This is a genomic window from Pseudorhodoferax aquiterrae (assembly GCF_014652235.1).
Lineage (GTDB): Bacteria > Pseudomonadota > Gammaproteobacteria > Burkholderiales > Burkholderiaceae_C > Pseudorhodoferax > Pseudorhodoferax aquiterrae.
The window spans coordinates 1-56,871 of sequence record NZ_BMYK01000007.1; the positions used below are offsets into that span (position 1 = coordinate 1).

Annotated in this window: 48 protein-coding genes (1 of these 48 only partly in view); 18 read left to right on the plus strand and 30 right to left on the minus strand. The window is 70.2% G+C overall.

From position 1 onward, the window contains the following. Positions 1–92: 92 nt before the first annotated feature. From IE209_RS13460 to IE209_RS13480, 5 genes are all read right to left on the minus strand, one after another. Positions 93–2,183 carry a carboxypeptidase regulatory-like domain-containing protein gene (locus tag IE209_RS13460; protein ID WP_189687472.1) on the minus strand — a complete coding sequence of 697 codons (2,091 nt, stop codon included), beginning with the start codon at positions 2,181–2,183 and terminating at the stop codon, positions 93–95. Between the two features lie 101 nt (positions 2,184–2,284). Beyond that, positions 2,285–3,280: a Bug family tripartite tricarboxylate transporter substrate binding protein gene (locus IE209_RS13465; RefSeq protein ID WP_189687473.1), complete on the minus strand. Its 996-nt coding sequence runs from the start codon at positions 3,278–3,280 to the stop codon at positions 2,285–2,287. Between the two features lie 26 nt (positions 3,281–3,306). After that, positions 3,307–5,736, minus strand: coding sequence for a CaiB/BaiF CoA-transferase family protein (locus IE209_RS13470; protein ID WP_189687474.1), 2,430 nt, complete (start codon positions 5,734–5,736; stop codon positions 3,307–3,309). 20 nt (positions 5,737–5,756) lie between these two features. Then, complete coding sequence (locus IE209_RS13475) at positions 5,757–9,065, minus strand: acetyl-CoA carboxylase family protein (RefSeq protein ID WP_189687475.1); 3,309 nt, start codon at positions 9,063–9,065, stop codon at positions 5,757–5,759. Positions 9,066–9,100: 35 nt separating this feature from the next. Next, positions 9,101–9,523, minus strand: a complete 423-nt coding sequence (locus IE209_RS13480; protein ID WP_189687476.1) for a PaaI family thioesterase — start codon at positions 9,521–9,523, stop codon at positions 9,101–9,103. Positions 9,524–9,626: 103 nt separating this feature from the next. On the opposite strand from IE209_RS13480, the gene IE209_RS13485 reads away from it, so the two are divergent. After that, positions 9,627–11,270 (plus strand): sigma-54 interaction domain-containing protein, encoded by a 1,644-nt coding sequence (locus IE209_RS13485; protein WP_189687477.1) that lies wholly within the window; start codon positions 9,627–9,629, stop codon positions 11,268–11,270. Here IE209_RS13485 and IE209_RS13490 read toward each other — a convergent pair. The 5 genes from IE209_RS13490 to IE209_RS13510 all read right to left on the minus strand — a co-directional run bounded on the left by IE209_RS13490 (position 11,216) and on the right by IE209_RS13510 (position 15,115). Beyond that, positions 11,216–12,262, minus strand: a complete 1,047-nt coding sequence (locus IE209_RS13490) for an amino acid ABC transporter permease (RefSeq protein WP_189687478.1) — start codon at positions 12,260–12,262, stop codon at positions 11,216–11,218. The two genes, IE209_RS13485 and IE209_RS13490, sit on opposite strands and share 55 nt — an antisense overlap. A 14-nt stretch (positions 12,263–12,276) precedes the next feature. Then, the gene (locus tag IE209_RS13495) at positions 12,277–13,263 is read right to left on the minus strand and encodes an ABC transporter permease subunit (RefSeq protein WP_189687479.1); all 987 of its coding nucleotides are present in this window, start codon (positions 13,261–13,263) and stop codon (positions 12,277–12,279) included. Next, complete coding sequence (locus IE209_RS13500; protein ID WP_189687480.1) at positions 13,260–14,291, minus strand: amino acid ABC transporter substrate-binding protein; 1,032 nt, start codon at positions 14,289–14,291, stop codon at positions 13,260–13,262. Before IE209_RS13500 ends, IE209_RS13495 begins: the two co-directional genes overlap by 4 nt. 67 nt (positions 14,292–14,358) lie before the next feature. After that, the gene (locus IE209_RS13505) at positions 14,359–14,844 is read right to left on the minus strand and encodes a type II toxin-antitoxin system VapC family toxin (protein ID WP_189687481.1); all 486 of its coding nucleotides are present in this window, start codon (positions 14,842–14,844) and stop codon (positions 14,359–14,361) included. Between the two features lie 7 nt (positions 14,845–14,851). After that, positions 14,852–15,115 (minus strand): ribbon-helix-helix protein, CopG family, encoded by a 264-nt coding sequence (locus tag IE209_RS13510; protein WP_189687482.1) that lies wholly within the window; start codon positions 15,113–15,115, stop codon positions 14,852–14,854. A gap of 83 nt (positions 15,116–15,198) precedes the next feature. Here IE209_RS13510 and IE209_RS13515 point away from each other — a divergent pair, with 83 nt between their 5' ends. Continuing rightward, positions 15,199–16,023: an IclR family transcriptional regulator gene (locus IE209_RS13515; protein WP_189687483.1), complete on the plus strand. Its 825-nt coding sequence runs from the start codon at positions 15,199–15,201 to the stop codon at positions 16,021–16,023. A gap of 9 nt (positions 16,024–16,032) precedes the next feature. Here the strand turns inward: IE209_RS13515 and IE209_RS13520 are convergent, their stop codons facing one another. The 8 genes from IE209_RS13520 to IE209_RS13555 form a co-directional block, all read right to left on the minus strand. Further along, the gene (locus IE209_RS13520) at positions 16,033–17,247 is read right to left on the minus strand and encodes a CaiB/BaiF CoA transferase family protein (RefSeq protein ID WP_189687484.1); all 1,215 of its coding nucleotides are present in this window, start codon (positions 17,245–17,247) and stop codon (positions 16,033–16,035) included. 2 nt (positions 17,248–17,249) lie between these two features. After that, positions 17,250–18,212, minus strand: coding sequence for a Bug family tripartite tricarboxylate transporter substrate binding protein (locus IE209_RS13525; protein ID WP_189687485.1), 963 nt, complete (start codon positions 18,210–18,212; stop codon positions 17,250–17,252). A 63-nt stretch (positions 18,213–18,275) separates the two neighbouring features. Beyond that, positions 18,276–19,442, minus strand: a complete 1,167-nt coding sequence (locus tag IE209_RS13530) for an acyl-CoA dehydrogenase family protein (protein ID WP_189687486.1) — start codon at positions 19,440–19,442, stop codon at positions 18,276–18,278. A gap of 31 nt (positions 19,443–19,473) precedes the next feature. Next, positions 19,474–20,313, minus strand: coding sequence for an SDR family oxidoreductase (locus IE209_RS13535; RefSeq protein ID WP_189687487.1), 840 nt, complete (start codon positions 20,311–20,313; stop codon positions 19,474–19,476). 188 nt (positions 20,314–20,501) lie between these two features. Further along, positions 20,502–22,460 (minus strand): PhoX family protein, encoded by a 1,959-nt coding sequence (locus IE209_RS13540; RefSeq protein WP_189687488.1) that lies wholly within the window; start codon positions 22,458–22,460, stop codon positions 20,502–20,504. 150 nt (positions 22,461–22,610) lie between these two features. Further along, positions 22,611–24,494 carry an IlvD/Edd family dehydratase gene (locus IE209_RS13545; protein ID WP_189687489.1) on the minus strand — a complete coding sequence of 628 codons (1,884 nt, stop codon included), beginning with the start codon at positions 24,492–24,494 and terminating at the stop codon, positions 22,611–22,613. Then, positions 24,491–25,507: a D-erythronate dehydrogenase gene (gene denD / locus IE209_RS13550; RefSeq protein WP_189687490.1), complete on the minus strand. Its 1,017-nt coding sequence runs from the start codon at positions 25,505–25,507 to the stop codon at positions 24,491–24,493. The genes IE209_RS13545 and denD overlap by 4 nt, the downstream gene beginning before the upstream one ends. Next, positions 25,504–26,298: a FadR/GntR family transcriptional regulator gene (locus tag IE209_RS13555; RefSeq protein WP_229882836.1), complete on the minus strand. Its 795-nt coding sequence runs from the start codon at positions 26,296–26,298 to the stop codon at positions 25,504–25,506. Before IE209_RS13555 ends, denD begins: the two co-directional genes overlap by 4 nt. Positions 26,299–26,467: 169 nt before the next feature. On the opposite strand from IE209_RS13555, the gene IE209_RS13560 reads away from it, so the two are divergent. The 5 genes from IE209_RS13560 to IE209_RS13580 all read left to right on the plus strand — a co-directional run bounded on the left by IE209_RS13560 (position 26,468) and on the right by IE209_RS13580 (position 32,168). Beyond that, positions 26,468–27,538 carry an ABC transporter ATP-binding protein gene (locus IE209_RS13560; RefSeq protein WP_189687491.1) on the plus strand — a complete coding sequence of 357 codons (1,071 nt, stop codon included), beginning with the start codon at positions 26,468–26,470 and terminating at the stop codon, positions 27,536–27,538. A 30-nt stretch (positions 27,539–27,568) separates the two neighbouring features. Continuing rightward, positions 27,569–28,903, plus strand: coding sequence for an ABC transporter substrate-binding protein (locus IE209_RS13565; protein ID WP_189687492.1), 1,335 nt, complete (start codon positions 27,569–27,571; stop codon positions 28,901–28,903). 67 nt (positions 28,904–28,970) lie between these two features. Continuing rightward, positions 28,971–29,870: a carbohydrate ABC transporter permease gene (locus IE209_RS13570; RefSeq protein WP_189687493.1), complete on the plus strand. Its 900-nt coding sequence runs from the start codon at positions 28,971–28,973 to the stop codon at positions 29,868–29,870. After that, positions 29,870–30,748: a carbohydrate ABC transporter permease gene (locus IE209_RS13575; protein WP_189687494.1), complete on the plus strand. Its 879-nt coding sequence runs from the start codon at positions 29,870–29,872 to the stop codon at positions 30,746–30,748. The genes IE209_RS13570 and IE209_RS13575 overlap by 1 nt, the downstream gene beginning before the upstream one ends. Before the next feature lie 364 nt (positions 30,749–31,112). Beyond that, on the plus strand, positions 31,113–32,168 hold the full coding sequence (locus IE209_RS13580; RefSeq protein WP_189687495.1) for a sensor domain-containing diguanylate cyclase: 1,056 nt from the start codon (positions 31,113–31,115) through the stop codon (positions 32,166–32,168). 151 nt (positions 32,169–32,319) lie between these two features. Here IE209_RS13580 and IE209_RS13585 read toward each other — a convergent pair whose 3' ends face one another. Beyond that, a complete protein-coding gene (locus tag IE209_RS13585) occupies positions 32,320–33,015 on the minus strand; it encodes a hypothetical protein (protein ID WP_189687496.1) in 696 nt (231 codons plus the stop codon). 9 nt (positions 33,016–33,024) lie between these two features. Then, positions 33,025–34,044 (minus strand): TRAP transporter substrate-binding protein, encoded by a 1,020-nt coding sequence (locus tag IE209_RS13590; RefSeq protein WP_189687497.1) that lies wholly within the window; start codon positions 34,042–34,044, stop codon positions 33,025–33,027. Between the two features lie 108 nt (positions 34,045–34,152). Here IE209_RS13590 and IE209_RS13595 point away from each other — a divergent pair, with 108 nt between their 5' ends. Continuing rightward, a complete protein-coding gene (locus IE209_RS13595) occupies positions 34,153–34,989 on the plus strand; it encodes an IclR family transcriptional regulator (RefSeq protein ID WP_189687498.1) in 837 nt (278 codons plus the stop codon). A gap of 180 nt (positions 34,990–35,169) precedes the next feature. Here IE209_RS13595 and IE209_RS13600 read toward each other — a convergent pair whose 3' ends face one another. The 4 genes from IE209_RS13600 to IE209_RS13615 all read right to left on the minus strand — a co-directional run bounded on the left by IE209_RS13600 (position 35,170) and on the right by IE209_RS13615 (position 39,606). Further along, positions 35,170–36,546 carry a phospholipase D-like domain-containing protein gene (locus IE209_RS13600; protein ID WP_189687499.1) on the minus strand — a complete coding sequence of 459 codons (1,377 nt, stop codon included), beginning with the start codon at positions 36,544–36,546 and terminating at the stop codon, positions 35,170–35,172. Between the two features lie 19 nt (positions 36,547–36,565). Continuing rightward, positions 36,566–37,672, minus strand: coding sequence for a 5-methyltetrahydropteroyltriglutamate--homocysteine S-methyltransferase (locus IE209_RS13605; RefSeq protein ID WP_189687500.1), 1,107 nt, complete (start codon positions 37,670–37,672; stop codon positions 36,566–36,568). Positions 37,673–37,789: 117 nt separating this feature from the next. Continuing rightward, entirely contained in the window at positions 37,790–38,686 is an 897-nt protein-coding gene (locus IE209_RS13610) for an aldose 1-epimerase (RefSeq protein ID WP_189687501.1), read from the minus strand. Beyond that, the gene (locus IE209_RS13615; protein ID WP_189687502.1) at positions 38,683–39,606 is read right to left on the minus strand and encodes an SMP-30/gluconolactonase/LRE family protein; all 924 of its coding nucleotides are present in this window, start codon (positions 39,604–39,606) and stop codon (positions 38,683–38,685) included. The genes IE209_RS13610 and IE209_RS13615 overlap by 4 nt, the downstream gene beginning before the upstream one ends. A gap of 89 nt (positions 39,607–39,695) precedes the next feature. On the opposite strand from IE209_RS13615, the gene IE209_RS13620 reads away from it, so the two are divergent. Further along, positions 39,696–40,481: an SDR family NAD(P)-dependent oxidoreductase gene (locus IE209_RS13620; protein WP_189687503.1), complete on the plus strand. Its 786-nt coding sequence runs from the start codon at positions 39,696–39,698 to the stop codon at positions 40,479–40,481. Here the strand turns inward: IE209_RS13620 and IE209_RS13625 are convergent, their stop codons facing one another. Further along, complete coding sequence (locus IE209_RS13625; protein WP_189687504.1) at positions 40,482–41,429, minus strand: LysR family transcriptional regulator; 948 nt, start codon at positions 41,427–41,429, stop codon at positions 40,482–40,484. It lies immediately after the preceding gene. 156 nt (positions 41,430–41,585) lie between these two features. Here IE209_RS13625 and IE209_RS13630 point away from each other — a divergent pair, with 156 nt between their 5' ends. The 9 genes from IE209_RS13630 to IE209_RS13670 all read left to right on the plus strand — a co-directional run bounded on the left by IE209_RS13630 (position 41,586) and on the right by IE209_RS13670 (position 53,111). Beyond that, the gene (locus tag IE209_RS13630) at positions 41,586–42,551 is read left to right on the plus strand and encodes an ABC transporter substrate-binding protein (RefSeq protein ID WP_189687505.1); all 966 of its coding nucleotides are present in this window, start codon (positions 41,586–41,588) and stop codon (positions 42,549–42,551) included. Positions 42,552–42,697: 146 nt separating this feature from the next. Next, positions 42,698–43,762, plus strand: coding sequence for a multiple monosaccharide ABC transporter substrate-binding protein (gene chvE, locus IE209_RS13635; RefSeq protein ID WP_189687506.1), 1,065 nt, complete (start codon positions 42,698–42,700; stop codon positions 43,760–43,762). 16 nt (positions 43,763–43,778) lie between these two features. Further along, a complete protein-coding gene (gene mmsA / locus IE209_RS13640; RefSeq protein ID WP_189687507.1) occupies positions 43,779–45,326 on the plus strand; it encodes a multiple monosaccharide ABC transporter ATP-binding protein in 1,548 nt (515 codons plus the stop codon). A gap of 50 nt (positions 45,327–45,376) precedes the next feature. Continuing rightward, on the plus strand, positions 45,377–46,546 hold the full coding sequence (gene mmsB, locus IE209_RS13645) for a multiple monosaccharide ABC transporter permease (protein ID WP_229882853.1): 1,170 nt from the start codon (positions 45,377–45,379) through the stop codon (positions 46,544–46,546). Continuing rightward, on the plus strand, positions 46,543–48,057 hold the full coding sequence (locus IE209_RS13650) for a sugar ABC transporter ATP-binding protein (protein WP_189687509.1): 1,515 nt from the start codon (positions 46,543–46,545) through the stop codon (positions 48,055–48,057). Before mmsB ends, IE209_RS13650 begins: the two co-directional genes overlap by 4 nt. Positions 48,058–48,397: 340 nt before the next feature. Beyond that, entirely contained in the window at positions 48,398–49,435 is a 1,038-nt protein-coding gene (locus tag IE209_RS13655; RefSeq protein ID WP_189687510.1) for an ABC transporter permease, read from the plus strand. Beyond that, a complete protein-coding gene (gene yjfF / locus IE209_RS13660) occupies positions 49,432–50,439 on the plus strand; it encodes a galactofuranose ABC transporter, permease protein YjfF (protein ID WP_189687511.1) in 1,008 nt (335 codons plus the stop codon). The genes IE209_RS13655 and yjfF overlap by 4 nt, the downstream gene beginning before the upstream one ends. A gap of 7 nt (positions 50,440–50,446) precedes the next feature. Beyond that, entirely contained in the window at positions 50,447–52,183 is a 1,737-nt protein-coding gene (locus tag IE209_RS13665; protein WP_189687512.1) for an IlvD/Edd family dehydratase, read from the plus strand. A 7-nt stretch (positions 52,184–52,190) separates the two neighbouring features. Beyond that, positions 52,191–53,111, plus strand: coding sequence for a dihydrodipicolinate synthase family protein (locus IE209_RS13670; RefSeq protein ID WP_189687513.1), 921 nt, complete (start codon positions 52,191–52,193; stop codon positions 53,109–53,111). On the opposite strand, the gene IE209_RS13675 is transcribed toward IE209_RS13670, so the two are convergent. The 5 genes in view from IE209_RS13675 to IE209_RS13695 are tightly spaced (at most 23 nt apart) and all read right to left on the minus strand, a layout consistent with a single transcriptional unit that may run on beyond the window. Then, positions 53,108–53,827 carry an ABC transporter ATP-binding protein gene (locus tag IE209_RS13675; RefSeq protein ID WP_189687514.1) on the minus strand — a complete coding sequence of 240 codons (720 nt, stop codon included), beginning with the start codon at positions 53,825–53,827 and terminating at the stop codon, positions 53,108–53,110. The genes IE209_RS13670 and IE209_RS13675 overlap by 4 nt on opposite strands. Next, the gene (locus IE209_RS13680; protein WP_189687515.1) at positions 53,827–54,588 is read right to left on the minus strand and encodes an ABC transporter ATP-binding protein; all 762 of its coding nucleotides are present in this window, start codon (positions 54,586–54,588) and stop codon (positions 53,827–53,829) included. Before IE209_RS13680 ends, IE209_RS13675 begins: the two co-directional genes overlap by 1 nt. Next, a complete protein-coding gene (locus IE209_RS13685; RefSeq protein WP_189687516.1) occupies positions 54,585–55,553 on the minus strand; it encodes a branched-chain amino acid ABC transporter permease in 969 nt (322 codons plus the stop codon). The genes IE209_RS13680 and IE209_RS13685 overlap by 4 nt, the downstream gene beginning before the upstream one ends. A gap of 7 nt (positions 55,554–55,560) precedes the next feature. Further along, on the minus strand, positions 55,561–56,454 hold the full coding sequence (locus tag IE209_RS13690) for a branched-chain amino acid ABC transporter permease (RefSeq protein ID WP_189687690.1): 894 nt from the start codon (positions 56,452–56,454) through the stop codon (positions 55,561–55,563). Positions 56,455–56,477: 23 nt separating this feature from the next. Further along, on the minus strand, positions 56,478–56,871 hold the end of the coding sequence (locus tag IE209_RS13695; protein WP_189687517.1) for an ABC transporter substrate-binding protein. 797 nt of this gene lie beyond the right edge of the window; only the last 394 of its 1,191 coding nucleotides appear in the window; its start codon lies beyond the right edge, outside the window — the gene reads right to left on this strand; it ends in the stop codon at positions 56,478–56,480.

Here is a 56,871-nt window from a genome sequence, read left to right on the forward strand (position 1 = left end):
AAGTACCCACCAAAGAAAATGCCAGTCAGCGCTTAACTGACTGGCATTGGGCCGGTGGCCCCCTTGCGGTGCGCGGCGCCTGCCGCCGAATGTCACTGCAGCTTGAACAGCGCGGCCTTCTTGCTCACCTCGATCTGCTTGGGGCTGCGCGCCCACAGCTCCAGCATGTTGGCCGTGGTGCCGACGGCGTAGCGGCCCTGGCCGCTGGCATCGCAGTGCTTGTCCGCCGAGGTCTGCGCAGAGCAGTAGATGATGGTTTTGCGCGCCGTGCTGGCCACGCCCGCAGTGTCATTGAAGCGTGCGCCGTTCTGGCCCGCGGTGGTGCTGCCGAATGGCGCACGGCCCAGGATGCCGATGGAGGTCGGTGCCAGCGCTCCCGACGGGACGGTCCAGGCATCGCCGCCGGCGTCGGTGTCGATGTAGGCCACCTCGGGGGTGTCGAACAGCGCGTAGCCGTTGGCCTGTGACTGCGCGACGAGCTCGGTGCGCAACGTGGGCGTCAGCTCCGCGAACACGCGGCCGGTGCGGATCTCTCCGATGGTCTCGGCCCGGCGCACCGTGCGGTAGTACTGCACGACGTTGGGCACGCTGCTGTCCGCATGGAAGAACTCGATGGTCCAGACGCCGTTGTTGCCCAGCGCGGCGATCTGCGCCTCGGTGTACTGCGGCGTGGTGTAGACCAGGTTCTCCTTGTCCTGCGGATTGCCGGCCAGTGCGGTGTCGCGGTAGGCGCCGGCCAGCCGCAGCACGGGCGAGCCGGTGGGCGTGACGCCGTCCGGTGCGATCGTGAGGTAGGACAGTCCGGGCTGCGGCAGCATGGTCAGCGTCAAGCCGAGCGGCGAGGTCACCATCACCTTGCTGAAGATGGACACGCCATTGGCGGTACGGTTGTCGACCTGGATGTTGTAGCCCGTGGTGTAGTAGCTGAATGCCGGCGTGTTGAGCAGGTCGCGGTCTTCCGAGAAAGGCCGGATCGTCACCGGGTAGGTGTTGCTGTTGCCCACCAGGCGCAGCGTGCCGTCGGCATCGGCATGCGCGGCGAGCAGGTCGAAGTCCTGGTTGCCGACCGTGTCGACCCACTTGTAGCTGATGACCATGTCGCCGTTGGCGCGGAAAAACTCCACCTCGCCGGGCGTCCACTGCAGGCCCGTGGCGCCGTAGCGGAACAGGCTCGCGAAGGCGCCGCCGTTGTTGGCGTTGCGGCCCACGCCGACCTTGTTGGAGAGGAAGGTGGCCGGGTCGCTGTTCTGGAACAGCCCACGGCAGACCGCGGCCTTCACGTTGCTGGCAGTGCCGATGGCGCTGGTCGTGTCGCTGGTCGCGCTGTCGACCCGCTGCGTGAGCGGCAGCGCGTAGCAGTCGTTCAGCCGCTTGAAGAGGTCGGCCACCCTGGACGGCGCGGGTACTGGCGCCAGCGCCGCCACGACGGCGCTGGAGACCGTCGGGAGCGTCGCGTCGCTGCTGCTGAACTTCAGTGGTTCGGGCTGCGCGCCCGCGTCCGTCGGGACGGTCTTGACCGTCACCTCGATGTTGGCGGCCGTGCCGCTGGGCTGCACGGTCACCGAGATGCTGTCGAGCAGCTTGTCCTGCCCGGTGCCGTCGGCCGTGAGTGCACCGGCGATGGGGTCGATCGTGAGGCCCAGCGCGGTGAGCAGCGGCTGCAGCGCGGCCAGCAGCGCGCTGGACTGGGCCTGCAGTGCAGCTGCCGTGACCGACTGGGGCGCGGCGGCCAGCTTGGAGGGATCGCCGTTGGGCGCCAGCCGCGCGGCGATGATGGTCGTCAGCGGCGTGACGTTGGCACGTGTGTCGCCCGTGGCCGCCGTGGCGCTGTAGAGCATCTGGTCGTCCCTGGCCGCGCGCAGCACGAGCGGCCGTGCTGCGGTGGGCGCCAGCGTGCAGCTGAAGCTGCCGTCGGCGGCGGTGGTGGTCTCGCAGACGCTTGCGCCGCTGGCATCGGTCACCTGCAGCGCCGCACCGGCGAACGGTGCCCCGGTGGCGGCCGTGCCGGTCAGCGTCGTGGCGACCGGTGCAGGCGGTTCGGGTTCCGGCTCCGGATCGTCGCCGCTTCCACCGCCGCCGCAGGCGACCAGCGCCGCTGCTGCGCCGAGGCTGGTCAAGGCCCAGCGCAGGCGGCCGGGGAAGGGGCTGCGCTGCGCAGCTTCTCGGGATACACCGTTCGTCATGGTCACTCCTCCTCGCATGGTTGTTGCAAAGCGTGAAGAAGTGTGCGCGGTGCCATCCCCCGGTCGCATCATCCAAATGAACGATGGCGAGGCGGCCGCGTTCAGTCCAGCGCAATGCCCTCGGACTGGATCACGGCGCCCCAGGCCGGCACCTCGGCCGCGATGCGTTTGGCGAACGCAGCCGGGTCGCGCATCGTGAGCTCGCCCTGCGCACTCAGCGCTGCCTTGGCCTTCCCATCGGTCAGCAGGCCCTGGGCCGCGCTGTTGAGCCGGGCGACGGTCTGCGGCGGCGTGCCGGCGGGAACCAGCAGGCCGATCCAGAAGGCCACGTTGAAGTCCGGGATGCCGGCCTGCTCCATGGTCGGCACCTCGGGCAGCAGCGCGATGCGCTGCGGGGAGGTCACGGCCAGCGCCTTGAGCTTGCCGGCCTGGATGTGCGGCACGGCGGTCAGCACGTCGAAGGAGCTGTTGAGTTCGCCTGCGATGGTCGCCAGCTGCGCCTGCGCCGTGCTCTTGTAGGGCACGTGCGTGGTGTTGATCTTGGCGCGGTTGTTCAGCATCGCGTAGCTCAGGTGGGCGATGTTGCCCGCGCCCGGCGAGCCGTAGCTGATCGCGCCCGGGTTGCGGCGCGCGTACTGCACGAGGTCGGCCACGGTGGCGATGCCGTTCTTGCCGGCCCATTCGGGGTTGGCCGTGAGGATGAAGGGCGCCTCCAGCACCATGGTCACGGGTGCGAGGTCGGCCGTCTTGTAGCTGAGCTTGCGGTAGAGCTGCGGGTTGATCGTGATGCTGCTGGAGTTGGTCAGCAGCAGCGTGTAGCCGTCGGGCGCGGCGCGCGCGGCCTCGGACACGCCGATCACGCCGTTGGCGCCGACCTTGTTCTCCACGACCACGGGCTGGCCCAGGGAGCGGCCCAGGGTGTCGGCCACCACGCGGGCCACGGTGTCGGTGAACGAGCCGGCCGGGAAGGGCACGATCATGCGGACCGGCTTGCTGGGCCAGGCGTCCTGGGCCTGGACGGGCAGCGCGGCGGCGCAGGCCAGCGCGAGCGCCAGCTGCAGTGTGTTGCGACGGGAAGGGGGATTGGCGTGTCTCATCTCGGTCTCCTGGGGTTGTGGTGTCGTCAGGCCGCGGTGCGGCCGGTTTTGGGCCGCGCGCTGCGGCCCGTGATGGCGCGCTGTTCCAGTGCGGCCAGCTGCGCGGGCGTGAGGCCCAGCCGCTCGCCCAGCACCTGGGCCGTGTGCTCGCCCAGGGTGGGGGCGACCTGGCGGATCGGCAGCGGCCGTCCGTCCTGGCGCAACGGCGTGCTGCCGCTGAGGTAGTGGCCCACGTGTGCGCGCTCCAGCCGTTGCCAGAAGCCGCGCGCCCGCAGGTGGGGGTCGTCCATGAGGCGCGGGATGGAGCGCACGACGCCGGCGCTGACGCCGGCCTGCTGCAGTTCCTGCATGGCCGTGTCGGCGCTGCGCGTGGCGGCCCAGGCCGCCACGGCCGCGTCGAGCCGGTCCTGCTGCGCGCGCCGGCCCGGCGCCTGCAGCAGCCCGGCATCCGCCGCGAGGTCCGGCCGGCCGAGCACGCCGCACAGCGCCTGCCACTGGGCATCGGTGCGCACGCTCGCGACGAGCCAGTCGTCCGGTCCCGCGCAGCGCCAGCAGCCGTGCGGCGCGTGCAGCGGGTGGCGGTTGCCCTGGCGCTGCGCCACCGCGCCATGGACCGACTGCTCCAGCACGAAGGGTGCGGCCATGGGCAGCATGGCCTCGACCTGCGACAGGTTCAGGAGCATGCCCTGGCCGGTGTCGCGCTGCACGCAAAGCGCCAGCAGCAAGGCCGCGCCCGCGTTGAGCCCACCCACCGGATCGCCGTAGGCGTAGGAGGTCATGGCCGGCGGCCCGTCCGGGTGGCCGGTGTGCAGCGGCAGCCCGCTTGCCTGCTCCAGCGTGCCGCCATAGGCCCGCGTGTCGCTCCAGGCATTGCCCAGGCCGAAGGCCGGCATGGAGACCATGACCAGGCGCGGGTTGACCTTGCGCAGCGCGGCATCGTCCAGCCCGAGCTTGGGCAACACCTCGGCCGAGTAGTTCTCGACCACCGCATCGGCCTGGGCCACGAGCTGCAGCAGCAGCTGGCGGCCTTCGGGCCGCGCCAGGTCCAGCGTGATGCCGCGCTTGTTGCGGTTCATGAGGTTGAAGTTGGCATTCTTCTCGTACAGCCGCTCGCGGTAGAACTCCTCAGTGAAGTTGGCACCGCGCCACCAGTCCGGGTAGACCGTGCTTTCGACCTTGACGACCTCGGCCCCCAGGTCGGCCGCCGTCCGCGCGGCCAGCGGGCCGGCCCAGCCCATGGTCAGGTCGACGATGGTGGTGCCTTGCAGCGGCAGGCCGTGCGCGGTGCCGGATGCGCGCACCGGCAGGTGCAGGAGCCCTGCGCCGCGGTAGTGCGCGTTGTCGGCGCCGCGTGCAGGCGCCGCGCCACCGCGCAGCGGGCCGGCCGCACCCAGGCGCAGCGGGACGATGGGGCCTTCGCAACGCGCCGCGCCTGCCGTGACGGGCACGAAGGCGTGGCGCTGGCGGTGCACGTCCTGCGCCAGCAGCTCGGCCATAGTGGGCACCAGCACCGTGGGGTGCTTGCGCGCACCCAGGTCCGCGAACCACTGCTGCGCGGTGCGGGTGCGCAGCGCGTCGCGCAGCATGGCGTCGATCTCGTCGGCGCGTGCCATGCGTTCGGCGCCGTTGGCGTAGCGCGGATCGTGCGCGAGTTCGGGCCGGCCAATGGCCTCGCACAGGGCCACCCATTGCGGCAGCGTGTGCGTGAAGATGCCGATCCAGCCCTCGGCCGTGGCGTAGATGCCGGTCGGGTGCGTGCCGCAGAAGCGGTTCACGCCCAGGCGCGGCGCGTGGCGGCCGTCCTGCACCATGCCGGCTTCCATCTCGACCGTGTGGAACACCGCCTCATGCACGCTCAGCACGTAGCGGCGGCTGCCGTGCGCGCGGCCCATCCAGGCCGCCACCGCGGCCGAAAAGGCCATGAGACCCGCGGCGATACCGGTTTGCAGCTCGTGCGGCATGTGCGGCGGTCCCTCGACGGGGCCGCTGTTGAACACCGCGCCCGACAGCGCGCGGCAGACGGCCTCGGAACCCGTGTAGGCGCTGTAGGGACCATCCTCGCCGAACCAGGTGAAGACGATCTCCACCGCCGGCGGCGCCGCGCCCGCGATGGGCCGCTCCAGGACCGACAGGCCCGCGTCCAGTGCGCGTGCATCGAGCACCACGTCGCAGGTCTGCGCCAGCCGCTCCAGCCAGCCGGCATCGGCGACCGGGTCGGCCGCCACGCTGCGCTTGTTGGTGTGGAGCCAGGCCCACAGCGCACTGCGCGGCTCCGATTCGCCGAGCAAGGGCGGCATGCGCTCCCAGGCGTCGCCGCCCGGCGCCTCGACCTTGACCACCTCGGCGCCGAAGTCCGCGAACAGCTTGCCCGTGTAGGCCAGCGCCGGCCCGGTGCCGATCTCCAGCACGCGCAGGCCGCGCAGCGCGAGCTGCGCCGCATCCGGCGCGCGGGCCATGCTGTCTCCCTGCATCGCGCTCACCACGCGTCCACGAAGCCGCGGCGCGCACGCTGGCCGCGCAGCGCGGCCGAGGCGATGCCCTTGGCGATCCACTGGCGAGTCTGCGCCGGGTCGATCACGGCGTCGATCTCCACGGCCGCGGCGGTCGAGATCGCATGGCCACGCTCGTAGGCCTGGGCCACGAGGCGCTCGTACAGCGCGCGCCGCTCGGGGCCGTCCGGCACCGCCTCCAGCTCCTTCTTGAAGCCCAGCGTGATCGCGCCCTCCAGCCCCATGGGCCCGAACTCGCCCGTGGGCCAGGAGATGGTGAAGCTGGCCGAGCGGAAGCCACCCCCGGCCATGGCCATGGCGCCCAGGCCGTAGCCCTTGCGCAGCGTCACGGCCAAGAGGGCCACGCGCAGCTTGGCCGCGACCAGGAACATGCGCGAGACATGGCGCACCTGGGCTTTGGCTTCGACCTCGGGGCCGACCATGAAGCCGGGCGTGTCGATCAGCGAGACGATGGGCAGGCCGTGCGCATCGCACAACTGCATGAAGCGCGCCGCCTTGTCGGCCGCGTCGGCGTCGATGGCGCCGCCCAGGTGGTGCGGGTTGTTGGCCATGATGCCCACGGGCTGGCCTTCCACGCGCGCCAGCGCCGTGTGGATTCCGAGGCCGAAGCCGCCGCGCAGCATCAGCACGCTGCCGCTGTCGGCGATGCCCTCGATGGCGCGGCGCGTGTCGTACACGCGCAGCCGGTTCTCGGGCACGACCTGGCGCAGCCGCAGCGGGTCGGGCGCGCTCCAGTGCTGCAGCGGCCCCTGGAACATCGAGAGGTAGTGCTTGGCCGCCTGCACGGCCTGGGCTTCGTTGTCGACCAGCACGTCGATCACGCCATTGGCGTACTGCACGGGCGCGGGCCCCACGTCCTCGGGCCGGTAGATGCCCAGGCCGCCGCCTTCGATCATGGCCGGGCCGGCCATGCCGATGTTGGCCGAGCGGTCCGCGATGATCACGTCGCAGCAGCCCAGGAAGGCCGCGTTGCCCGCGAAGCAGCGGCCCGATACCACGCCGACCACGGGCACCTGGCCCGACAGGTCGGCAAAGGCCGCGAAAGAGGGCTGGTACAGGCCCGAGACGGAGGGAAAGTCCACGTCGCCGGGCCGCCCGCCGCCGCCTTCGGCCAGCAGCACGAGCGGCAACTCGTCGCGCAGCGCCACCTCGACGATGCGGTCGGTCTTGATGTGGTTGCGCTTGCCCTGGGTGCCGGCCAGCACGGTGGCGTCGTAGGCCATCACGGCGCTCTGCGCGCGGTCCTTGGCGACGACCGCGCCGTTGATGCTGCCGATGCCGGTGATGAGGCCGTCGGCCGGCGTGTTGGCGATCAGGTCGGCCTGGCTGCGCCGGCTGGCCTGGGCCGCGAGCGCGAGGGCGCCGTACTCGACGAAGCTGTCGGCGTCCACCAGGTCGGCGAGGTTCTCACGCGCCGTGCGTTGGCCGCGTGCGCGCCGGCGCGCCACGGCTTCGGGGCGGGCCGCGTCGTAGAGCGGAGCGTGGCGGTCGAGCACGCGTTGCAGGTCCGGGCGGATGGCGCTGGGGTCGGTGGCCGCGCTGGCCTGCACCGTGGCGACGTCGAGTTCGGCCGGCTCCAGCAGCACGAGGATCTGGCCTTCGGTGGCCTGCGCGCCGGGCGCCAGCTGCACGGCCAGCACGCGGCCGGCGGCCTCGGCGGCGACGCTGTGCTCCATCTTCATGGCGTCGAGCACGGCCACGGTCTGGCCCGGCTGCACGAGCGTGCCCGGTGCGACGGAGACTTCGACGACACGGCCGCTCAGCGGCGCGCGCACGGCAAGCGTGCCGGCCGGCGCGGCCTGTTCGGCGTGCGCCGTGGGCTCGGCCGTGGCAGCGGTGGCCAGCCCCAGGGCTGCGTCGCGGGCGCGTTCTGCTTCGGCGATGGCGGCGGCCGTGGCCAGCAGTTCGGGCGCGATCGCTTCGAAGTGGCGCGTGTGCACGTCCTGCGCGGCGAAGTCGGGCCGCGCCACGAGCGCGCGCAGCAGGTCCAGGTTGGTCGCGATGCCGGCGATGCGGAACTCCGCCAGGCTGCGCTGCAGCCGCCGCACGGCGTCGCTGAACCGGGGGCTCTGGCTGGTCACGATGAGCTTGGCCAGCAGCGTGTCGAAGCTGGGCGGCGGTGCGTAGCCGGCGCTGCCGTGCGTGTCCACGCGCACGTCCGGACCGGCCGGCAGCTCGAAGCGCTCGAGCCGGCCGTGCGCGGGCCGGGCCTGGCCCTGTGCGTCGCTGGCCTCGGCGTTCACGCGCACCTGGATCGCGAAGCCGCGCGGCTGCGGCGGCGCGGCCGGGTCCAGGCCCAGCGCGCGCAGGCTGCGGCCGCCGGCCAGGCCCAGCTGCAAGGCGACCAGGTCCACGCCCGTGACCTGCTCGGTCACCGTGTGCTCCACCTGCAGGCGCGGATTCGCCTCGATGAAGACGAAGCCGGTCTGCTGGCCGGCCGCGTTCTCCTCGACCAGGAATTCGAAGGTGCCGAGGCTCTGGTACTGCACGCGCCGCGCGAGCAGCCTGGCTGCGCCGACGATGCGCTCGCGCAGCGCGGCGTCGAGCACCGGGCTGGGCGCGATCTCCACGAGTTTCTGGAAGCGCCGCTGCAGCGTGCAGTCGCGCTCGCCCAGCGCCACGACGTCCTGGCCGTCGCCGGCGATCTGCACCTCGATGTGGCGCGCGCGGGCCACCAGGCGCTCGGCGTAGAGCGCGTCCACGCCGAAGGCGCTCGCGGCCTCGGAGCGGCAGCGCGCATAGGCCTGTTCCAGGTCCTCGCGGCGGTTCACCACACGCATGCCGCGTCCGCCGCCGCCGCCCACGGCCTTGATCACGATGCCGCTGCCGCCCTGGGCGTCGAAGAAGGCGGCGATCTCCTCCAGGGAGGCGGCGCCGGCCGTGGCGGGCATGACCGGCACCTCGCAGCTGCGCGCCAGCGCCAGCGCGCGGCCCTTGTCGCCGAACAGCGCGAGCTGCTCCATTGTGGGGCCGACGAAGCGGATGCCGGCGTCCGCGCAGGCCTGGGCGAAGTCGGCGCGCTCGCTCAGGAAGCCGTAGCCCGGGTGCACGGCGTCGCAGCCCGTGGCGCGGGCCGCGGCCAGCATGGCATCGATGTCGATGTAGGCGGCCGGGCCGCTGGCGGCCAGCGCATGGGCCTCGTCGGCCAGCAGGCGGTGGCGCGCGGCGGCGTCGTCCTGGGCATAGACGGCCACGCTGGCGATGCCGAGGTCGCGCGCGGCACGCTGCACGCGCAGCGCAATCTCGCCGCGGTTGGCGATGAGCAGCTTGTTCAAGAAAGTCTCCTGTGTTGTCGTGTGGAAGAGGAAGCTCAGGCGGCCGGGCGCGCGACCAGCTTGAAGACGGCCCGCGCGACGGCCACCACGGTGCCGGCCGCATCGACGATCTCGCCCTCGCAGAAGGCCAGCGACTTGCCGCGCCGCGTGCAGCGGCCGACCACGGTGAGGTCGCTGCGCGCGGGTTCGTAGAAGTGGGTCGTCATGTCCACGGTGATGACGCCCAGGCGCTGCGGGTCGTGGGCGCGCGCCGCGCCGCTCAGCGTGAAGTCCAGTGCGCTCATGAGCGTGCCGCCATGGATGTCGCCGCGGCTGTTGACGAGGTCGGGCCGCATGGCCAGCAGCGTGCGGCACTGGTCGTTGTCCATCAGGAGCGGGCGCAGGCCGATGTGTTCCATGAACGGGATCTCGAGCCCGAAGTAGCTCACCGCGTCGCGGGTGGTGGAGGGTGTGGTCATGCCATCAGCATTGCAGCGACCGTGCCAGGGCGCTGTCACCCGTGTGGCTGGCGAAAGTGTCTGTGCTGGCTACAGTGGACTGTCTTTTCCGTGTCGTGTGTGTATGCCTGAAGAACAGATTTCCGCAGCCTCGCTGGGCGTGCTGGTACGGCGCCAGGGCGCCGTGGTGGCGGCGCTGGGCCTGGCGGCCGTGCCGGCCACGCAGCAGGCCCTGGCCGTGGCCCTGGCCGCGGCGGGCGACCGCACGCTGTTCGCCCTGCCCCTGCCATTGGGCCCGGGCATCGCCACCGCGCTGCGTGCGGACGGCCTGGAGGTGGTGCTGCTGCGCCCGGCCGACAGCGGCGCGACCCTCTTGGACTTCGTCGCCGCCGTGCCCTTCGCGTTCGACATCCTCGAGCAGATCCTGTCCGATCCCTACCAGGGCATCACGGTGGCGGACCACACCGGCACCATGCGCTACGTGAGCCCCGTGCACGAGAAGTTCCTGGGCCTGCCGCCGGGCGGCGGCGCGGGCAAGCCCGTGGAGCAGGTGATCCGCAACTCGCGTCTGCGCGCGGTGGTCGCGTCGGGCAAGGCCGAGATCGGCCAGCCGCTGGAATTCGGCAATGCCGTCACGCGCGTGGTGAACCGCCGGCCCGTGCGGCGCGACGGCCAGGTCATCGGCGCGGTCGGTCAGGTCATGTTCCGCGACACCGAGGCCGTGGCGCAGATGGCGGCCGAGATGCAGCAGCTGCGCACGCAGCTGGAGTTCTACCGCCGCGAGCTCGACGGACTGCGCGAGAGCCGCGGCGCCGTGGCCGAGCTCGTGGGCGACAGCCAGGCCATGCAGCGGCTGCGCGAGGAGGTGGCGGCGGTCGCTCGGCTCGACGTGCCCGTGCTCGTGCAGGGCGAGAGCGGCACGGGCAAGGAGCTCGTGGTGCGCGCCATCCATGCGCTGGGCCGGCCGGGCCAGGCCCTGGTCAGCCTGAACCTCGCGGCCGTGCCCGAAAGCCTGGTCGAGTCCGAACTCTTCGGCCACGCCGCGGGCGCCTTCACGGGCAGCGCCCGCCAGGGCCGGCCCGGCAAGTTCGAGATGGCCAACGCGGGCACGCTGTTCCTCGACGAGGTGGGCGACATCCCGATGGACGTGCAGATCAAGCTGCTGCGCGTGCTCGAGGAGCGCGTGGCCGAGCGACTGGGCAGCCATGCGGCCCGGCCCTTGAGCTTTCGGCTGGTGTCGGCCACGCACCGCGACATCGGCGCGCTGATCGACGGCGGCGCCTTTCGACACGACCTGTTCTACCGCATCAGCGGCGTGCGGCTGCAGGTGCCGCCGCTGCGCGAGCGGCTGGAGGACATCCCGGCGCTGCTCGCGCATTTCGTGCTGCAGTTCTGCCAGCGCAACGGCCGGCCCATGCCGTGCATCGATCCGGACGTGGCGGCCTGGCTCGCAGAGCAGCCCTGGCCCGGCAACCTGCGCCAGCTGCGCCACCGCATCGAGGAGGCGCTGGTGTTCTCGCCGCCCGAGCGGCTCGCGCTGGCGGCCTTCGGACGCGGCGAGGCGCTGCGCGCAGCGCCAGCACCCCAGCAACAGGCGGCCGCGCCGGCGCGCCTCAAGGACCACGAGCGCAGCGCGGCGCTGCGCACGCTGGCCGAGTGCGGCGGCAACAAGAAGCGCGCGGCCGAGCGGCTCGGCATCTCGCGCTCCTACCTCTACAAGCTTTTGGGCGAATCCGCAGCCAGCCGCCGCTCCAGCCAGGCGCTGTAGCGCGACAGCCCGAAGCACAGGCACCAGTACACCAGCGCGACGAACAGGTAGCCTTCCAGGTAGAACGGCCGCCAGGTCGGATCACCGCCCAATGCCAGGCTCAGCGCCCCGGTCAGCTCGAACAGGCCGACGATGGTCACGAGCGAGGTGTCCTTGAGCGTGCCCACGGCGTTGTTGGTCAGCGCCGGCACCACCATGCGCAGCGCCTGCGGCAGCACGATGTGGCGCTGCACCTGCCAGCGCGAGAACCCCATGGCCCTGGCCGCGTCGACCTGGCCGCTGGGCACGGCCTGCAGGCCGCCGCGGATGATCTCGGCCAGGTAGGCCGCCACGAACAGCGCCAGCCCGGCCAGCACGCGCAGCAGCACGTCGGGCCGCCAGCCGGCCGGCCACAGCAGCGGCAGCAGGTAGGAGGCCATGAACAGCACCGAGATCAGCGGCACACCGCGCACCAGTTCGATGGTGCCGGCCGAGAGCGCGCGCGCCGGCCACCAGGACGCGCGCCGCGCCAGGGCCAGCACCAGCGCGAGCGGGAAGGCCAGCGCCAGGCCCACGACGGCCAGGCCGATGGTCAGCGGCAGCCCGCCCCAGCGGTTGGTCGGCACGGCGGCCAGGCCCAGCGCGCCGCCGCCCATCAGCAGCACGGTCAGCGCCAGCACGGCCAGCCACAGCGGCGCCAGCCACCAGCGCCAGCTGCGCGGCCAGGCCGACAGCAAGGTGGTGCCTGACAACAGCACCATGGCCACGGCCGGGCGCCACTGTTCCTCGAACGGGTAGCGGCCGAACAGCAGCGGCCGCCACTTCTCGGCCACCACGCCCCAGCAGGCGCCGTGCTCCAGCGCGCGGCAGGCCGCGGCATCGGGCCGGAAGATGGCCTGCAGCAGCGCCCAGTCCAGCGCATGCCAGCCGGCCCAGGCCAGCAAGGCGAGCAGCACGGCCGTGACCAGCGCGCGCGCCGGCGAGCCGAACAGTTCGGCTTTCCAGCCGGCCATGGCGCCTGCCGCGTTCACCGCCAGCCCCGCAGCGCCACGCGCGCGTTGTAGACGTTCATCGCGGCCGAGATCAGCAGCGAAAGCACGAGGTAGACCGCCATCACGATGGCGATGCACTCGAAGGCCCGGCCCGTGGAGTTCAGCGAGGTGTTGGCCACGGAGACCAGTTCGGGGTAGCCCACGGCCACGGCCAGCGAGGAATTCTTGACCAGGCTCAGCAGCTGGTTGGTCAGCGCCGGCACGATCACGCGCAGCGCCTGCGGCAGCACCACCAGGCGCAACTGCTGGCCAGCCTGCATGCCCAGGGCCTGGGCCGCGAGCTTCTGGCCGACGGCGACCGAGCCGATGCCGGCGCGCACGATCTCGGCCACGAAGGCCGCGGTGTACAGCGCCAGGCCCAGCACGATGGTGAGGTACTCCGGGCTCAGCGCGGCGCCGCCGATCACGTTGAAGGCCGTGGGTTCGGGCCAGTCCAGCCGGCTGGGCCAGAAGGCCCCGTCCTCGCGCACGGGCCAGGGCAGCGACAGGCCGCCCTTGCTGAGCCACCAGCCCGGCAGCAGCTGCACCGGCTCGGTGGAGTCGGGCAAGAGGTGCGTGAGCGCGAAGTACAGCATCAGCAGTTGCACCAGCAGCGGCACGTTGCGCAGCGTTTCCACATAGGCCGTGCACAGCGCACGCACGAGCAGGTGCGAGGTGAGCCGACCGATGCCCAGCAGCGTGCCCAGCACCACGGCCAGCAGCGCAGCCGGCACGGCCGCGCGCACGGTGTTGACGACGCCGGCCATGAAGGCGCGCGCGTAGCTGTCGCCCGAGTCGAAGGCCAGCCAGCCCTCGGCGATGCCGAAGCCGGCCGGCTGCTGCAGGAAGCCGAACTGCGCGGCCAGCCAGGCCCACAGGCCGGCCACGCCGGGCACATCACGCAGCAGCCAGAGCGCACCGACCAAGGCCGCGAACACCAGCAGCGCCCACAGCGCTGCGGGCAGGCGCGCCGTCGGCGTCATTTCACCGGCATTGCGTACAGCAGACCGCCCCTGTTCCACAGGTTGTTGACGCCGCGCGGCAGCGCCAGCGCCGACTTGGGACCGACGTTGCGCTCGAACATCTCGCCGTGGTTGCCCACGGCCTTGATCGCGTGGTAGGACCAGTCCTTGTCCAGGCCCAGCAGCTTGCCCAGGTCGTCGCCGGTGCCGATCAGGCGCTGCTGCGCCGGGTCCTTGCTGCTGGTACGCAGCTGGTCGATGTTGGCCTGGGTGATGCCGAGTTCCTCGGCTTCGATCAGCGCATTGGGCACCCACTTGACGATGGCGAACCATTCGTCGTCGCCGCGCTTGACGGCCGGGGCCAGCGGCTCCTTGGAGATCAGGTCGGGCAGGATGAGGTAGTCGTCGGGGTTCGGGGCTTCCTTGTTGCGCAGGCCCGCCAGCGCCGAGGTGTCGGTCGTGAAGGCCTGGCAGCGGCCCGAGAAGAAGGCCTTGAACGAGGCCTCGAAGCTCTCGAACACCACGGTCTTGACCGGGATGCCCTGGGCTTTGGACCACTCGGCCACGTTCTTCTCGTTGGTGGTACCGGCCTGGGTGCAGATGGTCGCGCCCTTGAGTTGCTTGGCGCTCGTGACCTTGATCTTTCGGGGCACCAGGAACCCCTGGCCGTCGTAGTAGTTGATCGTCGTGAAATGGAGGCCCAGCGAAGCGTCGCGCGTGAGGTTCCAGGTGGTGTTGCGCGTGAGGATGTCGACCTCGCCGGCCTGCAGCGCCGCGAAGCGCTGCTGCGAGTTCAACGGCACGAATTCGGCCTTCTTCGGATCGCCCAGCACGGCGGCGGCAATGGCGCGGCAGGTGTCCACGTCCAGGCCCGACCAGTTGCCCTGGGTGTCGGGCGCCGAGAAGCCGGCCACGCCGTTGGTCACGCCGCACTTGACGGTGCCGCGCGCCTTCACGGCGTCCAGCGTCTTGCCGGCCTGGGCGGTGGTGGAGGCCAGGGCCAGCAGCAGAGCGCCGGCGGCCAGGGCCACGGAGTGGATCTTGCGCATGAGTCGATTCCTCGTCGGATGGAAGGGGCCGGCGACGCCGCCGGCCGGTGGCGGGGCAGTTTACGTGTCAGCGCCGCAGCAGGTTCACAAGCGGGCGGCCGGCGCGGTCGCGGTAGACGTCGAAGTCGGCATCGATGGACAGGATGTGGCGCAGCTTCAGCCGCGCGGCGGCCTCGGCGACCGACGCATCGGCCAGGTCGAAGGGCAGGTCGGCGAAACGCTCGGACAGGCGCAGCACCTCGGTCAGCGAACCCTCGGCCGCGCGGTCCAGCGCGATCGCGCCGCGCTGCGCCCAGCGCAGGAAGTCCAGCGCAGCGTCGTTGTGGATGCGGCGCGCCAGCAGCGCGCAGACCTCGGTGGCCACGCACCAGGTGGTGACCAGGCTGGCGGCCGGGTTGGCCCGCAGCCAGCTGCGCACCGGCGCGTGCCAGCGGTCGGTGCCGTTGAACAACGCGATCAGCGGTCCGCTGTCCACGAGCACGCTGCCGGCATGGGCAAGCCAGGGCGCGGAGGGCTCGCGTACGGCGAGCGCCGGGGTCTTGCGCGCAACCATGCGCGTGCTAGCCGCCACGCCGCGCGTGGCGTGCGGCCCAGGCATCGGCCGCCCGCTGCTTGCGGCCCTGGGCGAGGTCGGCCGGGCCCTGGTGCCGGCCGAACAGGTCTTCGCCCATGGCATAGGCCGAGCGCGGCGCCTCGGCCTCCGGTTGCGCCAGGTAGCTTTGCAGCGCCGCGCGCACGACATCGCTGGTGCTGCGGCCGGTGCTGGCGGCGCGCTGGCGCAGACGCTCCTCCAGTGTGGCTTCGAGCTTGATCGTGACGGTCATGGTGGGCGGTTGGTGTCTTCGTAATACCGATCGTATTTTCGAAGTGATCGCCTGTCAACGGACGGCGTCCGTATGATGGCCCGATGCCCCGGCCAAGGCCTGCTGCCTCGTCCCCGTCCTCGCGGCGCCGCACGCGCGAGTCGGGCGTGTTCGTGCGCGACACCCCGGGCGTGCGGTCGCTGGAACGCGGCCTGCAGCTGCTGCGCGCGTTCCGGCCCGGCATCACCTCGCTCAGCAACGCCGAACTCGCCGAGCGCACGGGTTTTCCGCGCGCCAGCGTGAGCCGGCTGGCGGCTACGCTGGTGTCCGAGGGCTTTCTGGACCACGAGGTGTCCACCGGTCTGTACCGGCTCGGCGCACCATTCCTGGGGCTGGGGCTGGCGGTGCGCAATGGCTCGACGGTGCTGCAGACCGCACTGCCCTTCATGCGCGAGGTGTCCGAGGGCCAGCGCATCAACGTAGGCCTGGCCCTGGCCGACGACTGCGACGTGGTCTACCTGGACTCCGTGCGCAAGAGCCACCTGGGCATCTTCCGCCACATCATCGCCGGCACCCGGCTGCCGATGGCCGAGACGGCGCTGGGCCGGGCCTGGCTGGGCGGGCAGACCCCGGCCGCGCGCCGGCAGATGCTGGACCTGCTCGCGCTGCGCTACGAAGAGCGCTGGGGCGGCATCCGGCGCGATCTGGCGACTGCGCTGGCGGCCGTGCGGCGCGACGGCTATTGCGGCTTCGACCACCGCAACGGCGTGATGGCGGTGGCGGCCCCGCTGGTGCTGCCGGGCCACCCGGTGCATGCGCTCAACATCAGCTACCGGGCGCCGGCCGAGGACAGGCAGCGTGCGACCGAGCAGCAGTACGCCGAACTGCTGCTGCGCACGGCCGCACGCATCCGGCGCGCGCTGGCCTGAGCGCTGCGTTCAGGCCGCCTTCGGCGCTGCGGCGCCAAGCGCCCCGGACGCCGCCAGCCGGGCGATCTCGGGCGCATCCAGCCCCAGGTACTCGGCCAGCACCTCGGCCGTGTGCTCGCCGAGCCGCGGCTCGCGCACCAGCGGCAGCGGGTCGAGGCCCTCGAAGCGCAGCGGGCTGTTGTGCAGCACCACCTCGCCGAGGTCCGGGTGCTGCGCGCGCTGCAGCATGCCGCGCGCGTGCAGGTGCGGATCGGCCACGACCTCGGCCAGGTCGCGCACGGGCGCGCAGGGGAAATGGTGGGCCTGGGCCAGGGCCTGCAGCTCGGCGCGCGTGTGGCGCTGTGTCCAGCCCTCCACCAGCGCGTCGACCTCGTCCATGATGGCCGCGCGCGCGGGATGGTCGGCATAGCGCGCGTCGTCCGCGAGCTCGGGCCGGCCCATGGCCCGCACCAGGTTGCCCCAGTGGCCGGGCGTCACGCACATGATGGTCACGTGGCCGTCGGCCGCGCGGTAGGCGTTGTAGGGTGCCAGCCCCAGGCCGCCATGCCGGTTGCCGGTGCGCAACGGTGCCTGCGGGTTCTCGAAGAACACCGTGAGGTTGGAGGCCATGGGCGGGTACATCGCGTCCTGCATGGCGATCTCCACGCGGCGGCCACGGCCGGTGCGCGCGCGCTCGTACAGCGCGGTCATGATGGCCGCGTACAGGTGCGTGCCGCCCAGGAAGTCCGCGAAGGCGGGCCCGGCCTTGACGGGCGGCCGGTCGGGCCAGCCCGTCAGCGCCATGGCGCCGCTGGTGGCCTGGATCGTGAGGTCCATGGCCAGCCGGTCGCGGTCGGCGCCCCAGCTGCCGTAGCCCGAGGCGCTGGCATAGACCAGGCGGGGGTTGGCGGCCAGCAAGGCCTCGGCGCCGATGCCCAGCCTGTCCATCACGCCAGGCGCGTAGTTCTCCAGCACCACGTCGAACTGCTGCGCGAGTTCCATGAACAGGCGCCGCCCCTCGGGATGCTTGAAGTTCAGCGCGATGCCGCGCTTGTTGCCGTTGAGCATGGCCAGCGGCAAGGTGGCGGCGCGCCGCGCGCGGCCGGCCTCGCCGCCGGGCGGCTCGACCTTGACCACGGTGGCGCCGGCCATGGCCAACAGGAAGCCGCAGTAGGGGCCCTGGTAGATCTGGCCGAGGTCCAGCACCTTGAGGCCGGCCAGCGGGGCAGTCGGAGGCGTCGTCATGGTCAGCCCGCCGTGATGTTGGCCTGCTTCACCACGCGCGCCGTGCGCTCGTGGTCCAGCCGCATGTAGGCCAGTGCGTCGGCCGGGCCCAGGAAGGCCGGCGGCGCGCCGCCGGTGGTGATGAAGCGCTGCACTGCGGCAGGGTCGGCCACCGCGCGTTGCGCGGCCTCGCCGAGCCGCTGCACGATCTCGGCCGGTGTGCGGCTGGGCACGAACAGCCCGGTCCAGCCCTCGATGCCGTAGCCGGGCGCCTGCTCGGCGATGGCCGGCAGGTCCGGGTAATCGGCCTGGCGCTCGGTGTTGGTCACGGCGATGGGCCGCACCTGGCCTGCGCGCAGGAACACGGCGGCGGGCGCGCGGCTGTCGAACGCGAAATCGATCCGCCCGCCGGCCAGGTCGGTGAGCGACTGCACGTTGCCGCGGTAGGGCACGTGCACGGCCTGCACGCCGGCCAGCAGGTTCAGCATCTCGCCGGCGATGTGCGTGGAGTTGCCCACGCTGCTGGAGCCGAAGCTGAGCTTGCCCGGGTTGGCCCGGCCGAAGGCGATCAGCTCGGCCAGTGTCTTGAACGGCGAGTGGGCGGGCACCAGCAGCAGAAAGCCGCCCATGGTCACGCGGCACACGGGCAGCAGGTCGCTCATGGGCGCGTAGGGCAGGTTGCGCACCACGCCCGAAATCAGGATGCTGCCGGCCGAGTACAGCTGCGTGTAGCCGTCGGGCGCGGCGCGCGCCACGGCCTGCGCGGCGATGTGGCCACCGCCGCCCGGTCGGTTGTCGACCACGACGGACTGGCCGATCCCGGCCTGCAGCCCGGGCTGCAACAGCCGGGCGGTGATGTCGACCACGCCGCCGGCCGTGGAAGGCACGAGCAGGGTGATCGGCCGGCTGGGCCAGGCTTCGGCGTGCAGGCGTACCAGCGGCAGGGCCGCCGCCGCGGTGACCAGGGCGCGTCGTCTCAATGGCATGGTTGTCTCCTGCGGTGGATCGTGCGTGCCCGGCTGCATCGGCCGGCGCATCGCGCAGCGGTGCTAGCGGAAGCGCGCGAGCGTGTTGCGGGCCACCACCATGCGGTGCACTTCGGTGGGGCCTTCGTAGATGCGCATGAGCCGTACGTCGTTGGCCATCTGCTGCAGCGGCAGCTCCTTGGTCATGCCCATGGCGCCGAAGGTCTGCATGGCCCGGTCGACCACCTCCCAGGCCATCTCGGTCGCGTAGGCCTTGACCATCGAGGTCTGGGTGCGCACGTCCAGGCCGCGGTCGATGCGCCAGGCGCATTCGTAGGTCATGAGCCGCGTGGCATGGATGCGCGTGGCGGCGTCGGCAATCCACCACTGGATGGCCTGGCGCTCGGACAGCGGCAGGCCAAAGGTCTTGCGCTGCGGCGCATAGGCGCACAGCATGTCCAGCGCGCGCTGGGCCTTGCCGATGGCCCAGGCCGCCATCTGCACGCGGCGCGCGCCGAGCCGCGCCTGCATGGGCTCGAAGCCCTGGTCCAGCTGGCCGAGCAGCTGGCCCGCGGGGATGCGGCAGTCTTCGAACACCACTTCCCAGGTGGTTCCGCCGCCGATCATCGGGATCTTGCGCGCCGGGATGAAGCCCGGCGTGCCCTTGTCCACGATGAAGGCCGAGATGCCGCCGCGCGCGCCCGGTGTGCCCGAGGTGCGCGCCATCACGATGCCGAAGTCGGCGCGCTCCAGGTTGGAAATCCAGATCTTGCGGCCGTTGAGCACCCAGTGGTCGCCGTCGCGCACGGCGCGCGTGGACAGGCCCGAGGGGTCGCCGCCGGCGCCGGGCTCGGAGATCACGATGGCCGACTTCACCTCGCCACGCACATAGGGCTCCAGGTAGCGCTTTTTCTGCTCGGGCGTGGCCGTCAGCATGAGCAGGCGCAGGTTGGGCGTGTCCGGCGGCAGGTAGTAGTGCACGATGCTCTGCCCGATCTCCTCGTTGACGCCGACCATGGCGGCCACGGGCAGGTCGGCGCCGCCGATCTCCTGCGGCGCGTCCAGGCCCCACAGACCCAGTTCGCGCGAGCGGCCGTCGATGCGCGCGCTTTCCTCGGGCGACAGCGCGGTGCCGCCGCCTTCCGTCTCGCGCCGCAGCAGCGTGGGCTCCAGCGGGATCAGCTCCTCGCGCACGAAGCGGGCCACGAGGTCCTTGAGCATGCGCCACTCTTCCTTGAGCTCGAATTCCATGGGTGCCTCCTTCGGTGTCCGGGGTGTTGGGTCAGCTGCGCTGGGCGCGGTGCGCGTCCCAGTCGGCGTCGCTCCATTCGCAGAGGTCCTCGGCGCCCGAGGTGCGCAGATGGGCGCCGCCGTCGATGGCGATGGATTCGCCGTTGATGTAGGCCGCGTCGGCCGACAGCAGGAAGGCTGCGAGGCTGGTCAGCTCCTCGGGCCGGCCGCTGCGGCCCAGCGGGTTGCGCAGCCCCGGGCTGTGCCCGGCCGCGCGCGCGGCCGGCAGCAGCTGCCGCGTCGCGCCCGGCGTGGGGAAGGGGCCCGGCTCGATGGCCACGAGGCGGATGCCGCGCCCGCCCCATTCCATGGCCAGGCTGCGCGTCATCGCGAGCACGGCGGACTTGGCCATCGCCGAGGGCACGGTGAACGGCCGCCCCGTGCGCACGGAGGTCGACAGGATGCTCAGCACGCTGCCGCCGCGCCCCGCATCGATCCAGCGTCGGCCCATGCCGTGCGTGCAGTACAGCGTGCCGTGCAGCGTGGTGGCCAGGATGGCGTCCATGGCGCGGGCGGACATCCTGTGCGTCTGGGCGATGAAGTTGGCCGCGGCGTTGTTGACCAGGGCGTCGACCGGCCCATCGCGCCAGGCCGCGTCCAGCATGGCCTCGACCGACTCGCTCTGGCGGATGTCGCAGGCCAGCACGGTCACCTGGGCGTCCGACTCCGCGCGCAGGCGCTGCGCCGTGGCCTCCAGCGCCTCGGGGCGCCGGCCGCACAGCACCAGGGCCGCGCCCAGGCTGGCGAAGCGGGCCGCCATTGCGGCGCCCAGGCCGGTGCCGCCGCCGGTCACGAGGATGCGCTGGCCCTGGAGCAGATCGTTGCGGTACATGTGCTCTTCCGTTGCATGTGGTGCGGCCATTGTTCTGCCGATACGGGCACGGCTGCGGCTTCCAATTCCGGAGAACGGAATTGGCCGCACGGATGCCAACCCCTGCGGCAACGCGCAACGGAAACAAAAAGGGCCCGGCGGCTGGTCGTCACAGACCGGCCGCCGGGCCCGTGCGGGGCGTCAGGGGCTCAGCTGCCCAGCTTGGGCTGCAGCGGCGTGGCCGTCAGGTAGCCGACGGCGGCGCTGTGCTTGTTGTCGTAGTTGGTGTTGATCAGCGCGTCGATCTGGTTCTTCAGCGCCGTGTCCAGCGCCGGGAAGCGGTTCCACTCGTCGCCGGCGTGCTGGAAGTTGCTCATGATGTAGGTCCAGCCGTTGATCTCGTCCACCGCGTGCAGGCCGGTGGATTCGGCGCCGGCCGGGCACGACAGCAAGCGCTCCAGCGCCTTGGTGTCCACGTTGTAGGCCCACAGGAAGTTGTTCAGGTGGTTGCCGCTGTCCTCGCCGATGAACAGCGTGCGCAGCTTTTCGGAGAACTTGAGGTTGTCCGGGCTCGCGATCTTGGCCGGGTTGGCGGTGTTGCCCAGGCTGTCGGCCGCGATGTCCTCGCCCTTGAGCAGCAGGCGCGATTGCGTGGGCACCCACTCGCTGTTGATCGCGGTGCCGTCCTTGTCCTTCTGGCCCGCGGCCATGTCGTGCGCGAGGATGCCGCCGGCGGTGATCTTGGGAAACGCCACGTTGTGGGCTTCCACATAGCCCGAGCCACCGACGACCATGGAATCCTGGATGTTGGCCAGCGCCGAGTAGGCCACCTTGTCCTTGGCGTTGGCGGTCGTGCCTTCCATCTTGGTGAAGGCCATGCTGCCGCCCTTGAGCGCCGCGTAGCGGTGCGTCTCGAGGAACGCGGCGGCCTTCTCCTGGCCGGCCTTCAGACGCACCCAGGCGGTCTTCTTGTTCAGCACGATCTTGGTGTAGCTCGCATCGCCCGGGTCGGTCGTCGTCGAGTCCATGATGTCGGTGGGCTGGATGTTGGCCACGTTCACGAGGTCCTCGATCTCCTGACTCGTGGCATGGCCCAGCTTGATCCACTGGATCTTCGCGGTCGAGGTGTCGGTCAGCTTGTCCAGGTACTTGGCCACGTACAGCGTGCCGGCGGACAGGTCGCGGGCCTTGTCGGCCACGAACATGAAGAAGCCGCCGTTGGTGGCGTCGTCGCCCATCAGCGCGGTGCGCTCGTCGGGCAGCACGTGGATCAGCTCGTGCGAGATGCGGCCCAGGCAGAAGTGCTTCTTGATCGTCGCCGTGCCATCGGCCTTGACCGTGACTTCGGGCAGGTGGCCGTAGTTGTAGGCCTTGGCACTGGTCTCGTTGCCGTAGACGTTCTTGCTGTAGGCCTTGAGCGTGGTCAGGCTCTGGCCGGCCAGGCCCTGGTTGAAGGCATCGGGCTCGTACTCTTCGCTGGACAGGTGCGTGCCCCAGGGCGACAGGCTGGCGCCACAGGTGATCCACAGGCCGTGCACCTTGGAGGTGTCCACGTTGTGGTACTTGGACAGGCTCAGGTGGCCGTTGGCCGGGTCCTGCTTGAGCGTCAGCACGGCAATCGGCGAGGGCAGCGTGCCGTAGGCGCTGGCACCGGACTGGTCGGCCGTCGTGTACTCGAACTGGACCACGGCGAACACCGTGTTGGCCGGCGCGCCCTCCACTGTCAGCAGCGAGGTGCCGTCCGGGCAGTCGGAGAAGAACTGGCGCTCCTTGCCGGCGACGCTCCTGTCGATGATGGGCTGGTTGTTGATGTCGTAGTAGCCGCCTGCGACCACGTTGGCGCCGCTGGTACTGGTCACCTGCTGGCCGGTCAGGAAGAAGGGCTGGTAGGCCAGCTGGTAGGTGGTGCTGGTGCCGTCGGCGTAGCTGACCTTGAGGCTGGAGCCCACCGTGGTGGTGGCGAGCGCGGCCGGGTTGCTGGCGGCCGGCGCGGCCATGCCCGTGAACTGGGCGGACGCGAAGCGCAGTTCGTCGTCGTCACCGCCGCCGCAGGCGGCCAGCGTGGAGGCGAGCAGGCCACCGGTGCCGAGCGGCAGCATGGGAGCGCCGGCCAGCAGCTGAAGCATGCGGCGGCGCGACGGAGCGGGAGTCGTGGGGAGGTTGGACATCGGTCTGGGCTCCAGAAGAGCCTGTTGTTTTGGATGGGAACGCGATGGCGGATGCCATGCTGCGCGCCGCGATCCTAGGATCGACCGATGACAGTGCTGTTACAGCGCCGTGACGCCGGCCGGCGCGCGCGGCGCCGGCCGCAGGCGCGCTCAATGGTTGTCGCGCGGCACGCCGAAGGTGGCGTGGATCTTCTGGTACTTGACGGCCGGCTTGAGCACCATGCCGTCGGCCAGTTCGCCGACCACCGCGCGCTGGATCTCCTGCCAGGGCGTCTGGCTCGGCGGGAACTGGTAACCGCCCGCGGCTTCGAGCGCCGCGCGCCGCCGGGCCAGTTCCTCGTCGGACACGAGCATGTCGGCGCGGCGCTTGCGAAGGTCGATGCGCACGCGGTCGCCGGTCTTGAGCAGCGCCAGGTTGCCGCCGGTGGCCGCCTCGGGCGAGGCGTTCAGGATGGACGGCGAGCCCGAGGTGCCCGACTGCCGGCCGTCGCCGATGCAGGGCAGGGCCGTGACGCCCTTCTTGAGCAGGTAGCTCGGCGCGCGCATGTTCACCACCTCGGCCGCACCCGGGTAGCCCACGGGGCCCACACCGCGCATGAACAGCACGCTCTCGCCCGTGATCTTGAGCTTGGGGTCGTCGATGCGTGCGTGGTAGTCCTCGGGGCCGTCGAACACCACGGCCGGGCCTTCGAAGGCCATGGGGTCCGCCGGATTCTCCAGGTAGCGCTGGCGGAACTCGGGCGTGATCACGCTGGTCTTCATGATGGCCGAGTCGAACAGGTTGCCCTTGAAGTTCAGGAAGCCGGCGTCCTTCTTGAGCGGCTTGGCGTAGGGCAGGATGACGTCGCGGTCGGTGCTGAAACGGCCCGTGCAGTTCTCCACCAGCGTCTTGCCGTTGGCCGTGATCGCAGGCTGGATCTTGTCCTTGGCGATCAATTCGGCCACCACGGCCGGCAGGCCGCCGGCGCGGTAGTAGTCCTCGGCCAGGTACTTGCCGGCCGGCTGCAGGTTCACGAGCAGCGGCACCTTGTAGCCGTGCTTTTCCCAGTCGTCGTTGGACAGCGGCACGCCGATGTGCTTGGCGATCGCGTTCAGGTGGATGGGCGCATTGGTCGAGCCGCCGATGGCCGAGTTGATGACGATGGCGTTCTCGAAGGCGGCCCGCGTCATGATGTCCGAGGGCTTCAGGTCCTCGCGCACCATCTCGACGATGCGCCTGCCCGTGAGGTAGGCCATCTCCTGGCGATCGCGGTAGGGCGCCGGGATGGCGGCCGCGCCCGGCAGCGTCATGCCCAGGGCCTCGGCCAGCGCGTTCATGGTCGAGGCCGTGCCCATGGTGTTGCAATGGCCTGTGGACGGTGCCGAGGAGGCCACCAGCTTCAGGAATTCCGGATAGCCGATCTCGCCGGCGGCCATGAGCTCGCGCGCCTTCCAGACGATGGTGCCCGAACCCGTGCGCTCGCCCTGGAACCAGCCGTTCAGCATCGGGCCGCTATTGAGCGCGATGGCCGGGATGTCCACGGTGGCGGCGGCCATGAGCTGGGCCGGCGTGGTCTTGTCGCAGCCCGTGGTCAGCACGCAGCCGTCGATCGGGTAGCCGTACAGGATCTCGACCAGCGAGAGGTACTGCAGGTTGCGGTCCAGCGAAGCCGTGGGCCGCTTGCAGGTCTCCTGGATCGGATGGATGGGGAACTCGAAGGCCACGCCGCCCGCATCGCGGATGCCTTCCTTGACGCGCTCGGCCAGCACGATGTGGTGGCGGTTGCAGGGCGCGATGTCCGAGCCGGTCTGGGCGATGCCGATGATGGGCCGGCCCGATTGCAGCTCCTCGAACGACAGGCCGAAGTTCATGGTGCGCTCGATGTAGAGCGCCGTCATGTCGGCGTTGGACGGATTGTCGAACCAGGCCTGCGAGCGCAGCCGCTGCGCGGCGCGGGCCGCTTTCGGCGCCTTGCTGGCCTTCTTCGTCTTCGTGGCGTGCGCGGCCTCGGCCTTGCTCGCGGCCGTCTTCACCGTGGCGTCCTTCTTGCTCATTGCAATCCCTTGAGAGTCTCAGCTGCGTTGGGGCCGGCCTGGCAGTCGGCGATGTACTCGCGGATGATTTCCGCAAAGTTGGTATAGGGGTGCAAGCCCAGTTTCTCGGCCCGTTTGGCGGTGCCGCCACTGGGCCAGTTGGCCACGATGCCGGCGATGCGCTCGTCGCGCTCGAAGCGCACCAGCGCGCGCACCTTGGGGCCGGCCACTTCCTCGAGCGCGGCCAGCATGTCGGCCACGCGCACGTTCAGGCCCGGCAGGTTCAGCGCGAGGCGGCCGTTCAGCTGCTCGCGCGTGGCCTCGTAGACCTTGATGAGCCCGTCCACGGTCTGCGAGGGCGAGGACATCGGGTGCGAGACCTCCGGATCGACCGGGCAGGTGGTCGCGATGCCGGCCAGCGGCTCGCGGATGATGCCGCTGAAGAAGCCCGAGGCCGCGCCGTTGGGCCGGCCCGGCCGCACCGTGACCGTCATGAGCCGGGCCGAGCGGCCGTCCAGGTAGCCCTTGCGCGTGTAGTCGGCGATCAGGTACTCGCACATGAGCTTGTGCGTGCCGTAGGAGGTCTGCGGCGCGGGCAGCGTGTCGTCGGCCACGGTGCCGGGCCAGGCGAAGGACGGGTCGGGCCCGAACACCGCCACCGAGCTGGAGAACACGAAACGCGGCACCTTGCCGGTCTTGGCCGTGCGTGCGCGCAGCGCGTCGAGCAGCGCGCGCGTGCTGTCCAGGTTGGAGCGCAAGCCCAGTTCGAAGTCGAGCTCGCATTCGCCCGACACGGCCGAGGCCAGATGGAACACGCCGTCGAAGTCCTCGCCCTCGAACGCCGTGGTCTGCGAGAGCAGCGTGCCGGTGCGCGCCTCGACCCGCGCATCGGCGAGCAGGTCGGCCGGCGGCGGCGCGATGTCGGTCAGCACCATGCGGTCGATCGTCTGGCCGCCGAGCTGTCCGCGGGCCAGCAGTGTGCGCGCCAGGCGCGCGCCGACGAAGCCGCCGCCGCCGGTGATCAGGAGTTTCATGTGGGTCGTCCTTGTGAGAGGGGTTGGGAAGTCTTCTTGCGCCGGCCGGCGATCACGCCGCCTTCGACCAGGCGCTGTTCGCCGTGCAGGATGTGGTCCACCGCGCAGCGCCGCGCGGTGGCGGGGTCGCGTGCCGCGATGGCGTCGACCACGGCGCGGTGCTCCAGCTGCACGGCCTGCATGAAGTCGGCGCGGCGCGCTTCGTTGCCGCGCGTGATGCGCATGCCTTCGCGCAGGTACTGTTCGAGAAAGCCCAGCAGCAGCCGGAACTGCGGGTTGCCCGTGGCCTCGCCGATCAGACGGTGAAAACCCAGATCCTCGGCCACGCCGTCGCGGCCTTCGGCCACGGCCAGGTCGATGGCCTTGAGCTGGCGGCGCATGCCGGCGATCTGGCTGCGCGTGGCGCGCTCGGCCGCCAGCGCGGCGATCTCGCCTTCGAGCACGCGGCGCACTTCGACCACATGGACCACGGCCTCCACCGAACCCAGCACGCGCGGGTCGAAGGCCAGCGGCTGGTGCGCAGGCGCCGCCGCCACGAACACGCCCGAGCCCTGGCGCGAGACCACCAGCGAGAGCGACTTGAGCTGGTGCACGGCCTCGCGCACCACGGTGCGCGAGACGCCGTGGGTCTGGGCCAGCTGCTGTTCGGTGGGCAGGCGTTCGCCGGGCTGCAGGGCGCCGGTGGTGATCTGCCGGGCCAGGCGCTGGGCCAGGCGGTCGGACAGCCGATCCGCCTCCTGCCGCAGGGGTTGGACCGCGGGCGGGGCGGGGACGGCGAGACGGATGGGCACGGTCGGGCGCTCGGAAAGGCGCTGTACTGTAATCGGGTCATCATACAAATTGCCGGGTTTTCGCCTACCGGATTTCCCTGATGCCAAGCCCCGGCACAGCTGCGGATACTGCGCGGGCTTCGGAGCGCCGACCAGCGCTCGTCCCCCAACCAACGACAGAGCGCAGCGCATGGCCAGCGTCACGATCCAGGGTGTGAAGAAGAACTTCGGCGATGTGCCCATCCTGCACGGGGTGGACATCGACATCCAGGACGGTTCCTTCACCGTCCTGGTCGGGCCGTCGGGCTGCGGCAAGTCCACGCTGCTGCGCATGATCGCGGGGCTGGAACAGATCAACGGCGGCGAGATCCGCATCGGCGACAAGCGCGTCAACGACCTGCCGCCCAAGGAGCGGGACATCGCCATGGTGTTCCAGAACTACGCGCTGTACCCGCACATGACCGTGCGCGACAACATGGCCTTCTCGCTGGCGCTGGCCAAGACCGACAAGGCCACCATCGACACCAAGGTGCAGCGCGCGGCCGAGATCCTGGCCCTGGTGCCGCTGCTGGACCGCTACCCGCGCCAGCTCTCGGGTGGGCAGCGTCAGCGCGTGGCCATGGGCCGCGCGATCGTGCGCGACCCGCAGGTCTTCCTGTTCGACGAGCCATTGTCCAACCTGGACGCCAAGCTGCGCGTGGCCATGCGCAGCGAGATCAAGGAGCTGCACCAGCGCCTGAAGACCACCTCGGTCTACGTCACCCACGACCAGATCGAGGCCATGACCATGGGCGACAAGATCGTCGTCATGCGCGACGGCCGCATCGAGCAGACCGGCAGCCCCCTGGCCTTGTACGACCGCCCGGCCAACCAGTTCGTGGCGGGCTTCATCGGCTCGCCCGCCATGAACTTCCTGCCCGGCACGCTGCGCCAGGCGGGCGGCGCGGCCGAGGTCGAGCTGCGCGACGGCACGCGGCTGCCGGCCCCGGTGGGCAGCGGCGGGCGTGACGGCCAGAGCGTGGTCTACGGCACCCGTCCCGAGCACCTGACGCTGGGCGACACCGGCATCCCGTCCAAGGTGGCGGTGCTGGAGCCCACGGGCATGGACACCTTCGTCGCCTGCCGGCACGAGGGCACCGAGCTGTCGGCCGTGTTCCGCGAGCGCCACGACTTCGCGCCCGGCACGCTGATCCATCTGCAGCCCGATCTCGCGCGGGCCCATCTGTTCGACGCGGGGACCGGCCAGCGGCTGGTGGCATGAGCATTTCCAGACCAACGCAAGGAGACCGTCATGAGTGAGTTCCAGGGGCGCAGGCGCAGCATTCTCAAGGGCTCGGCCGGCGCGGCCGCCGTGGCATCCATCGGCGCCGGTGGCGTGCTGTTCTCGCCGTTCGCGCGCTCGCAGACGCTCAAGTTCACGCCCGAGAAGGGCGCCAAGCTCCGCGTGCTGCGCTGGAGCCGCTTCGTGCAGGGCGACATCGACGCCTACATGGCCAACGTCAAGAAGTTCACCGAGGCCACCGGCGTCGAGGTGCGCGTGGACAACGAGGGCTGGGAGGATGTGCGGCCCAAGGCCGCCGTGGCTGCCAACACCGGTGCCGGGCCCGACATCATCCTGTCGACCAACGACGACGCCAACCTGTACCCGGACAAGCTGCTCGACGTGACCGACCTGGCCGAGTACCTGGGCAAGAAGTACGGCGGCTGGTACCCGGCCGTGCAGCAGTACCTGCGGCCCGACGGCAAGCGCTGGCTGGGCCTGGGCCTGGGCGCCTCGGGTTCGATGATCGTCTACCGCGAGAGCCTGGTGAAGGCCGCCGGCTTCGACAGCTTCCCCAAGGACACCGCCGGCTTCCTCAAGCTGCACCAGGCGCTCAAGGAAAAGGGAACGCCGGGCGGCTATGCGCTGGGCAACGCCACGGGCGACAGCCTGTGGACCAACTGGCTGATCTGGTCGCACGGCGGCAAGCTCGTCGACAAGAACAACAAGGTCGTGATCGACAGCCCGGAGACGCTCAAGGCGCTGGAATACGCCAAGGAGTTGTACGCCACCTTCATCCCGGGCACGCTGTCCTGGCTGGACCCGAACAACAACAAGGCCTTCCTGGACGGGCAGATCAGCGTCACCAACAACGGCATCTCGATCTACTACGCGGCCAAGAACTCGCCCGATCCCAAGATCAAGGAGATGGCGGCCGACATCAACCACGCCGCGTTCCCGATCGGGCCGGCCGGCGTGCCGACCGAGTCGCATTTGTTCTTCAACCAGATGGTCATGAAGTACACCAAGTTCCCGAATGCGGCCAAGGAGTTCCTGCGCTTCATGATGGAGCGCGAGCAGTTCGACGCCTGGCTGATCGGCGCGGGCGGCTACATCGGCCAGCCGCTGGCGGCCTACGAGTCCTGCGCGATCTGGACGTCCGACCCCAAGCACACGCCGTACCGCGACTGCGTGAAGAACATGCGGCCGGCCGGTTACGAGGGCAAGCTGGGCTATGCCTCGGCCGGTGCCGGCGCCGACTTCATCGTCGCCAACATGGTGGCCGAGGCCGCCAGCGGCTCGAAGACGCCGAAGGAAGCGGCCGAACGCGCCCAGAAGCGCGCCGAGCGTTACTACAAAGTCTAGGCAACTCCCCGCGTTCCGGCCGGGCCTGCGTCCGGCCGGGCTTCCATGGCTCCTGTCTAGGGTCTGCATGCTCGCCCGACTGCAAAACAGCCGCAACGGTCTCGGCTTCCTGTTCATGCTGCCAGCGGCGGTGCTGCTGCTGCTGTTCCTGACCTATCCGCTGGGCCTGGGCACCTGGCTCGGCTTCACCGACACCAAGGTGGGCCGGCCCGGCGTCTGGATCGGCCTGGAAAACTACATCTACCTCTGGAACGACGCGGTCACGCGGCTGGCCCTGTTCAACACCCTGTTCTACACGGTGGTGGCCAGCGTCCTGAAGTTCGGCCTGGGCCTGTGGCTGGCGCTGCTGCTGAACAAGCACATCCGCTTCAAGACCTTCTTCCGCGCCGTCATCCTCCTGCCCTACATCGTGCCGACCGTGCTGTCGGCCATCGCGTTCTGGTGGATCTACGACTCGCAGTTCTCCATCATCAGCTGGGCGCTCGTGAAGATGGGGCTGATCGACCACTACATCGACTTCCTGGGCAACGAGTGGAACGCGCGCATCGCGGTCATCATCGCCAACGTCTGGCGCGGCGTGCCCTTCGTGGCCATCACGCTGCTGGCTGGCTTGCAGACCATCTCGCCCTCGTACTACGAGGCCTCGGCCATCGACGGCGCCTCGCGCTGGCAGCAGTTCCGCCATGTCACGCTGCCGCTGCTCACGCCCATCATCGCCGTGGTCATGACCTTCTCGGTGCTGTTCACCTTCACCGACTTCCAGCTCATCTACGTGATCACGCGCGGCGGGCCGCTCAACGCCACGCACCTGATGGCCACGCTGTCGTTCCAGCGCGCGATCTCGGGCGGCGCGCTCGGCGAGGGTGCGGCGATCGCCATCGCCATGGTGCCGTTCCTGCTGGCCTGCGTGCTGTTCAGCTTCTTCGGTTTGCAACGCCGCGCCTGGCAACAAGGAGGGAAGGACTGATGGCCGCCAGCAACGCCGATGTCGACACGGTCGGCATGTCCTACCTGGACTCGATCCCGCGCAAGGCGGTGACGGTCTACCTGCCGCTGCTGGTCTTTCTGATCGTGCTGCTGTTCCCGTTCTACTGGATGGTGATCACCTCGATCAAGCCCGATGCGGAGCTGCTCTCGCGCGAGGGCAACCCGTTCTGGGTGGTCAAGCCCACGCTCGTGCACTTCCACAAGCTGCTGTTCGAGACCACCTACCCGCAGTGGCTGTGGAACACGGTGCTGGTCTCGGTGGTGTCCACCTTCGTGTCGCTGGTGGCGTCGGTGCTGGCGGCCTATGCGATCGAGCGGCTGCGCTTCAAGGGCTCCAAGCATGTGGGCCTGTCGATCTTCCTGGCCTACATGGTGCCGCCGTCCATTTTGTTCATCCCGCTGGCCAACGTGGTGTTCAACCTCGGCCTGTTCGACACGCGGCTGGCGCTGATCCTGACCTACCCGACCTTCCTGATCCCGTTCTGCACCTGGCTGCTCATGGGCTACTTCCGTTCCATCCCCATGGAACTGGAGGAGTGCGCGCTGATCGACGGCGCCTCGCGCTGGCAGATCCTCGTCAAGGTGGTGCTGCCGCTCGCCGTGCCGGGCCTGATCTCCGCCGGCATCTTCGCGTTCACGCTGTCGTGGAACGAGTTCATCTACGCCCTGACCTTCGTCTCCTCGTCCGAGGTCAAGACCGTGCCGGTGGGCGTGGTGACCGAGCTCGTGCAGGGCGACGTCTACCAGTGGGGGCCGCTGATGGCCGGCGCTCTGCTGGGCTCGTTGCCGGTGGCCTTCATCTACTCGTTCTTCGTCGAATACTACGTGTCTGGCATGACGGGGTCGGTCAAGGAGTGAGAACGTGTGAACGAACCGCTCACACCCACGCGAGGCCCCCGATGAGCACCCGTTTCCATCATGATCGTTGCGCTCGGGGCCTCGCCCTTCGGGCCGGGGCCCGCCAGGCCGCATGCGGGCGTTGCAGTCCTTGCCCGGGCACGAGCCCGGGCGGCGGCCCGCTTCTGTAGCCTGCGGCCCGCCGCACCCCGTCGTGGGCGCGATCGGTTCATTCACACGTTCTGAGTCAGGGCGGCGCGGCGTCCCCCGCCGACCGCCCGTCGCTTCCCCGGGACCGCAGGGCGGCTCGTGCTCGCCCTGGCGGCGGCGCCGCCATAGACTTTCGCGCCCCTTTCGCACGGAGAGCCCCACCGCACTGTCCCGCATGGCCGACGACTTCCACCGCTTGCCCCGGCTCATCTACCCGTTGCGCGTGATCGGCATGGGGCTGGGCGCGGCGGTGGCCATGGTCGTGCTGTACGAACGCGACGCTGCGCCAGCGGTCTGGGCCCTGGTCGTCTGCGGCGGCTTCGTCTGGCCGCACCTGGCCTGGTGGCTCACGCGGCGCAGCCGCAACCCGCAGCGCGCCGAGGTGCGCAACCTGCTCATCGATTCGGCCATCGCCGGCGCCTTCGTGCCGCTCATGCAGTTCAACCTGCTGCCCAGCGTGCTGCTGGTCACGCTGACCATGGTGGACAAGATCACCACCGGCATCCGCCTGCTGTGGCTGCAATCCCTGCCGGGCATGCTGGTGGCCGGCGTGCTGGCCGCCTGGTGGATGAACGCCCCCGCGATGCCCGAGAGCAGCATGCGCGTGGTGCTGGCCTGCCTGCCTATGCTGGTGATCCACACGCTGTCGGTCAGCGTGTCGAGCTACCGCCTGATCCGCCGCGTCTCGCGCCAGAACCGATTGCTCGACGAACTGGGCCGCATCGATCCGCTGACGGGGCTGTACGGCCGTGCCTACTGGGAGCAGCAGGTGCGCGAGGCGCAGCGGCGCCACGCAGAGATCGGCGAGCCAGCCTGCCTCATGATGCTGGACATCGACGGCTTCAAGCAGATCAACGATGGCCTGGGCCACACCGTGGGCGACGACGTGATCTGCACGCTGAGCCGCATCGTGCGCGACTGCGTGCGCTCCAGCGACTGCGCCGGCCGCTACGGTGGCGACGAGTTCGCGATCCTTCTGCGCGGGGCGGACATGGAGCAGGCCCAGGAGATCGCCCAGCGCATCCGCGTCGAAGCCGAGAACCACCGCTTCCGCGACCATGCGGAGCTGCGCTTCACGAGCAGCATCGGCATCGCGGCCTTGCAGAAGCACTACGCGAGCACGCGCGACTGGGTGGCCGCGGCCGACGCCGCGCTCTACCAGGCCAAGCGGGCCGGGCGCAACCGCGTCGAACTGCGGCCGCCGAGCCGGCGCGCGCCCTTGTCGGCCTGAACTGGCGGCCGCGCGGCAGCGTCTGGCCATCGCACCGGCGAGTGGAGCGCACCGATCTCCCCGGCGCAGCCCTGCGCCGAGTTTCGGTGCCCACGCCGTCTGCAGGTCAGCCGGCGCGCTGCGGTCCGGCCTTGCAACGCGCCGTGCCGGGTCAGACCACCGTGTCGGCCACGTCGCTGGGCACCGCGCAGTAGGCCAGCGTGTACAAGCCATGCACGGCGCCGGGAGCCGCGCCCAGTTCGGCCAGGCGGGTGGCGGACAGCGCGCTGCCGACCAGCGCGGCGAGAGCGGCCGCGTCATAGCCGCAGGCCAGCAGCACCCAGTCCGCATACCGGTCACCTGCACCGCGCAGCTTCTGTTCGGTGGTCTGCGCGATGGCGGGCGTCTCGTGGCGCAGCAGGTGCAGGCCGGCCAGGCCGGGTTGCGCGGCCAGCTCCGGGGCCAGGGCCCGCAGCGCCTGGCGGAGCCCTTGCTCGCCGCCGGCTGCCGGGGACAGGCGCACCGTCAGCGCGTGCCCGGCCATGCTGCCGCCGCGGCTCTCCAGCACGCGGCACTGGCTGCGCACCATGTTCCGGTGCTGCGGCATCAGGCGGGTCGACCAGGGCGTCGGCGCGTTGAGCCGTGCCAGATAGGACGGCGAAGACAGCACACCGTGGTCTTCCAACTCATACAGCACGAACACGCCTTCGCCACCATCGGCGGCGCGCCAGCGCGAGGCACGCCGAAAGCCGGGGATGCCGAGCCGCTCGGGGAAATGCTCATGCGCATGCCAGTGTTCGAAGTCTGCGCGCGCGGCGGGGGCCATGTCCCACCACATGGCCAGTGCGGCCTTGCCGAGAAGGGCCAAGGCGTGCTCCTACTGGCCACCGCGCAGGCGCGCCAGCTCGGCATGGACCTCCTGCACGAGCGATTCGCCGACCTCGCGCCCGAACTTGTCGGTCACGGCCTGCACCTTCTCGCGCAGCCGCTTGATTTCCGCCGCGCCGACCTCGTTGACCTGCATGCTCTTCCTGAGCGCATCGATCGATTCGCCCTCTTTGCGTTGCACGGCCTGGCGTTCGAACTGTCGGGCCTCGTCGGCGGCCTCGCGGATGACCTTGCGCTCGGCCTCGTTGAGGGCGTCCCAGGTCTTCCTGCCCATCATGAAGGGCATGGCGGTGTAGACATGGCGGGTCAGCGACAGGTACTTCTGCACCTCGGCGAACTTGGCCGACTCGATCACGCCGAGCGGGTTGTCCTGGCCATCGATGGCGCGCGACTCCAGCGCACCGTAGACCTCGCCGAAGGTCATGGGCACGGGGTTGGCGCCCAGCGCACTGAACAGGTCCAGGAAGATCGGCGAGCCGATCACGCGGATCTTCAGGCCCGCGATGTCCTCGGCCCGCGCGATCGGCCGCTTGCTGTTGGTCATGTGGCGGAACCCCAGGTCCCAGATGCCCAGGCCCACGATGCCGTGCGGGGCCAGATCGGCCTGCAGCTGCGTGCCGACGGGGCCGTCGGCGACCGCATAGGCCTCCTGCGGCGTGTTGAACAGAAAGGGCAGGTCGAACAGCATGAAGCGCTTGTCCAGCGAGGCCACGATGCCGGTGGCCATGGACGTGAAGTCCAGCGTGCCGCCGCGCACGGCCGACAGGTTCTGCATGTCGCTGCCCAGCACCGCGCCGGGGAACAGGTTCACGCGCAGCTTGCCGCCGCTGCGCTGGGCCACGCTGTCGGCGAACTTCTGCGCGCCCAGCCCCAGCGGGTGGTCCTTGGCGAGACTGAAGGCGAAGCGCAGCTGGCGCTCGCGGATCTCCTGGGCCTGAAGGGCGGGGGCGGCCAGCAGCGCAGCGGTGCCGGCCACGAGGGCACGGCGGGACGGGGATGGGTGGGTCATGGGTCTCCTCGTTCGAAAAAGCGGGCGGATCATTGCAGAATGCTGAACGGTTTCCAAATTTTGGAAGCCGTTCAAATTTTGAACATCGCAAGTCCTTGAAAGCACAGCATGAGCGGCGCCTTAGAGAAGTCCCTGGCCATCTTGGAATACCTGATCGCCCACCCCGACGGCGTGGCGCTGGCGCAGATCGCAACCGAGCTGGGCCAGCTGCGCAGCGGCTGCCACCGCAGCTTGCAGGAGCTGATCCGCTACGGCTACGTACGCCAGCTGCCGCAGCGCGGCGACTACGCGCTGACGACCAAGATGGCCTCCATGGGGCTGAGCTTTTTGTCCAAGTCGGGCGTGGTCGACATCGCCCAGCCCGTCATCCAGCGGCTGGCCCAGACCACCGAGGAGCTGGTGCGCCTGGCCATCGTCGACGGCGAGCGGCTCACGCTGGTGGCCAAGGCCCAGGGGGCGCGCTCGGGCCTGCTGTACGACCCGGACATGGGCATCGACCTGCGGCTGTCGTGCAGCGCGGCGGGCCAGGCCTGGCTCATGACGCTGCCCGAGGACACGGCCATCGCCTACGTCACGCGCCAGGGCATGGGCCAGCCCAAGCACTTCGGGCCCAACGCGCCGACCTCGTTCAAGGCGCTGCTCAGGCTGCTGGACGAGCACCGCAAGCGGGGCTTCAGCGTGATCGCCGAGGCCTATGCGCCCGGCATGAGCTCCATGGCTGCGCCGATCCAGCGCCGCGGCGAACCGGCCACGGGCGTGTTGGTGGTCGCGGGGCCGTCGGCGCGGCTCACGGCCTCGCGCATGCAGCAGTTCGGGCCGGCCTTGCTGGCGGCCTGCGCGGAACTGGCCGCGACCGGCCAGGCCTCCGCGCTGCTCAAGTCGGCCAACGTGGGCACCTGGGGCAACGTGCCCGAGAAGGCGGCCGGGCGCAGGCGCGCCGTCTGAGCCTCAGCGCCGGTTGGTGGTCTTGTCCGCCTTGCGGCCGTCGAGGACCTGGCGGGCCAGCTTGTAGACCACGATGACGATGAAGACGGCGAACAGCAGCCAGTTGATGGGTTCCATGGGCAGGGCAGGCGGGCGGGGCCGGGAGCTTAACGCGCCAGCCCGGTCCTGCCCCCCATGGGCCTACAACTGGAAGGCCACTGCAAGCAGCAGCCCTTCGGCGATGTCGCGGCCCAGCCCCGGCGTCTCGGCCTGGTAGGGCCGGCCCAGCGCGCGCTGGCCCTCGATCCATTGCGCGAGCCAGCCGATCTCGGCCGCGCCGTAGAACACCACGCCGGCCTCGTGGTTGAGCAGCAGGCTGCGCAGGTCCAGGTTGATCGAGCCCGCAAGCGCCAGCTGTTCGTCGACCACCACGGCCTTGGCGTGCGACATGGCGGGCAGCAGGTGGAACACCACGCCGGCCTCGGCCAGGTCGCGCATGGCGCGGCTGCGCGCGAAGTCCGCCAGGCGGTGGTTGGATTCGGCCGGCAGCACGATGTCCACGGCCACGCCGCGGCGCGCGGCGCGGCGCAAGGCGTCGCGCAGCGCATCGTCGGGAATGAAGTAGGGCGTGGCCGCCAGGATGCGCTGCTCGGCGCGGTAACAGGCATCGATCAGCAGCGCATGGGCCGTGTCCTCGGCCTGGTCCGGCCCGCTGGGCAGGAACTGCGCGGGCGCGCCCGGGGCCATGGGCGGAGTCGGCGCCACGGTGCGCGGCGGGGTCTGGCGCACGGCGCTCCAGTCGCGCTCGAACTGCCAGGCCGCGGCGCCTGCCACCGGGCCTTCGATGTCGAAGGACAGGTCGGTCCAGGCCGCGATGCCGGCATCGCCCTCGAAATACTCGGCCGCCAGGTTGCGCCCGCCGCTCCACAGCCGGTGGTCGTCGGCGATGGCCAGCTTGCGGTGGTTGCGCAGGTTGCGCGGGCCGTTGTTGCGCAGGCTCAGCAGGGGTCGGAACACGGCGACCTCGCCGCCGGCGGCGCGCAGCCGGTCGAAGTGCCGGCGCGGCAGCTGCAGCGCGCCGAAGCCGTCCAGCAGCACGCGCACCTGCACGCCGGCGCGCGCGCGCTCGGCCAGGCGCTCGACCACGGCATCGCCGAAGGCGTCGCGGCCGATGATGAAGGTGCTGATGTCCAGCCGGTGCTGGGCGCCGGCGATGAGCGCCCAGAGCGCTTCGCGCGCCGCGGCGCCATCGGCATGGAAGCGCGCACGGTTGTCGCTGGGCGGCGCGAGGTCGAAACCGTCCAGCAGGTCGGCCGCCCAGTGCGTGAAGCGCGCGGGCCGGCTGCCGCGCAACCGCGGCCGGCCCAGTGGCCGCAGCTTGCGCCGGCCGAACAGCAGGAACAGCGGCAGCACCAGGTAGGGCAGCAGCGCCAGGCCCATGACCCAGGCGATGGCCGTGGTCGGCGCGCGCGGCTGGCGCCGCGCCCGGTTGGTCAGGATGTAGACGAGGACCGCCAGCGCACCGAACAGCAGGTGCTGCGAGACGCTGGGCAGCCAGGCGATCAGGGCATGCGCCACGCCTGCGCCACGACCGGGTTCAGCCCCACACCTCCTGGGCGGTCTCGACCACCAGGCGCAGCTTGTCGCGCTGGGCCTGCACGGCGATGTTGTTGCCGTGCACGGTGCTCGAGAAGCCGCACTGCGGGCTCAGCGCGAGCTGTTCCAAGGGCGCGTAGCGTGCGGCCTCGTCGATGCGGCGCTTCAGCATGTCCTTGCTTTCCATCTCGCCGAACTTGGTGGTCACCAGGCCCAGCACCACGGTCTTGCCCTTGGGCAGGAAGCGCAGCGGACGGAAATCGCCCGAGCGGTCGTCGTCGTACTCGAGGAAATAGGCGTCCAGGTCCATTTCCTTCAGCAGGGCTTCGGCCACGGGCTCGTAGTTGCCGGCGGCCGCGTGCGTGCTCTTGAAGTTGCCGCGGCACAGGTGCATGGCCAGCAGCATGCCGGCAGGTTTCTGGGCCACGACCTTGTTGATGAACCTGGCGTAGCGGTGCGGCAACTCGTTGGGGTCGTCGCCACGCTGGCGCGCGGCCTCGCGCATCTTCTCGTCGCACAGATAGGCCAGGTTGGTGTCGTCCATCTGGACGTAGGTGCAGCCCGCCGCGGCGAGCGAACGCAGCTCGTCGCCATAGGCCTTGGCCACGTCGTCGTAGAAGTCGGGCTCGAGTTCGGGGTAGGCCTCCTTGCTGATGCCGCCGCGCCCGCCACGGAAGTGCAGCATGGTCGGCGAGGGGATGGTCACCTTGGGCGTGTTGCCGGCGGCCACCTGGCTCTTGAGGTACTCAAAGTCGGCCAGCTGGATGTCCTTGGCGTGGCGCACCTTGTCGATCACGCGCATCACGGGCGGGGCCAGTTCCTCGCTGCCGTCGGGCTTTTGGATGGTGACCGGGATGTCGGTCTTCACCCCGCCCAGCTGCTCGAGGAAGTCGATGTGAAAGTAGGTGCGGCGGAACTCGCCGTCGGTGATGCTCTTGAGGCCCACGTCCTGCTGGAACTGCACGATCTCGGTGATGGCCCGGTCTTCGACCCGGCGCAGCTGCTCGGGCGTGATCTGGCCCTTGGCTTTCTGTTCACGGGCCTCGAGCAGATAGGCGGGGCGCAGGAAGCTGCCGACATGGTCGTAGCGGGCGGGCAATGGGTGCATTGTTTCCTCCGTGGTGGGCGTGCATGGCGCAAGCCGGGCCTGCAGGCGGTGCTTGCGGGGAGGCGCAGTGTAGTGCGCGCCCGCCATGGCCTGGGGCGCCGTGGGTGCTTGGAGAGATCAGGTGTTTTCGATGCGCCACTGCACCTGCAGCCGCAGCGTCTCGCCCGGCGCGAGCACGCGCAGGCCCGGGCGGCCGGGCAGGTGGAAGGCGTCGATGGGGTGCGTGATCGGCTCGAAGCATAGCGCCGGCCCGTGGGCCGGCCGGTACACCAGGCAACAGGGCGCGGATGCCGCGGGGTCGGGCGTGGTCAGCGTGAGCCGCAGTCCATGCTCGGGCCAGTCGATGCGGGCCCAGCCCTGCCAGCCGCCGTAGCCGTTGTCGATGAAGCTGCCGTGCGCGGGAATGCCGGCGTTGAGGTCCCAGTCGGCCGGCAGGTCCCGGGTGTAGCCGGTCGGGATCGGGTCGTCGCCGCTGAGCCACACGCTGTCGACGCCGGCCTGCACGACCATGGCCGGCGTGCGCGGGAACCAGGGGTGCAGGCCCAGGCCGTGGGGCAGCGGCGCGGCGCCCAGGTGCCGTACCTCGACGCTTTGGTCCAGCCCGCCCGGCACCAGGCGGAAGTGCTGCGTGGCCGCGTAGTCGTAGGGATTGCCGCCGAAGTGCCGGGAGCGCAAGTCCATGCGCAGCTGGTCGGCCGCCGGTTGCGCGAGCGTCCAGGCCTGCAGCCAGGCGTCGCCATGGATGGGGTAGGGCTCGCCCGCTCGGTTGGGCTGCATGGGGTGCCAGTGCCCGTCCTGCGCGAAGCCGCCCTGGCCGATGCGGTTGGACCAGGGCAGCATGGCGAACGAGGCCAGCTGGTAGAGGTCGGTGCTCTGGCCATCCCAGGGGCGCCAGAGGTCGAGCAGCCTGCCGTCCGGCCGCTGGCAGCGCCAGGCCGCGACCGCACCACCGAGCGAGGGCACGAGGCCGAGTTCCTGGCCGGCGTGGCGCAGCCAGACGGTGGTGTGGCTCATGTGCTGTCTCCGAAACGATGCGCCGGCAGGCCCGGGCTGTCCAGCATGACGGCGAACAAGGCACCGGCCAGCGGCTGCGCGGCGCGGGCCGCGGCGTCCAGGCCGGTGGCGGCGCTGGTGACGAACAGCGTGCGCAGGTCGGGCCCGCCGAAGGCGCAGCTCGTGATCTGGCGGGCGGGCAGATGGATGCGGCAGAGCTCGGCCGCGCTGTCCGGGTCGTGGCAGCTCACGCAGCCGCCGCCCCAGTGCGCGATCCAGATGCGGCCGGCGGCGTCGGTGCACATGCCGTCGGGCACGCCGTCGTCGGCGGCCAGGCGCAGCCAGGGCCGGCGCCCGGCGATGCGGCCGGTGGCGGCATCGAAGTCGTAGGCCAGCACCTGGGCCTGCACCGTGTCGTTGAAGAGCATGGTGCGGCCGTCGCGCGACCAGGTCGGGCCGTTGGTCACGGCGAATCCCGCGTCGTGCCGCGTGCAGCGGCCGTCGGGGTCGAAGCGGTACAGCGCGCCCGTGGGTGCGGCGCAGTCGAAGTCCATGCTGCCGGCCCAGAAGCGGCCGTGGGCATCGCACTTGCCGTCGTTGAAGCGGTTGTGCGCGGGCTCGTCCGCGACCCGGTGCAAGGGCGTGAGCCGCCCGTCCTCGGGATCGAAGGCGAAGAAGCCGTGGCGCAGGGCCAGCAGCAGGCCGGTGCCGTCCGCGCGTTCGGCCACGGCCGAGACCTCTTGGTCGAAGTCCCAGTGCGTGCGCGCGCCCTGTGGCCACGCCAGGCGGTGCAGCCGCCGGCCCAGGATATCGACCCACCACAGCGCCTGCGTGCGCGACGACCACAGCGCGCCTTCGCCGAGCTGGGCGCCGGCATCCCAGACGCAGTGCGGTTCGGAGAGGGGACGTGGCGCGTCGGGCATGGGAGCGTCGGCAGGCATGGGGGTGGGGGCTTGACGCGGCGGATCGTATCAAGGCACATTCATATTAGAAAGAAATGATTTTTGCAATTACAGATAGCAATATGAATATGTCAACTCTACCTGCCGGAGACAGCAAGGCGTCCTACCCCAGCCTGCGCGGCCGCAACTGCTTCGTGACGGGGGGCGGCAGCGGCATCGGCGCGGCCATCGTCGCGGCGCTGGCGGCCCAGGGCGCGCACGTGGCCTTCGTCGACGTGGCCGAGGCGCCCAGCCGTGCGCTGGCCGACGGCATCGCCCAGGCCGGCCAGGGCACGGTCTGGTGGCGGCGCTGCGACGTGCGCGACATCGCCGCCCTGCAGGCGGCCATCGCCGATGCGCAGGCCGCGCTGGGCGACTTCTCCGTGCTGGTCAACAACGTGGCCAGCGACGACCGCCACACGCTGGAGTCGGTCACGCCGGCCTACTACGACGAGCGCATCGCGATCAACGAGCGGCCGGCCTTCTTCGCGATCCAGTCCGTGGTGCCGGGCATGCGCCGGCTCGGCGCGGGCTCCATCGTCAACCTGGGCTCCACGGGCTGGCAGGGCAAGGGCACGGGCTACCCCGTCTATGCGATCGCCAAGTCCTCGGTCAACGGGCTCACGCGCGGCCTGGCGCGCACGCTGGGCGCCGACCGCATCCGCATCAACACGGTGTCCCCAGGCTGGGTCATGACCGAGCGGCAGATCCAGCTCTGGCTCGACGCCGAGGGCGAGAAGGAACTGGCCCGCAACCAGTGCCTGCCCGACAAGCTGGCGCCGCAGGACATCGCCGCCATGGTGCTGTTCCTGGCCTCGGACGACGCGAAGATGTGCACGGCGCAGGAGTTCACGGTGGATGCAGGCTGGGTCTGATCAGGCTTCCATGCGCTTGCCATAGGCCGAGAACGCGGCCGTGCGCAGCGCCTGCATGAGCAGCGTGGCCCCGGGCGAGAGCAGCCGGTCGCTGCGCGTGATGAGGCCGAAATCGTCCATGTGGCAGGGCATGTCCAGCGGCAGCACGCTGACGATGCCGTGCGCCGCGTAGTAGCGCGCCACCTCGGTCGCCACCACGCAGAGCATGTCGCTTTGCTGCAGCATGCGGGTGATGAACAGGATGGCCGCGCTCTCGATCACGTTGAACGGCGGCTCCAGCCCGGCCTCCTGGAACATCAGGTCGAAGCGGTGGCGCAGCACGCTGCCGGCCGGCGGCACGATCCAGCCGGCCTGTACCACGTCGGCGAGCGTGAGCCCGCTCGCGCCGGCCAGCGGATGGCCCGGCCGCGCCACGGCGCAGACCGGCTCGCCCGTCACGGGCTCGTAGCGCAGATTGGTCTTGTCCTCGCCCGCGAAGAAGCGCGCCACCGCGATGTCCAGCTTGCCCTGGCGCAGCCGCTCGAGCAGCGGCGGGCTGTTCTCGATCTCCAGCACCACGCGCAGGCTGGGCTGTTCGCGCTTGACCATGGCGATGGCGGGCGGCAGCAGTGCCAGTGCGGGCGAGGTGATCGCGCCCACGGCGACCTGGCCGAAGCGCCCGGCCTTCAGCGCGCTGAGCTCCTCGTGCGCCTGGTTCAGGCTGGCCAGCGCCTGGCGCGCATGGCGGATCATGGTCTCGCCGTACCAGGTCGGGCGCATGCCGCGCGGCAGCCGCTCGAACAGCGGCACCTCCAGCACGTCTTCCAGATCCTTGAGCAGCTTGGAGGCGGCCGGCTGCGTCATGTTGAGCTGGCGCGCTGCACCGTGGATGTTGCCTTCCTCGGCCAGCGCAGAGAGCAGCAGCAGCTGGCGCGTCTTCAGCCGGGCCTGCAGAAACCAGTGCGACATCGGGTTTTCCTGATGATTGAATTGATATCGCTTTTGTCGAAAAAACGATTGGATTGATACATTTTTCATTCTTACACTGGCGCCCGGCCTCGGCAAGTCGCGTTCTGCATAGCAAGACGCGGATACCGCCTCACCAAACCCGCAGGAGACAACGCCATGCAACAGAACCGCAGAGACCTCATTGCCGCCGCCGCGGCACTCGCCCTTGCCAGCGCCCTGCCGGGCCAGGCCTTCGCGCAGAAGAAGATCGTGCTGGGCTTCAGCCAGGTGGGGGCCGAAAGCGAATGGCGCACGGCCAACACCGAATCCATCAAGAGCGCGGCCAAGGACGCCGGCATCGAACTGAAGTTCTCCGACGCCCAGCAAAAGCAGGAGAACCAGATCAAGGCCATCCGTGCTTTCATCGCGCAGAAGGTCGACGTGATCGCGTTCTCGCCCGTCGTCGAATCGGGTTGGGACAACGTGCTGCGCGAGGCCAAGGCCGCCAAGATCCCGGTGGTCCTGACCGACCGCGCCGTCAACGCCAAGGACACCTCGCTCTACGTGAGCTTCATGGGTTCGGATTTCGTCGAAGAGGGCCGCAAGGCCGGCCGCTGGCTGGTCGAGAAGATGAAGGGCCAGAGCGGCGAGGTGCGCATCGTCGAGCTGCAGGGCACGGTGGGCTCGGCCCCGGCGATCGACCGCAAGAAGGGCTTCGAGGAAATCATCAAGGCCGACCCCAAGTTCAAGATCGTGCGCAGCCAGACCGGCGACTTCACGCGGGCCAAGGGCAAGGAGGTCATGGAGGCCTTCCTGAAGGCCGAGGGCAAGGGCATCAACGTGCTCTACGCGCACAACGACGACATGGCCATCGGCGCGATCCAGGCCATCGAGGAGGCCGGCCTCAAGCCCGCCAAGGACATCGTGATCATCTCCATCGACGCCGTGAAGGGCGCGTTCGAGGCCATGATCGCCGGCAAGCTCAACGTCTCGGTCGAGTGCAGCCCGCTGCTGGGCCCGCAGCTCATGACGGCGGTCAAGGACATCGTGGCCGGCAAGACCATCCCCAAGCGCATCGAGACCGTGGAGAGCATCTTCCCGATGGAGACCGCCGCGGCCGAGTTCCCCAAGCGGAAATACTAGGCTCGCCCCCAGTCTTCGCGCACTTCGTGTCGCTTCGCCAACCCCCTGCCGGGGGCAACACCAGCGGCCCGGCAGAGCCGGCTCCGCGGTGTTTCCCGCACTGACACGCCCCATTGCCAAGGTTTCGCCAAAAAGGACAACACAACATGCGACGCACATTCCTGAAGACCCTGGCGGCCGCTGCCGCCGTGCTGGCCATCGCGCCCTGGGCGCAGGCCCAGGACAAGGGCATGGTGGGCATCTCCATGCCCACCAAGTCCTCGGCCCGCTGGATCGACGACGGCAACAACATGGTCAAGGTGCTCAAGGAGCGCGGCTACAAGACCGACCTGCAGTACGCCGACGACGACATCCCCAACCAGCTGGCGCAGATCGAGAACATGGTGACCAAGGGCGCCAAGGTGCTCGTGATCGCCTCCATCGACGGCACCACCTTGTCCAAGGCCTTGCAGAACGCGGCCGACAAGGGCGTCAAGGTGATCGCCTACGACCGGCTCATCAAGGGCTCCAAGAACGTCGACTACTACGCCACCTTCGACAACTTCCAGGTCGGCGTTCTGCAGGCCATGTCCATCGTCGATGCGCTGGGCCTCAAGCAGGGCAAGGGCCCGTTCAACATCGAGCTGTTCGGCGGCTCGCCCGACGACAACAACGCCTTCTTCTTCTACGACGGCGCGATGTCGGTCTTGAAGCCCTACATCGACAGCGGCAAGCTCGTGGTGCGCAGCAAACAGACGGGCATGGACAAGGTGGGCACGCTGCGCTGGGACGGCGCGGTGGCGCAGGCGCGCATGGACAACCTGCTGTCGGCCTTCTACGGCAACGCCAAGGTCGATGCCGTGCTCTCGCCCTACGACGGCCTGTCCATCGGCATCCTGTCCTCGCTCAAGGGCGTGGGCTATTGCACCAAGCAGACCCCGTGCCCCGTCGTGAGCGGGCAGGACGCCGAGGTGCAGTCCGTCAAGTCCATCCTGCGCGGCGAGCAGACCTCCACCATCTTCAAGGACACGCGCGAGCTGGCCAAGGTCGCGGCCAACATGGTGGACGCCGTGGTCTCGGGCAAGACGCCCGAGGTCAACGACACCAAGACCTACAACAACGGCGTGAAGGTCGTGCCCTCCTACCTGCTCAAGCCCGTCACGGTGGACAAGAGCAACTGGGAGCCCGTGCTGGTCGGCAGCGGCTACTACAAGGCCTCGCAGATCAAGTAAGCGGGCAGGGGCTGGCATGGGCACGCTGCTGGAGATGCGGGCGATCCGCAAGACCTTCCCGGGCGTGGTGGCGCTGGACCGGGTCGACCTCGCCATCCGCGAGGGCGAGATCCACGCCCTCGTGGGCGAGAACGGCGCGGGCAAGTCCACGCTCATGAAGGTGCTGTCGGGCGTCTATCCGCACGGCGAGTACGAGGGCGACATCGTCTACGACGGCGCCGTGCAGCGCTTCGGCGGCATCCACGACAGCGAGGCCGCGGGCGTCATCATCATCCACCAGGAGCTGGCGCTGGTGCCCATGCTCTCGATCACCGAGAACATCTTCCTGGGCAACGAGGTCGCCACGCGCGGCGTGATCGACTGGGTGCAGGCCCATGGCCGCACCCAGGCGCTGCTGGACAAGGTGGGCCTGCGCGAATCGCCGCAGGTGCATGTGGGCGAGCTGGGCATGGGCAAGCAGCAGCTCGTGGAGATCGCCAAGGCGCTGTCCAAGAAGGTGCGCCTCTTGATCCTGGACGAGCCCACGGCCAGCCTGAACGAGAACGACAGCGCGGCGCTGCTGGACCTGCTGATGGGCCTGCGCGCCCAGGGCATCACCTGCATCCTGATCTCGCACAAGCTCAACGAGATCGCGCGCGTGGCCGACTCGGTGACCATCCTGCGCGATGGCAGCAGCGTGGAAACCATCGATTGCCAGGGCCAGCCCGTCAGCGAAGACCGCGTGATCCGCGGCATGGTGGGCCGCGCGATGGCCGACCGCTACCCGCCGCGCGCCCCGAAGATCGGTGCCATCGGCTTCGAGGTGCGTGGCTGGTCGGCCCGCCACCCGGAGCACCCGGACCGCGATTTCCTCAAGGACCTGAACCTGAACGTGCGCCACGGCGAGGTGGTCGGCATCGCCGGCCTCATGGGTTCGGGCCGCACCGAGTTCGCGATGAGCGTGTTCGGCCGCAGCTGGGGGCGGCAGATCCGCGGCGAGGTGCTGGTGGACGGTACGCCCGTCGACGTGGGCACGGTCGGCAAGGCCATCGCGCATGGCCTGGCCTATGTGACGGAAGACCGCAAGGGCGCGGGCCTGGTGCTGGACGAGAGCATCCAGTTCAACACGTCGCTGGCGAACCTGCCCGGTGTGTCGCGCGGCGGCGTGATCTCGCAGGAGCAGGAACATGCGGTGGCCGAGCGCTACCGAAAGTCCATGCGCATCCGCACCCCCAACGTGCTGCAGAAGACGCTCAACCTCTCGGGCGGCAACCAGCAGAAGGTGGTGCTGGGCAAGTGGCTGTTCACCGAGCCCAAGGTGCTGATCCTGGACGAGCCCACGCGCGGCATCGACGTGGGCGCCAAGTACGAAATCTACGCGCTGATCGCAGAACTGGCGGCGCAGGGCCGCTGCGTGGTCGTGATCTCGTCCGAGATGCCCGAGCTGCTGGGCATCTCCGACCGCATCTACGTGATGAACGAAGGCCGCTTCGTGGCCGAGATGCCCACCGCGCAAGCCTCGCAGGAACGCATCATGGCCGCGATCCTGAAAGCCCACGCGCCGCAACCGCAAGCCTTGACATGACAGAAGAGACATTGCCCACGCGCGCCGCCCCCGTCGTGCCATCGCCCTCCATGGGCAGCTTCCTGCGCCACAACGTCCGTGAATACGGCATGTTGCTGAGCCTGGTGGCCATCATGGTGTTCTTCCAGGTCGTGACGGACGGCACGCTGATGCAGCCGCTCAACCTGACCAACCTGGTGCTGCAGAACAGCTACATCGTGATCATGGCGCTGGGCATGCTGCTCGTGATCGTGGCCGGCCACATCGATTTGTCGGTGGGCTCGGTCTGCGGCTTCGTCGGCGCGCTGGCCGCGGTGCTCATGGTGCAGCACGACTGGCCCGTGCTGCCGGCCACGCTGGCCTGCCTGGCCTGCGGCGCCGCGATCGGCGCGGCGCAGGGCTGGTTCGTGGCGTATGCGCGGATTCCGTCCTTCATCGTCACGCTGGCCGGCATGCTGGTGTTCAAGGGCCTGGCGCTGGCGGTGCTGGCCGGGCAGTCGGTGGGGCCGTTTCCGGAGGTGTTCCAGGGCCTGAGCAGCGGCTTCATCCCCGACCCGCTCGCCGCGCCGCCCACGCCGGGCCAGCAGAGCCTGCGCCTGTTCACGCTGCTGCTGGGCATGGGTGCTGCGCTGCTGTTCGCGTGGACCGGCTGGCGTGCACGCCAGCGCCAGCGCGCGCACGGCATCACGAGCGAGCCTGCGGGCTTCTTCGTGGCGAAGACACTGGTGTTCGCCGCGATCCTGATCGGCTTCGCGTGGCTGCTGGCCTCGTACCGCGGCCTGCCCAACGTGCTGGTGGTGATGGCGCTGTTGATCCTGCTGTTCGATTTCGTCACGCGGCGCAGCACCATCGGCCGGCGCATCTATGCGCTGGGCGGCAACGAGAAGGCCGCGCGGCTGTCGGGCATCGACACGCGGCGCCTGTCGTTCCTGACCTTCGTGAACATGGGCGTGCTGGCCGCGCTGGCCGGGCTGGTGTTCGCAGCGCGGCTCAACACCGCCACGCCCAAGGCCGGGCTGGGCTTCGAGCTCGACGTGATCGCGGCCTGCTTCATCGGCGGCGCCTCGGCCTCGGGCGGCGTCGGCAAGGTCATGGGCGCGGTGATCGGCGCGTTCATCATGGGCGTGATGAACAACGGCATGTCCATCCTGGGCATCGGCATCGACTACCAGCAGGTCATCAAGGGGCTGGTGCTGCTGGCAGCGGTGTTCATCGACGTTTACCACAAGAACAAGGCATGACGACCATGCCCCAGGTGGATCCTGTTCTGGAGCTGTCGGGCATCGGCAAACGCTTTGGCGACATTGCGGTGCTGGACGACGTGCAGCTGCGCCTGTACCCCGGCGAGATCCATGCGCTGATGGGGCAGAACGGCGCGGGCAAGTCCACGCTGATCAAGGTGCTGACCGGCGTGTTCCCGGCGAGCAGCGGCGAGATCCGGCTGGGCGGCGAACGCGTGCGGCCCGATTCGCCGATCGCCGCGCAGCGCCTGGGCATCAGCACGGTCTACCAGGAGGTGAACCTGTGCCCCAACCTGTCGGTGGCCGAGAACATGTTCGCGGGGCGCTACCCGCGCCGTGGCCTGCGCATCGACTGGGCGGCCGTGCACGCCCAGGCGCGCGAACTGCTCGCGCGCATCGGCCTGGCCATCGACGTGACACGGCTGCTGTCCAGCTACCCGGTGGCCGTGCAGCAGATGGTGGCCATCGCGCGGGCCCTGGGCGTGCAGGCGCGCGTGCTGATCCTGGACGAGCCCACTTCCAGCCTGGACGACGACGAGGTCCGCAAGCTGTTCGCCGTGCTGCGCCAGCTGCGCGACGAGGGGCTGGCCATCGTCTTCGTCACGCATTTCATGAACCAGGTCTACGCCGTGTCCGACCGCATCACGGTGCTGCGCAACGGTGGCTGGGTGGGGGAGTGGCCCGTGGCCGAACTGCCGGCGCCCGCGCTGATCGCTGCCATGCTGGGGCGCGAGCTGGCCGCCGCGCAGGCCCGGCCCGCGCCCGCGCAGACGGCCGAGGCCCGCACCGTACCCTTGCTGCGCGCCGAAGGCCTGGGCCAGGCTGCGCAATTGCAGCCCATCGACCTGCAGGTGCGCGCTGGCGAGGTGGTGGGCCTGGCTGGCCTGTTGGGCGCCGGCCGCACCGAACTCGCGCGCCTGCTGTTCGGCCTGGAGACGCCGGACCGTGGCACGCTGGCCATCGACGGCCAGGTGGTGCGCTTTGCGAGCCCCTCGGACGCGATTGCCGCGGGCCTGGCACTGTGCCCCGAAGAGCGCAAGACCGACGGCATCGTGGCCGAGCTCTCGGTGCGCGAGAACATCGCGCTGGCACTGCAGGCGCGCATGGGCGTGGGCAAGTTCCTGCCGCGCGCCGAGCAGGCGCGGCTGGCCGAGCGCTTCGTCGCGCAGCTGGGCATCAAGACCGCCAGCATCGAGACGCCCATCGGCCTGCTCTCGGGTGGCAACCAGCAAAAGGCCGTGATCGCGCGCTGGCTCGCCACTGCGCCGCGCCTGTTGATCCTGGACGAGCCCACGCGCGGCATCGACGTGGCAGCCAAGCAGGAAATCATGGAGCAGATCCTGCAACTGGCCGAGGCCGGCATGGCGGTGGTGTTCATCTCGTCGGAGATCGCCGAGGTGGTGCGCGTGGCGCACCGCATCGTGGTGCTGCGGGACCGGCGCAAGGTGGGGGAGTTGCCTGCGGGCAGTTCGGAGGACGATGTGTACGAGATGATTGCGGCGGGTGCATGACCGACCCTTTTTGCGAGCGCTTGGGGGTGGACCGCGCCGACGGTGTACTCCACTCCGCGAATGTCCCCCGGCCTTGCCCGCCTTGCCGGCCTGGGGCCGGCAAGGCGGGCAAGTCCTCCTCCTTGATTTCGCTGCGTGGAGCACACCATCGTCGTGGTCTGGCAGCGTCGCGTCGCACGCCGCCGCACGACGCGACGTGCCCCGGGTCGAGGGTACTGGGTGGCCCCTGCAGCGAAATCAAGGAGGAGCCTGGGCCGCCTGCGGCCCTGGCGGGGGACATTCGCGGAAGGGGCCACCCGGTGCCCTCGGCCCGCGCACCACACCTGCGCAGGGCCCGCACATGAGCGCGCCCTCCGCAATCTCAAACCGCTGGATGCAGCACCGCCTGCTCTGGCCCCTGGTGACGCTGGCCATCCTGCTCGCCGTCAACGCCGCCTTCAACCCCGGCTTCCTGCGCATCGAATGGCGCGAGGGCCACCTCTACGGCAGCCTGATCGACATCCTGAACCGCGCGGCGCCGCTGATCCTGGTCTCGCTGGGCATGACACTGGTGATCGCCACGCGCGGCATCGACATCTCGGTGGGCGCCGTGGTGGCCATCAGCGCAGCCGTGGCAGCGTGGACCATCGGCGGCAACGTGGACGGCACGGCGCGCTTCGGCCTGCCGCTGGCCATCGTGGCCGCGCTGGGCGTGGCGCTGGTCTGTGGGTTGTGGAACGGCGTGCTCGTGGCCGGTGTGGGCATGCAGCCCATCATCGCCACGCTGATCCTGATGGTGGCCGGCCGCGGCATCGCGCAACTCATCACCGACGGGCAGATCCTCACGGTCTACCACAAGCCCTTCTTCTTCCTGGGCGGCGGCTACCTGCTGGGCCTGCCGTTCTCGGTGTTCGTGGTGGCTGCGGTGTTCGGCGCGCTGTACCTGGCGGCCACGCGCACCGCACTGGGCCTGTTCATGCAGTCGGTCGGCATCAATCCAACGGCCGCGCGCGTGGCAGGCGTGCAGACGCGGCGGCTGGTGCTGGGCACCTACGCGGTCTGCGGCCTGTGCGCAGGGCTGGCCGGGCTGCTCATCAGCTCCAACATCAAGAGCGCCGATGCCAACAACGCCGGCCAATTGCTGGAACTGGACGCCATCCTGGCCGTGACGCTGGGCGGCACGCTGCTGACGGGCGGGCGCTTCAGCCTGGTGGGCAGCGTGATCGGCGCCCTGATCATCCAGACGCTGACCTACGCCATCTACTCGCTGGGCGTGCCGCCCGAGATCAACCTCGTGGTCAAGGCCGTCGTGGTGTTCGCCGTGATGCTGCTGCAATCGGCCGAGTTCCGCACCACGCTGCGCGTGCTGGCCGTGCGGCCCGCGGGAGGCCTGCGATGAGCAGCGTGCCCGCGCCGCCCCTGGTGGCCGCCGCGCAGGCGCCGCGGTTGGACCCCAAGTACCTGCCGCTGGCCGCCACCATCTCGCTGTTCGTGGCCGTGGCCACGCTGGGCGGGCTGCGCTACGACGGCTTCTTCTCGGCCCAGGTGTTTCTGAACCTGCTGATCGACAACGCCTTCGTGCTGGTGGTGGCGATCGGCATGAGCTTCGTGATCCTGACCGGGGGCATCGACCTCTCGGTGGGCTCGGTCATCGCGCTGACCACCATGGTCTCGGCGTTGCTGGTCGAGCGGCATGGCTGGAGCCCCGCGGCCACGATCCCGCTGGTGCTCGTGATGGGCACGCTGTTCGGCGGCTTCATGGGCCTCTTGATCGAGCGCTTTCGGCTGCAGCCCTTCATCGTCACGCTGGCCGGCATGTTCCTCGCGCGCGGGCTGTGCTATCTCATCAGCATCGACTCGATCAGCATCACGAGCGAGGCGTACTCGGACCTGGCGCAGATCCGCATCCCGCTGCCGGGCGAGACCTCCTTGTCGCTCTCGGCGGTGATCGCGCTGGTGGTGCTGGCGCTGGCGATCTACATCGCGCACTGGACGCCGTTCGGCCGCACGGTCTACGCCATCGGCGGCAACGAGCAGTCGGCGCGGCTCATGGGCCTGCCCGTGCGGCGCACGCTGGTGGGCGTGTACGCCCTGTCGGGCCTGTGCTCGGCGCTGGCCGGCGTGCTGTTCACCTTCTACATGCTGTCGGGCTACGGCCTGCACGCGCTGGGGCTGGAGCTCGACGCGATCGCCGCGGTCGTGATCGGCGGCACGCTGCTGTCGGGCGGCGTGGGCTACCTGGCCGGCACGCTGTTCGGCGTGCTGATGCTCGGGATCATCCAGACGCTGATTTCCTTCGACGGCACGCTGAGCTCGTGGTGGACGCGCATCGTCGTGGGCGCGCTGCTGTTCGTGTTCTGTCTGCTGCAGCGCTTCATCACGGCGCGCAGCCCCCACCGGTGAGATCTCCATGACCAAGAAACTGCGCTCCAGCGAATGGTTCGGCACGGCCGACAAGAACGGCTTCATGTACCGCAGCTGGATGAAGAACCAAGGCATCCCCGACCACGAGTTCGACGGCCGGCCCATCGTGGGCATCTGCAACACCTGGTCGGAGCTGACGCCGTGCAACGCGCACTTCCGCAAGATCGCCGAGCATGTCAAGCGCGGCATCTCGGAGGCGGGCGGCTTTCCGGTGGAGTTCCCGGTGTTCTCCAACGGCGAATCCAACCTGCGGCCCACCGCCATGCTCACGCGCAACCTGGCCAGCATGGACGTGGAGGAGGCCATCCGCGGCAACCCCATCGACGCGGTGGTGCTCTTGACCGGCTGCGACAAGACCACGCCCGCGCTGCTGATGGGCGCGGCCAGCTGCGACATCCCGGCCATCGTGGTCACGGGCGGGCCCATGCTGAACGGCAAGCTGGAGGGCCGCAACATCGGCTCCGGCACGGCCGTGTGGCAGCTGCACGAGTCGCTGAAGGCCGGCGAGATCAACCTGCACCAGTTCCTGGCGGCCGAAGGCGGCATGAGCCGCTCGGCCGGCACCTGCAACACCATGGGCACGGCGTCCACCATGGCCTGCATGGCCGAGGCGCTGGGCACCTCGCTGCCGCACAACGCAGCGATCCCGGCGGTGGATGCGCGGCGCTACGTGCTGGCGCAGATGTCGGGCGCGCGTGCCGTGGCGATGGCGCGCGAGGGGCTCAGCCTGTCCAAGATCCTCACGCGCCAGGCCTTCGAGAATGCGATCCGCGTGAACGCGGCCATCGGCGGCTCGACCAACGCCGTGATCCATCTGAAGGCCATCGCCGGCCGCATCGGCGTGCCGCTGGAGCTGGAGGACTGGACACGCATCGGCGCCGGCACGCCCACGCTGGTCGACCTGATGCCCTCGGGCCGCTTCCTGATGGAGGAGTTCTACTACGCGGGCGGCCTGCCGGCCGTGCTGCGCCGCCTGGGCGAACACGGCCTGCTGCCGCATCCCGAGGCGCTGACCGTCAACGGCCAGACCCTGTGGGACAACGTGAAGGATGCGCCCAGCTACGACGACGAGGTGATCCGCCCGCTCGCCAAGCCGCTGCTGCCCGACGGCGGCATGCGCATCCTGCGCGGCAACCTGGCGCCGCGTGGCGCCGTGCTCAAGCCCTCGGCCGCCACGCCGGCGCTGCTGCAGCACCGCGGCCGCGCCGTGGTGTTCGAGAACCTGGAGCACTACAAGGCGCGCATCGTCGACGAGTCGCTGGAGGTGGACGCCGATTCGGTGCTGGTGCTCAAGAACTGCGGCCCGCGCGGCTACCCCGGCATGGCCGAGGTCGGCAACATGGGCCTGCCGCCCAAGCTCTTGCGCCAAGGCATCAAGGACATGGTGCGCATCTCGGACGCGCGCATGAGCGGCACGGCCTATGGTACGGTCGTGCTGCACGTGGCGCCCGAAGCGGGCGCGGGCGGCCCGCTGCTGGCCGTGGAAGACGGCGACTGGATCGAGCTGGACTGCGCGGGCGGCCGGCTGCACCTGGACATCTCCGACGAAGAACTGGCACGCCGCCTGGCCGATCGCGCCGCGCAGGCCGCGCGCGAGGCCCCGCCTGCGCGCGGCGGCTACGCCGGGCTCTACGTGCAACACGTGCTGCAGGCCGACGAGGGCTGCGACTTCGACTTCCTGGTCGGCTGCCGCGGCGCCGACGTGCCACGCCATTCACATTGAGGAAACCATGACCGCACCACGCTACCAAGGCGTCTTCCCCGTCGTTCCCACCACCTTCCACGAGGACGGCAGCCTGGACCTGGCCAGCCAGAAGCGCTGCGTCGACTTCATGATCGACGCAGGCTCGCACGGCCTGGCGATCCTGGCCAACTTCTCCGAGCAGTTCCTGATCGCCGACGAGGAGCGCGAGCTGCTCACGCGCACCGTGCTCGAGCATGTGGCCGGCCGCGTGCCCGTGGTCGTGACGACGACGCACTTCTCCACCAAGGTCTGCGCCGAGCGCATCCGCCGCGCGCAGGACATGGGCGCGGCCATGGTCATGGTCATGCCGCCCTACCATGGCGCCACCTTCCGCGTGGGCGAGGCGCAGATCCACGGCTTCTACGCCGCGCTGTCGGACGCGATCGACATTCCCATCATGGTGCAGGATGCGCCGGCCGCCGGCACGCCCATGTCGGCGGCCTTTCTCGCGCGCATGGCGCAAGAGATCGAGCACCTGAGCTACTTCAAGATCGAGACGGCCGGCGCGGCCAGCAAGCTGCGCGAGCTGATCCGCCTGGGCGGTGAGGCCATCGAAGGGCCCTGGGACGGCGAGGAGGCCATCACGCTGATCCCCGACCTGGATGCCGGCGCCACCGGCGCGATGACGGGCGGTGGCTACCCCGACGGCATCCGGCAGATCATGGACCCGTACACGGCCGGCAACCGCGAAGAGGCGGTGGCGCAGTACACGCGCTGGCTGCCGCTGATCAACTACGAGAACCGCCAGGCCGGCTTCCTCGCGGCCAAGGCGCTGATGCAAGAGGGCGGCGTGATCGCCTGCGACGCCCCGCGCGCGCCCTGGCCGGCCATGCACCCGCAGGTGCGCAAGGGCCTGCTCGAGACGGCCCGGCGGCTCGATCCACTGGTGCTGCGCTGGGGGCGTTAAACGCCGAGGTAGCGCCCCCACACAGCGCGGTCGCCGTCCAGCGCGGCCGAATCGCCCTGCCAGACCACGCGGCCGCGCTCCAGCACCACATGGTGGTCGGCCAGTGGCAGCAGGCGCTCGATGTACTTGTCGACCACCAGCGTGGTCTGGCCATCGGCCTTGAGCCGCGCCAGGCAGCGCCAGATCTCCTCGCGGATGACGGGCGCGAGGCCCTCGGTGGCCTCGTCCAGGATCAGCAGGCGCGGGTTGGTCGACAGCGCGCGCGCGATGGCCAGCATCTGCTGCTCGCCGCCCGAGAGCTGGTTGCCCATGTTCTGCTCCCGCTCCTTCAGGCGCGGGAACAGCGCGTAGAGCCGGGCCAGGTCCCAGCCACCGCGCTGGCCGTTGCGCTGGTCGGCGAAGGCCAGCAGGTGCTCGCGCACCGTGAGGTTGGGAAAGCACTGGCGGCCTTCGGGCACGATGGCGATGCCCAGCCGCGCGATGGCGTCGGCGCGCAGGCCCGCGAGCGGCTGGCCGCCGAAACGCACACTGCCGCCGCGCAGCGCGAGCGCGCCGATCAGCGTCTTGATCGTGGTGCTCTTGCCCATGCCGTTGCGGCCCAGCAGGGTCACGACCTGGCCCGCGGGAATGTCCAGATCCACGCCGAACAGCACCTGGCTCGCGCCGTAGCCGGCCTGCAGTTGACGTGCCTGCAGGATGGGTTCCGGGGCGGCCATCAGGCGGGTGCTCCGGCCGGTTCTTCGGTGCCCAGGTAGACGGCCTGCACCTGCGGATTGCCGCGGATCGCGTCCACATCGCCCGACAGCAGGACCTTGCCGTAGACCAGCACCGAGATGCGGTCGGCCAGCGCGAACACGGCCTTCATGTCGTGCTCGATCAGGAGGATGGCCATGTCGCGCTGGAGCTGGCGGATCAGTTCGGTCATGCGTTCGGAGTCTTCGGGGCCCATGCCGGCCATGGGCTCGTCGAGCAGCAGCAGCTTGGGGTTGGCGGCCAGGGCCAGCGCCACGTCGAGCTTGCGCTGGGCGCCGTGGGGCAGGGTGCCGGCCACGCGGTGCTGGTCCGCGGCGAGGCCCACGCGCTCGGCCAGCGACTGGGCCGTCTCCGCCAGCGGGCGCTCGTGGCGCCGGTCGTGCAGCAGGCCGAAGCTGGAGCCCGCATGGGCCTGGGCTGCCAGCAGCAGGTTGTCGCGCACGGTGGCCTCGCGGAAGATGCTCGTGATCTGGAAGCAGCGCGACAGGCCGGCGCGCACGCGCGCGTGCATGGGCAGGCGCGTGAGGTCCTGGCCGTCGAGCAGCACGCGGCCCGCGTCGGGCGGCATCAGGCCCGAGACCAGGTTCACGAGCGTGGACTTGCCGGCGCCGTTGGGGCCGATCAGTGCATGGATCTCGCCGGGCTGCACCGTGAAGGAGACATGGTCCGTGGCCAGCAGTGCGCCGAAGCGTTTGACGAGTCCTTCGACCTGGAAGAAGCTCATGGCAAGACCTCCTGCAGCGGCGTGCTCCGGGCAGGACGCCGCTCCAGCACGCTGGCCAGCCCCTTGGGCGCCAGGAACACGATGGCGATCAGCAGCACGCCCAGCGGCAGGTGCCAGTACTCGGTGTGCAGCTTGACCAGCTCTTCGAGCCCGATCCAGACCGCGGCGCCCACCGGTCCGCCCCAGCGCCGGCCCACGCCGCCGATGACGACCATCACGACCAGCGTGGCCGATTGCGTCCAGTGCATGAGCTGCGGACTCACGAAGCTGTTGTGCGAGACCAGCAGCGCACCGGCCAGGCCGGCCAGCGCGCCTGCCATGGCGAAGGCCGCCAGCCGCAGCCGGAACACCGCAAAGCCCATGGCCTGCATGCGCGTCTCGTTGTCGCGGATGCCCATCAAGGCATGGCCGAAGCGCGAGACGGTGGCCCGGTTGAGCAAGGCCATCGCGGCCGCGAACAGCAGCAGCACGACCCAGTAGAAGGTGGGTTCGTGCGCGCTGTCCAGGCCCAGGCCGAACTGCGGCCGCTCCATGAGGTTGTAGCCGTCGTCGCCACCGTAGGCGCGCAGCGCCACCGCGACGAAGTACAGCATCTGCGCGAAGGCCAGCGTGATCATGATGAAGTACACGCCACGCGTGCGCAGCGCCACCAGCCCGATCAGCGCGGCCATGCCGCCCGCCACCGCCATCGCGGCCGGCCACAGCAGCCAGGCCGAGGTCTGGCCGGCATCGGCCAGCGCCACCAGCGTGTAGGCGCCCACGCCCACGAAGCCCATGTGGCCCAGCGCCACGAGGCCGCCGTAGCCCAGGATGAAATTCAGGCTGGCCGCGGCCAGCGCGAAGACGAGCGCACGGCGCACGAAGTTGATGTAGTAGTCCAGCCCCAGCAGCGGGGCCAGCAGCGGAAAGGCCGCGAGCAGGGCGAACACGGCCCAGGGCAGCCAGCGGGACAGCGAGGAACGCATGGGATGGTCAGCCGCGGGCGGGGAACAGGCCGGTGGGTTTGAAGGCCAGCACGCCGGCCATCAGCGCATAGGTGGCCAGGCCCGCGACCAGCGGCGCGAGGTCGGACACCAGCGTGGGCGGCAGCACGCTGCGCAGCGCCATGGGCACGAAGGCGCGGCCGATGGTGTCGACCAGGCCGACCAGCATGGCCGCCACGAAGGCGCCGCGCACCGAGCCGATGCCACCGATGACCAGCACCACGAGCGAGGGGATCAGGATCTCCTCGCCCATGCCCACCTGCACGGCCGTGAGGGGCCCCATCAGCGCGCCGGCCAGGGCCGCGAGCGCCGCGCCGAGCAGGAACACGAGCGAGAACACGCGGTCCACGCGCACGCCCATCCACTCGGCCATGGCGCGGTTGGAGGCGCCGGCGCGCACCAGCATGCCCACGCGCGTGTGGTTGACGAGCCCGTACAGGGCCAGCGCCACGAGCACGCCGGCCGCCAGGATCACGAAGCGGTAGGCCGGGTAGGGCAGGCCGGGGATCAGCTCCACCGGGCCGGCCAGCGCGGCCGGCGCCGAGGCCATGATGGGCGAGGGACCCCAGGCCATCTTCACGAGGTCGTCGGCGATCAGGATGATGCCGAAGGTGGCCAGCACCTGCGACAGATGGTCGCGCCCGTAGAGCCGGCGCACCAGCAGGGCCTCCAGCGCCAGCGCGACCAGCACCACCGCGGCCAGCGCCGCGAGCAGCGCGCCGACGAAGGAGCCGGTCTGCGTGTGCACGCTGGCGGCCACGTAGGCCCCGCCCATGAACAGCGAGCCGTGCGCCAGGTTCATGACGTCCATGATGCCGAACACCAGCGTGAGCCCGGCGGCCAGCAGGAACAGCATCAGGCCGTAGCCGATGCCGTTGAGCATCTGTTCGATGAAGAGGGTGGCCGTCACTTCATTTTGCAGAGTTGGTGGTAGGCGTCCTGGTAGCCCTTGAGCGGCGTGGACAGCGTCTTGTTCGTGATGTTGCCTTCCGGGTCCTTGCCGATCACGCGCAGGTAGTAGTCCTGGATCGGGAAGTTGTTGTTGCCGTACTTGAACGGCCCGCGGATGGAGGCGAAGTTGGCGGCCTTGAGCGCCTTCAGCACGGCGGCGCGGTCCTTCACATTGCCCTTCACGTCGCGCACGGCGGCGTCCATGGCGAGGATGGCGTCGTAGGCCTGGGCGGCGTAGAAGGTGGGGTAGCGCTTGTAAGCCTTGCGGAACTCGGCGACGAACTTCTGGTTGGCCGCGTTCGGCACGTCGTGCGAGTACTGCGACGTGGAGAACAGGCCCAGCATGGGC

Coding starts and splice junctions, on each gene's coding strand:
- IE209_RS13460 (WP_189687472.1), bottom strand. CDS start 2,183: ATGACGAACGGTGTATCCCGAGAAGCTGCGCAGCGCAGCCCCTTCCCC.
- IE209_RS13465 (WP_189687473.1), bottom strand. CDS start 3,280: ATGAGACACGCCAATCCCCCTTCCCGTCGCAACACACTGCAGCTGGCG.
- IE209_RS13470 (WP_189687474.1), bottom strand. CDS start 5,736: ATGGCCCGCGCGCCGGATGCGGCGCAGCTCGCGCTGCGCGGCCTGCGC.
- IE209_RS13480 (WP_189687476.1), bottom strand. CDS start 9,523: ATGACCACACCCTCCACCACCCGCGACGCGGTGAGCTACTTCGGGCTC.
- IE209_RS13485 (WP_189687477.1), top strand. CDS start 9,627: ATGCCTGAAGAACAGATTTCCGCAGCCTCGCTGGGCGTGCTGGTACGG.
- IE209_RS13490 (WP_189687478.1), bottom strand. CDS start 12,262: ATGGCCGGCTGGAAAGCCGAACTGTTCGGCTCGCCGGCGCGCGCGCTG.
- IE209_RS13495 (WP_189687479.1), bottom strand. CDS start 13,263: ATGACGCCGACGGCGCGCCTGCCCGCAGCGCTGTGGGCGCTGCTGGTG.
- IE209_RS13500 (WP_189687480.1), bottom strand. CDS start 14,291: ATGCGCAAGATCCACTCCGTGGCCCTGGCCGCCGGCGCTCTGCTGCTG.
- IE209_RS13505 (WP_189687481.1), bottom strand. CDS start 14,844: ATGGTTGCGCGCAAGACCCCGGCGCTCGCCGTACGCGAGCCCTCCGCG.
- IE209_RS13510 (WP_189687482.1), bottom strand. CDS start 15,115: ATGACCGTCACGATCAAGCTCGAAGCCACACTGGAGGAGCGTCTGCGC.
- IE209_RS13515 (WP_189687483.1), top strand. CDS start 15,199: ATGCCCCGGCCAAGGCCTGCTGCCTCGTCCCCGTCCTCGCGGCGCCGC.
- IE209_RS13520 (WP_189687484.1), bottom strand. CDS start 17,247: ATGACGACGCCTCCGACTGCCCCGCTGGCCGGCCTCAAGGTGCTGGAC.
- IE209_RS13525 (WP_189687485.1), bottom strand. CDS start 18,212: ATGCCATTGAGACGACGCGCCCTGGTCACCGCGGCGGCGGCCCTGCCG.
- IE209_RS13530 (WP_189687486.1), bottom strand. CDS start 19,442: ATGGAATTCGAGCTCAAGGAAGAGTGGCGCATGCTCAAGGACCTCGTG.
- IE209_RS13535 (WP_189687487.1), bottom strand. CDS start 20,313: ATGTACCGCAACGATCTGCTCCAGGGCCAGCGCATCCTCGTGACCGGC.
- IE209_RS13540 (WP_189687488.1), bottom strand. CDS start 22,460: ATGTCCAACCTCCCCACGACTCCCGCTCCGTCGCGCCGCCGCATGCTT.
- IE209_RS13545 (WP_189687489.1), bottom strand. CDS start 24,494: ATGAGCAAGAAGGACGCCACGGTGAAGACGGCCGCGAGCAAGGCCGAG.
- denD (WP_189687490.1), bottom strand. CDS start 25,507: ATGAAACTCCTGATCACCGGCGGCGGCGGCTTCGTCGGCGCGCGCCTG.
- IE209_RS13560 (WP_189687491.1), top strand. CDS start 26,468: ATGGCCAGCGTCACGATCCAGGGTGTGAAGAAGAACTTCGGCGATGTG.
- IE209_RS13565 (WP_189687492.1), top strand. CDS start 27,569: ATGAGTGAGTTCCAGGGGCGCAGGCGCAGCATTCTCAAGGGCTCGGCC.
- IE209_RS13570 (WP_189687493.1), top strand. CDS start 28,971: ATGCTCGCCCGACTGCAAAACAGCCGCAACGGTCTCGGCTTCCTGTTC.
- IE209_RS13575 (WP_189687494.1), top strand. CDS start 29,870: ATGGCCGCCAGCAACGCCGATGTCGACACGGTCGGCATGTCCTACCTG.
- IE209_RS13580 (WP_189687495.1), top strand. CDS start 31,113: ATGGCCGACGACTTCCACCGCTTGCCCCGGCTCATCTACCCGTTGCGC.
- IE209_RS13590 (WP_189687497.1), bottom strand. CDS start 34,044: ATGACCCACCCATCCCCGTCCCGCCGTGCCCTCGTGGCCGGCACCGCT.
- IE209_RS13595 (WP_189687498.1), top strand. CDS start 34,153: ATGAGCGGCGCCTTAGAGAAGTCCCTGGCCATCTTGGAATACCTGATC.
- IE209_RS13605 (WP_189687500.1), bottom strand. CDS start 37,672: ATGCACCCATTGCCCGCCCGCTACGACCATGTCGGCAGCTTCCTGCGC.
- IE209_RS13610 (WP_189687501.1), bottom strand. CDS start 38,686: ATGAGCCACACCACCGTCTGGCTGCGCCACGCCGGCCAGGAACTCGGC.
- IE209_RS13615 (WP_189687502.1), bottom strand. CDS start 39,606: ATGCCTGCCGACGCTCCCATGCCCGACGCGCCACGTCCCCTCTCCGAA.
- IE209_RS13620 (WP_189687503.1), top strand. CDS start 39,696: ATGTCAACTCTACCTGCCGGAGACAGCAAGGCGTCCTACCCCAGCCTG.
- IE209_RS13625 (WP_189687504.1), bottom strand. CDS start 41,429: ATGTCGCACTGGTTTCTGCAGGCCCGGCTGAAGACGCGCCAGCTGCTG.
- IE209_RS13630 (WP_189687505.1), top strand. CDS start 41,586: ATGCAACAGAACCGCAGAGACCTCATTGCCGCCGCCGCGGCACTCGCC.
- chvE (WP_189687506.1), top strand. CDS start 42,698: ATGCGACGCACATTCCTGAAGACCCTGGCGGCCGCTGCCGCCGTGCTG.
- mmsA (WP_189687507.1), top strand. CDS start 43,779: ATGGGCACGCTGCTGGAGATGCGGGCGATCCGCAAGACCTTCCCGGGC.
- mmsB (WP_229882853.1), top strand. CDS start 45,377: ATGGGCAGCTTCCTGCGCCACAACGTCCGTGAATACGGCATGTTGCTG.
- IE209_RS13650 (WP_189687509.1), top strand. CDS start 46,543: ATGACGACCATGCCCCAGGTGGATCCTGTTCTGGAGCTGTCGGGCATC.
- IE209_RS13655 (WP_189687510.1), top strand. CDS start 48,398: ATGAGCGCGCCCTCCGCAATCTCAAACCGCTGGATGCAGCACCGCCTG.
- yjfF (WP_189687511.1), top strand. CDS start 49,432: ATGAGCAGCGTGCCCGCGCCGCCCCTGGTGGCCGCCGCGCAGGCGCCG.
- IE209_RS13665 (WP_189687512.1), top strand. CDS start 50,447: ATGACCAAGAAACTGCGCTCCAGCGAATGGTTCGGCACGGCCGACAAG.
- IE209_RS13670 (WP_189687513.1), top strand. CDS start 52,191: ATGACCGCACCACGCTACCAAGGCGTCTTCCCCGTCGTTCCCACCACC.
- IE209_RS13675 (WP_189687514.1), bottom strand. CDS start 53,827: ATGGCCGCCCCGGAACCCATCCTGCAGGCACGTCAACTGCAGGCCGGC.
- IE209_RS13680 (WP_189687515.1), bottom strand. CDS start 54,588: ATGAGCTTCTTCCAGGTCGAAGGACTCGTCAAACGCTTCGGCGCACTG.
- IE209_RS13685 (WP_189687516.1), bottom strand. CDS start 55,553: ATGCGTTCCTCGCTGTCCCGCTGGCTGCCCTGGGCCGTGTTCGCCCTG.
- IE209_RS13690 (WP_189687690.1), bottom strand. CDS start 56,454: ATGCTCAACGGCATCGGCTACGGCCTGATGCTGTTCCTGCTGGCCGCC.